Annotated in this window: 52 protein-coding genes, 1 tRNA gene and 1 pseudogene (2 of these 54 only partly in view); 28 read left to right on the forward strand and 26 right to left on the reverse strand. The window is 66.1% G+C overall.

Features of this window, described 5'->3' with window-relative positions:
- The 3 genes from AC3ANW_RS05790 to AC3ANW_RS05800 form a co-directional block, all read left to right on the forward strand.
- Positions 1-333, forward strand: partial view of an MFS transporter gene (locus AC3ANW_RS05790; protein ID WP_488344251.1) — the end only. It extends 855 nt beyond the left edge of the window; only the last 333 of its 1188 coding nucleotides appear in the window; its start codon lies off the left edge, out of view; its stop codon occupies positions 331-333.
- Positions 334-535: 202 nt separating this feature from the next.
- Positions 536-2875, forward strand: a complete 2340-nt coding sequence (locus tag AC3ANW_RS05795; RefSeq protein WP_488344252.1) for a TonB-dependent receptor domain-containing protein — start codon at positions 536-538, stop codon at positions 2873-2875.
- A gap of 49 nt (positions 2876-2924) precedes the next feature.
- The gene (locus AC3ANW_RS05800) at positions 2925-4100 is read left to right on the forward strand and encodes a hemin-degrading factor (RefSeq protein WP_488345360.1); all 1176 of its coding nucleotides are present in this window, start codon (positions 2925-2927) and stop codon (positions 4098-4100) included.
- Positions 4101-4164: 64 nt separating this feature from the next.
- On the opposite strand, the gene AC3ANW_RS05805 is transcribed toward AC3ANW_RS05800, so the two are convergent.
- The gene (locus tag AC3ANW_RS05805) at positions 4165-4728 is read right to left on the reverse strand and encodes a DUF2325 domain-containing protein (protein ID WP_488344253.1); all 564 of its coding nucleotides are present in this window, start codon (positions 4726-4728) and stop codon (positions 4165-4167) included.
- A 194-nt stretch (positions 4729-4922) separates the two neighbouring features.
- Positions 4923-5189 (reverse strand): hypothetical protein, encoded by a 267-nt coding sequence (locus tag AC3ANW_RS05810; RefSeq protein WP_488344254.1) that lies wholly within the window; start codon positions 5187-5189, stop codon positions 4923-4925.
- A gap of 258 nt (positions 5190-5447) precedes the next feature.
- On the opposite strand from AC3ANW_RS05810, the gene AC3ANW_RS05815 reads away from it, so the two are divergent.
- Complete coding sequence (locus AC3ANW_RS05815; RefSeq protein WP_488344255.1) at positions 5448-5654, forward strand: hypothetical protein; 207 nt, start codon at positions 5448-5450, stop codon at positions 5652-5654.
- A 210-nt stretch (positions 5655-5864) separates the two neighbouring features.
- Here AC3ANW_RS05815 and AC3ANW_RS05820 read toward each other — a convergent pair whose 3' ends face one another.
- Together AC3ANW_RS05820 and AC3ANW_RS05825 are read right to left on the reverse strand one after the other, a co-directional pair.
- Complete coding sequence (locus tag AC3ANW_RS05820) at positions 5865-6743, reverse strand: N-formylglutamate amidohydrolase (protein ID WP_488344256.1); 879 nt, start codon at positions 6741-6743, stop codon at positions 5865-5867.
- Between the two features lie 2 nt (positions 6744-6745).
- Entirely contained in the window at positions 6746-7744 is a 999-nt protein-coding gene (locus tag AC3ANW_RS05825; protein WP_488344257.1) for a tripartite tricarboxylate transporter substrate binding protein BugE, read from the reverse strand.
- 124 nt (positions 7745-7868) lie between these two features.
- On the opposite strand from AC3ANW_RS05825, the gene AC3ANW_RS05830 reads away from it, so the two are divergent.
- From AC3ANW_RS05830 to AC3ANW_RS05875, 10 genes are all read left to right on the forward strand, one after another.
- Entirely contained in the window at positions 7869-8804 is a 936-nt protein-coding gene (locus tag AC3ANW_RS05830; RefSeq protein ID WP_488344258.1) for a LysR substrate-binding domain-containing protein, read from the forward strand.
- 78 nt (positions 8805-8882) lie between these two features.
- Positions 8883-9806: a LysR family transcriptional regulator gene (locus AC3ANW_RS05835; RefSeq protein ID WP_488345361.1), complete on the forward strand. Its 924-nt coding sequence runs from the start codon at positions 8883-8885 to the stop codon at positions 9804-9806.
- Between the two features lie 96 nt (positions 9807-9902).
- Entirely contained in the window at positions 9903-11588 is a 1686-nt protein-coding gene (gene mdcA / locus AC3ANW_RS05840; RefSeq protein ID WP_488344259.1) for a malonate decarboxylase subunit alpha, read from the forward strand.
- Between the two features lie 27 nt (positions 11589-11615).
- On the forward strand, positions 11616-11951 hold the full coding sequence (gene mdcC, locus AC3ANW_RS05845) for a malonate decarboxylase acyl carrier protein (RefSeq protein ID WP_488344260.1): 336 nt from the start codon (positions 11616-11618) through the stop codon (positions 11949-11951).
- A complete protein-coding gene (locus AC3ANW_RS05850) occupies positions 11948-12874 on the forward strand; it encodes a biotin-independent malonate decarboxylase subunit beta (RefSeq protein ID WP_488344261.1) in 927 nt (308 codons plus the stop codon). Before mdcC ends, AC3ANW_RS05850 begins: the two co-directional genes overlap by 4 nt.
- A gap of 54 nt (positions 12875-12928) precedes the next feature.
- Positions 12929-13903 (forward strand): Bug family tripartite tricarboxylate transporter substrate binding protein, encoded by a 975-nt coding sequence (locus AC3ANW_RS05855; RefSeq protein ID WP_488344262.1) that lies wholly within the window; start codon positions 12929-12931, stop codon positions 13901-13903.
- A gap of 17 nt (positions 13904-13920) precedes the next feature.
- Entirely contained in the window at positions 13921-14628 is a 708-nt protein-coding gene (locus AC3ANW_RS05860) for a biotin-independent malonate decarboxylase subunit gamma (protein WP_488344263.1), read from the forward strand.
- A 16-nt stretch (positions 14629-14644) separates the two neighbouring features.
- On the forward strand, positions 14645-15256 hold the full coding sequence (gene mdcG, locus AC3ANW_RS05865; RefSeq protein ID WP_488344264.1) for a malonate decarboxylase holo-[acyl-carrier-protein] synthase: 612 nt from the start codon (positions 14645-14647) through the stop codon (positions 15254-15256).
- Entirely contained in the window at positions 15253-16170 is a 918-nt protein-coding gene (mdcB, locus tag AC3ANW_RS05870; protein WP_488344265.1) for a triphosphoribosyl-dephospho-CoA synthase MdcB, read from the forward strand. The genes mdcG and mdcB overlap by 4 nt, the downstream gene beginning before the upstream one ends.
- The gene (locus tag AC3ANW_RS05875; protein ID WP_488344266.1) at positions 16167-17036 is read left to right on the forward strand and encodes an acyltransferase domain-containing protein; all 870 of its coding nucleotides are present in this window, start codon (positions 16167-16169) and stop codon (positions 17034-17036) included. The genes mdcB and AC3ANW_RS05875 overlap by 4 nt, the downstream gene beginning before the upstream one ends.
- Before the next feature lie 202 nt (positions 17037-17238).
- Here the strand turns inward: AC3ANW_RS05875 and AC3ANW_RS05880 are convergent, their stop codons facing one another.
- The 3 genes from AC3ANW_RS05880 to AC3ANW_RS05890 form a co-directional block, all read right to left on the reverse strand.
- Entirely contained in the window at positions 17239-18408 is a 1170-nt protein-coding gene (locus AC3ANW_RS05880; RefSeq protein WP_488345362.1) for a multidrug effflux MFS transporter, read from the reverse strand.
- A 227-nt stretch (positions 18409-18635) separates the two neighbouring features.
- A complete protein-coding gene (locus AC3ANW_RS05885) occupies positions 18636-19037 on the reverse strand; it encodes a cyclophilin-like fold protein (protein ID WP_488344267.1) in 402 nt (133 codons plus the stop codon).
- Entirely contained in the window at positions 19034-20026 is a 993-nt protein-coding gene (locus tag AC3ANW_RS05890; protein ID WP_488344268.1) for an AraC family transcriptional regulator, read from the reverse strand. The genes AC3ANW_RS05885 and AC3ANW_RS05890 overlap by 4 nt, the downstream gene beginning before the upstream one ends.
- A 375-nt stretch (positions 20027-20401) precedes the next feature.
- On the opposite strand from AC3ANW_RS05890, the gene AC3ANW_RS05895 reads away from it, so the two are divergent.
- The gene (locus tag AC3ANW_RS05895; RefSeq protein WP_488344269.1) at positions 20402-20584 is read left to right on the forward strand and encodes a hypothetical protein; all 183 of its coding nucleotides are present in this window, start codon (positions 20402-20404) and stop codon (positions 20582-20584) included.
- A gap of 240 nt (positions 20585-20824) precedes the next feature.
- On the opposite strand, the gene AC3ANW_RS05900 is transcribed toward AC3ANW_RS05895, so the two are convergent.
- The 3 genes from AC3ANW_RS05900 to AC3ANW_RS05910 form a co-directional block, all read right to left on the reverse strand.
- Positions 20825-20900, reverse strand: a tRNA-Lys gene (locus AC3ANW_RS05900).
- Between the two features lie 104 nt (positions 20901-21004).
- On the reverse strand, positions 21005-21982 hold the full coding sequence (locus tag AC3ANW_RS05905) for a GMP reductase (RefSeq protein ID WP_488344270.1): 978 nt from the start codon (positions 21980-21982) through the stop codon (positions 21005-21007).
- Positions 21983-22079: 97 nt separating this feature from the next.
- Positions 22080-22763, reverse strand: coding sequence for a hypothetical protein (locus AC3ANW_RS05910; protein ID WP_488344271.1), 684 nt, complete (start codon positions 22761-22763; stop codon positions 22080-22082).
- A gap of 47 nt (positions 22764-22810) precedes the next feature.
- On the opposite strand from AC3ANW_RS05910, the gene AC3ANW_RS05915 reads away from it, so the two are divergent.
- The gene (locus AC3ANW_RS05915; RefSeq protein WP_488344272.1) at positions 22811-25186 is read left to right on the forward strand and encodes a UvrD-helicase domain-containing protein; all 2376 of its coding nucleotides are present in this window, start codon (positions 22811-22813) and stop codon (positions 25184-25186) included.
- Between the two features lie 37 nt (positions 25187-25223).
- Here AC3ANW_RS05915 and AC3ANW_RS05920 read toward each other — a convergent pair whose 3' ends face one another.
- The 3 genes from AC3ANW_RS05920 to AC3ANW_RS05930 form a co-directional block, all read right to left on the reverse strand.
- Complete coding sequence (locus AC3ANW_RS05920; RefSeq protein WP_488344273.1) at positions 25224-26051, reverse strand: BPSS1780 family membrane protein; 828 nt, start codon at positions 26049-26051, stop codon at positions 25224-25226.
- Positions 26052-26111: 60 nt separating this feature from the next.
- Entirely contained in the window at positions 26112-27101 is a 990-nt protein-coding gene (locus AC3ANW_RS05925) for a homoserine kinase (RefSeq protein ID WP_488344274.1), read from the reverse strand.
- A 72-nt stretch (positions 27102-27173) separates the two neighbouring features.
- Complete coding sequence (locus AC3ANW_RS05930; protein ID WP_488344275.1) at positions 27174-27530, reverse strand: hypothetical protein; 357 nt, start codon at positions 27528-27530, stop codon at positions 27174-27176.
- Positions 27531-27716: 186 nt separating this feature from the next.
- Between AC3ANW_RS05930 and polA the strand changes: the two genes are divergently transcribed.
- The 3 genes from polA (at position 27717) to AC3ANW_RS05945 (ending at position 32452) form a co-directional block, all read left to right on the forward strand.
- Positions 27717-30440 carry a DNA polymerase I gene (gene polA / locus AC3ANW_RS05935; RefSeq protein WP_488345363.1) on the forward strand — a complete coding sequence of 908 codons (2724 nt, stop codon included), beginning with the start codon at positions 27717-27719 and terminating at the stop codon, positions 30438-30440.
- A 106-nt stretch (positions 30441-30546) separates the two neighbouring features.
- Positions 30547-31443, forward strand: a complete 897-nt coding sequence (locus tag AC3ANW_RS05940) for a dienelactone hydrolase family protein (protein WP_488344276.1) — start codon at positions 30547-30549, stop codon at positions 31441-31443.
- A 118-nt stretch (positions 31444-31561) separates the two neighbouring features.
- Positions 31562-32452 (forward strand): ZIP family metal transporter, encoded by an 891-nt coding sequence (locus AC3ANW_RS05945; RefSeq protein ID WP_488344277.1) that lies wholly within the window; start codon positions 31562-31564, stop codon positions 32450-32452.
- Positions 32453-32459: 7 nt separating this feature from the next.
- Here the strand turns inward: AC3ANW_RS05945 and AC3ANW_RS05950 are convergent, their stop codons facing one another.
- Entirely contained in the window at positions 32460-33209 is a 750-nt protein-coding gene (locus AC3ANW_RS05950) for a LytR/AlgR family response regulator transcription factor (protein WP_488344278.1), read from the reverse strand.
- 109 nt (positions 33210-33318) lie between these two features.
- Here AC3ANW_RS05950 and argH point away from each other — a divergent pair, with 109 nt between their 5' ends.
- From argH to AC3ANW_RS05970, 4 genes are all read left to right on the forward strand, one after another.
- Positions 33319-34728 (forward strand): argininosuccinate lyase, encoded by a 1410-nt coding sequence (gene argH, locus AC3ANW_RS05955; protein ID WP_488345364.1) that lies wholly within the window; start codon positions 33319-33321, stop codon positions 34726-34728.
- A gap of 43 nt (positions 34729-34771) precedes the next feature.
- Positions 34772-35431 (forward strand): response regulator transcription factor, encoded by a 660-nt coding sequence (locus AC3ANW_RS05960; protein ID WP_488344279.1) that lies wholly within the window; start codon positions 34772-34774, stop codon positions 35429-35431.
- Positions 35428-36747 (forward strand): ATP-binding protein, encoded by a 1320-nt coding sequence (locus AC3ANW_RS05965; protein WP_488344280.1) that lies wholly within the window; start codon positions 35428-35430, stop codon positions 36745-36747. Before AC3ANW_RS05960 ends, AC3ANW_RS05965 begins: the two co-directional genes overlap by 4 nt.
- Positions 36748-36850: 103 nt before the next feature.
- Positions 36851-38560: a thiamine pyrophosphate-binding protein gene (locus AC3ANW_RS05970; protein WP_488344281.1), complete on the forward strand. Its 1710-nt coding sequence runs from the start codon at positions 36851-36853 to the stop codon at positions 38558-38560.
- Positions 38561-38662: 102 nt separating this feature from the next.
- Here AC3ANW_RS05970 and bfr read toward each other — a convergent pair whose 3' ends face one another.
- The gene (bfr, locus tag AC3ANW_RS05975) at positions 38663-39139 is read right to left on the reverse strand and encodes a bacterioferritin (protein WP_488344282.1); all 477 of its coding nucleotides are present in this window, start codon (positions 39137-39139) and stop codon (positions 38663-38665) included.
- Positions 39140-39413: 274 nt separating this feature from the next.
- Here bfr and ahpC point away from each other — a divergent pair, with 274 nt between their 5' ends.
- Both ahpC and ahpF read left to right on the forward strand, forming a co-directional pair.
- Complete coding sequence (ahpC, locus tag AC3ANW_RS05980; protein ID WP_488344283.1) at positions 39414-39986, forward strand: alkyl hydroperoxide reductase subunit C; 573 nt, start codon at positions 39414-39416, stop codon at positions 39984-39986.
- 97 nt (positions 39987-40083) lie between these two features.
- Positions 40084-41643, forward strand: a complete 1560-nt coding sequence (gene ahpF / locus AC3ANW_RS05985; RefSeq protein WP_488344284.1) for an alkyl hydroperoxide reductase subunit F — start codon at positions 40084-40086, stop codon at positions 41641-41643.
- A 16-nt stretch (positions 41644-41659) separates the two neighbouring features.
- Here ahpF and ppsR read toward each other — a convergent pair whose 3' ends face one another.
- A complete protein-coding gene (ppsR, locus tag AC3ANW_RS05990; protein ID WP_488344285.1) occupies positions 41660-42481 on the reverse strand; it encodes a posphoenolpyruvate synthetase regulatory kinase/phosphorylase PpsR in 822 nt (273 codons plus the stop codon).
- 191 nt (positions 42482-42672) lie between these two features.
- On the opposite strand from ppsR, the gene ppsA reads away from it, so the two are divergent.
- Positions 42673-45063: a phosphoenolpyruvate synthase gene (gene ppsA, locus AC3ANW_RS05995; RefSeq protein WP_488344286.1), complete on the forward strand. Its 2391-nt coding sequence runs from the start codon at positions 42673-42675 to the stop codon at positions 45061-45063.
- A 61-nt stretch (positions 45064-45124) separates the two neighbouring features.
- Here the strand turns inward: ppsA and AC3ANW_RS06000 are convergent, their stop codons facing one another.
- Positions 45125-45526 carry a hypothetical protein gene (locus AC3ANW_RS06000; protein WP_488344287.1) on the reverse strand — a complete coding sequence of 134 codons (402 nt, stop codon included), beginning with the start codon at positions 45524-45526 and terminating at the stop codon, positions 45125-45127.
- A gap of 145 nt (positions 45527-45671) precedes the next feature.
- Here AC3ANW_RS06000 and AC3ANW_RS06005 point away from each other — a divergent pair, with 145 nt between their 5' ends.
- Positions 45672-45956: a sodium/substrate symporter small subunit gene (locus AC3ANW_RS06005; protein WP_488344288.1), complete on the forward strand. Its 285-nt coding sequence runs from the start codon at positions 45672-45674 to the stop codon at positions 45954-45956.
- Entirely contained in the window at positions 45940-48003 is a 2064-nt protein-coding gene (locus AC3ANW_RS06010; protein WP_488344289.1) for a VC_2705 family sodium/solute symporter, read from the forward strand. The genes AC3ANW_RS06005 and AC3ANW_RS06010 overlap by 17 nt, the downstream gene beginning before the upstream one ends.
- 3 nt (positions 48004-48006) lie before the next feature.
- On the opposite strand, the gene AC3ANW_RS06015 is transcribed toward AC3ANW_RS06010, so the two are convergent.
- The 9 genes and pseudogenes from AC3ANW_RS06015 to garD all read right to left on the reverse strand — a co-directional run.
- Complete coding sequence (locus tag AC3ANW_RS06015; RefSeq protein WP_488345365.1) at positions 48007-48360, reverse strand: FKBP-type peptidyl-prolyl cis-trans isomerase; 354 nt, start codon at positions 48358-48360, stop codon at positions 48007-48009.
- 30 nt (positions 48361-48390) lie between these two features.
- Positions 48391-48741: pseudogene (locus AC3ANW_RS06020) on the reverse strand (FKBP-type peptidyl-prolyl cis-trans isomerase); the annotation flags it as partial.
- 91 nt (positions 48742-48832) lie between these two features.
- Positions 48833-49168 carry a hypothetical protein gene (locus AC3ANW_RS06025; RefSeq protein WP_488344290.1) on the reverse strand — a complete coding sequence of 112 codons (336 nt, stop codon included), beginning with the start codon at positions 49166-49168 and terminating at the stop codon, positions 48833-48835.
- 484 nt (positions 49169-49652) lie between these two features.
- Positions 49653-50033, reverse strand: coding sequence for a COG4315 family predicted lipoprotein (locus tag AC3ANW_RS06030; protein WP_488344291.1), 381 nt, complete (start codon positions 50031-50033; stop codon positions 49653-49655).
- 104 nt (positions 50034-50137) lie between these two features.
- Positions 50138-50746 carry an aminoacyl-tRNA hydrolase gene (pth, locus tag AC3ANW_RS06035; RefSeq protein ID WP_488344292.1) on the reverse strand — a complete coding sequence of 203 codons (609 nt, stop codon included), beginning with the start codon at positions 50744-50746 and terminating at the stop codon, positions 50138-50140.
- A 76-nt stretch (positions 50747-50822) separates the two neighbouring features.
- Positions 50823-51191, reverse strand: coding sequence for a 5-carboxymethyl-2-hydroxymuconate Delta-isomerase (locus AC3ANW_RS06040; protein WP_488344293.1), 369 nt, complete (start codon positions 51189-51191; stop codon positions 50823-50825).
- Between the two features lie 26 nt (positions 51192-51217).
- The gene (locus AC3ANW_RS06045; RefSeq protein WP_488344294.1) at positions 51218-52663 is read right to left on the reverse strand and encodes an aldehyde dehydrogenase family protein; all 1446 of its coding nucleotides are present in this window, start codon (positions 52661-52663) and stop codon (positions 51218-51220) included.
- Positions 52664-52696: 33 nt separating this feature from the next.
- On the reverse strand, positions 52697-53677 hold the full coding sequence (locus AC3ANW_RS06050; RefSeq protein ID WP_488344295.1) for a Bug family tripartite tricarboxylate transporter substrate binding protein: 981 nt from the start codon (positions 53675-53677) through the stop codon (positions 52697-52699).
- 35 nt (positions 53678-53712) lie between these two features.
- On the reverse strand, positions 53713-55135 hold the 3' portion of the coding sequence (gene garD / locus AC3ANW_RS06055) for a galactarate dehydratase (protein WP_488344296.1). Its footprint extends 182 nt past the window's final position; 1423 of the gene's 1605 nt are visible here — the last part of the coding sequence; its start codon lies off the right edge, out of view; its stop codon occupies positions 53713-53715.

Raw genomic sequence — 55135 nt, forward strand, 5'->3', positions numbered from 1 at the left:
ATCGGCATGGCCGGCACCGCATGGCTGGTGCATTCGATGGTGCCGATGGTGGTGGCGCTCGTCGTCTGGGGTGTGGCGTACACGGCGCTGTTCCCGGTCTGCCAGGTGCGCGTGATGCAGGCCGCTCCGAAGGCGCAGGCATTTGCGGGAACGGTCAACGTTTCGGCTGCCAATGCTGGCATCGGGCTGGGCGCCATGATCGGCGGGCTGGCGATCAACCATCTCGGCCTGGAGTCGCTGGGGTACGTCGCGACCGGGTTGGCTGCGTTGGCTGTCTTGCTGGCGCTGCTGATGCGGGGCTCTGCTTCGCGGCCGGCTGTCATGCCCGTCTGATCGTCGGCCAGAGGCACGTGGCGTTGGCACCTCTGCAAGCTCCAAAGTCTTCGACGCAACCGGTAAACACATGTACTTGATAATGATTTTCATTTAGAATTGTTGGCGTTAGCCAGCCAGTGCTTCCTGTTGCCGGACAGATCACCGGCGACTGTTGTGACGAAAAGCCAGCGACTCTTTTCCCCATCGCAGGATTTCGTCCATGTCAGTCATCTCCCCGGCCACTTCCGGCCAGCCCCGCCGACAGGCTTCCACGCGTCTGCCGGGCCGCACCGTCCTGTGCTTCGCAGCGCAGGCCTGCCTTGCCGGTGCAATGTCGCCCGCGCTCGCGCAGACCAACGCTCCGCTCGCCGATGGCCACCTGGCCCCCACCACGGTCCAAGCCCAACGCGAACCCCAGGCCGGCAGCGTCACGGTGATCGACGCCGGGCAGATGGACCGTGAAGGCGTGACCGACATGGCCGGCGTGGTGCGCATGCAGCCCCTGGTCAGCGCTCCGGCCGCCACCAGCGGCGGCGGCAACGTGTGGGACGGCGCCGGCACCACCGGCTACAACGTGCGGGGCGTCGAGGGCAACCGGGTGAGCCTGGATGTCGACGGCATCCAGCTGCCACCTGCGGCACCCAAACCCGACGGCCTGGCATCCAATGCCTTCGGTGTCGGTCGCGACTACATCGACCCCGAGATGTTCAGCCAGGTGCGCATCGATTCCGGCACCACCTCGCCCGGCCGCTCCGGCGCCCAGGGTGGCCTGGGCGGGGGCGTGAGTTTCGTCACCAAGTCGCCGGAGGACTTCCTGCGCGACGGCGTCACCCGCTACGGCGCCTACAAGTTCGGTTATTCCGACGCCAGCGACACCCTTTCCAACGCGGTGACCGCCGCCGGCCGAATCGGCGGCGTGCAGGCGCTGGCCATCTATTCGCGCCGCGACGGCCACGAATTGAAGAACAACAGCAGCGTTGCGCCCAACCCGGACGACTGGCACAGCGATGCGCTGCTGGCCAGGTTCCGCTGGGCGGACGACGCGGTGCACAAGTTCGGCCTGACGCTGGACACCTACCGCCGCACCAACAACCGCAGCTACGACAACAAGACGTCGACTCTCTACCCGGCAGGCGCATCGCAGAAGGCGGTCGCCGAACGCATCCGGGTGAGCGGCGAACATGACTTCTTGCCCGGTGCCGGCAGCTATGCGCTGTTCGACACCCTGAAAACCCGCGTCTACCTGCAGACGTCGAGCGAGGACGACAACACCGACGCGCCTTACGTCACAGGCGGCCAGACCTACCGGCGCGCGCTGCGGACCAGTTTCAACAACGACAACGCCGGCATCACCGTCGATGCCCGCAAGCTGATGGGCCCGCATCTGCTGGCATACGGCGCTGCCCTGGACTACGGCACCTCCGACCGCCCCTGGTCGGAAGTGCGCACCAATGCCGCCGGCGCGGTCGTGCCGGCCAGCACCGGCAGCAAGAACCGCATGGCCGACACCGACACGACCCGCCTGGCGGCCTACCTGCGGGACGACTACAACTTCGCCCTGGGCTCCCGCCGCGCCACCCTCACGCCCAGCCTGCGCGCCGAAGCCTGGCGAATGAAGCCCAGCAGCGCCGGCTACGCCACGGCGGTCGGCGCCAATGCCGCTTCGGAACTGGGGACCGACACCGACGCCGCCTTCCTGCCCGGCCTGAGCCTGGCCCTGGAACTGCAGCCCGGCCTGGACGCCTACGTGCAATACAACCGCGGCCTGCGGGTCCCGACGGCAGCCGAAAAGACCGGCACCTATGACTCGCTGAGCTACACCGGATCGACCGGCGCCGGATACGCGGTGCTGGGCAATGCCGACCTGAAGAAGGAAACCAGCGACGCCTTCGAACTGGGCATCCGCGGCGCGGCCGCGCCCGGCCTCACCGTGCGTGCCGCCGCCTTCTACACCCGCTACCACGACTACATCGAGTACGCGGCGCAAGCCTATGACCGGGTGAATTACCCGACGCTGACATTCGGCCTGTACCGGCCCGAGAACATCGGCCGCGCCGACATCTGGGGTGGCGAGTTCTCCACCCGGATCGAAGGCGGCGAATGGTTGCGCAGCCTGCGCGGCTACAGCCTCGAACTGGCCGGCGGCGTGACCCAGAGCAGCGCCACCAACAGCAGCACCGGCACCAGGGGCCGGCTGGCCTCGGTCGCGCCGGCCAAGATGGTTGCCACGCTCGGCTACACCGATCCCGGCAAACGGTTCGGTGTGTTCGGTTCGGGCACCGCAGTCAAGGCAAAACAGGCCATGGGCGACGTCATCGCCGGGTCGACCACCAGCACCTTCGCAGTGCCGGGTTATGCCACCTTCGACCTGACGGCCTTCTGGAACATCACACCCAAGGTTCGCCTGAACGCCGGCATCTACAACATCGCCGACAGGAAGTACTTCAACTACGCCACGGTGCGCGGCCTGCCCGGCAGCACCGCCGCGCAACGCACCGAGATCGACCGGGTCAGCATGCCCGGCCGCAACCTCGGCGTCAGCCTGAACGTGGTCTTCTGAGGCCGCAGCTTCTTCCCATGTCCATCGCCACAGAAACACCGTGAACACCATGTCCTTCAGCAAGAGAGACTTCCACCGCCTCACCCTGTGCGCCTGCGCAGCCCTGGCGCTGCCGGGCACCGCGGCCTGGGCGGCCACGCCCGGCCTGGCCGAACGCTGGGCCGAACTGCGCGCCCAGCAGCCGCGCCTGCCGGCACGCGATGCCGCCCGCAGCCTGGGTGTGTCCGAGGCCGAACTGCTGGAAACCCGTGTCGGCACCACCGCCACCCGCCTGCGCGACGGCAGCGATGCCGCCCGAGAAATGCTGCGGCAGTTGCCGGCCGTCGGCGAGTTCATGGCCCTCACCCGAAACGACGCCGCCGTGATCGAGACCACCGGCGTGCCACGGACGCTGCCGGCCCGCTCGACCCAGCCCACCGGCGATCCCGCCGCCGACGAAGAGCGCCGTATCCGCATGCGCAACGTGGTCGGTTATCTGGGTGGGCCGATCGACCTGCGGACCGACTTCGAACATTGGGCCCATGCCTTCGCCGTCGTGCAGCCGGGTGCCGAAGGCAAGACCAGCCGCAGCCTGCAGTTCTACGATGCGCACGGCGATGCGGTGTTCAAGGCTTTCATGGTCGAGGACTCGGACGTGTCGGCCTTCGACCGCATCGCACGCGAATTCACCGCGCCGGCCACCACCGGTCCACTGGCTGTCAAGCCGGCGCCGGCCCGCCCCGCGGTCAGGCCCGACAGCGCCATCGACGCGGCCGAATGGCGCCGGGCATGGAACCAGCTCAAGGACGTGCACGAGTTCTCGCGCATGCTGACCGACTTCGGCGTCGAGCGGCAGCAGGGACTGCGGCTGGCTCCACCCGGCAAGGCCGTTCCGCTGGAGCCGCAAGCCATCCGGCCCCTCCTGCAGGGGGCGGCGGCGCAGCAGGTGGCCATCATGGCTTTCGTCGGCAACAAGGGCCTGACGGAAATCTTCAGCGGCAAGATCGAGAAGGTGCAGGAGGTCGGCGGTTACTTCAACGTGCTCGACCCGAAGTTCAACCTGCATTTGCGCGACAAGGCATTCACGAACGCCTGGCTGATCGACCGTGGCGGCATCCTGTCGGTGGAGTTCTATGACGACCGTGGCGTGCTGGCGGTGAGTTTCTTCGGCGTCCACGGCCGAGGCGAACCACAGCCGAAATCCTGGAAAGACCTGGCCGACGGCCTGCCGCGCCTGCCCGGCTGAGCCCGGCCCCGGTCGGCTGAAGTCCGGCGCTGCATCTGTAGCGGCCGGGCTTTCGTTTTGCCGTTCAGTTCTCCGGCGACAGCACCTGCCTGTGGATCCGCATGATGCGCAGCGCTTCCGGCTGTTCGACCACCACACAGGCCTTGCCGGTGCGTTTGCAATGGTCCTGCACCCGCCAGTAGTCGCCGTGGCTCAGGCAGCCGGTCTGGCAGATCACCAGGTCGGCTGCGACCAGGCTCGCCTCGAGCGCGGCGAGTTCGCGGGTGTCCTGCAAAGAGCGTGTCGGGTCGGCCGGTTCTGCCGGCTGGCGCTGCCAGTGCAGGCGTTCGCGCATCAGTTCGTGGATGCGGCCGACCAGGATCTCGACGCGGCGGGTGAGGGCGGCCCGGCGCGGCAGTCCAGGGATGGAGGCTTGGAGTGCGTCGTGGTCTTCACGGGCCCAGGCCAGGGCGGTCTCACGGACCATGATGGCGGCCCGGTCACGAATGGCCTGCCTTTGCAGGGCGGTGATTTCGGCGGCCTGCCGCGCCAGCAGATCCGAACACCGCGCCTGCACACTGGCGAAATGCCGCGCAAGGGCCAGGTGTTCGTGGATCAGTCGCTCGGCATCGTGCGGGGCAGGATTCATGGCGGGTCTCGGAAATCGGGGGAAAAAATGCATGGCTGGCCGGCGAACCGATGGCTAGCAAAAACGACCTTGGAGACTGTTCAGGTCTCGGGTCGCCCCACGATGAAACGGGTGGAAAGAAGCAGCGTCTGCTGCTGTTTCCGTGCGCTGATCTTACATCAGATAAAAGTGATTCTCGTTTACTTTTTTGAGATTCAGCTTGCGGCGGTCAGCGGCGAGACCTCCCCGTCCACCGCGACGACCGAAGCGTGCGCGCTGTCGTCGATCTCGATAGGCGTGCCCATGAAGCGGTCGGTCGGCAGTTCGTTGGAGGTGCCGATGCCGATCTGCCCCAACTTGCGCTGGCCCATCAGGCTCTGGTGCTGCGTGGTCGACATCACCAGCTTCTGCGGGTACCGGTTGTCGTGTTTCTTCCAGTGGTCGCGGATGGCGGCCACGGCTAGTTCGTAGATATTGCTCATGAAGGCTGAAGGTCGGGAAGGCCCGCATTTTCGCGCGTCGGGAGCTGCGCCAGATTTGTATCAGGAGGTGTTGAAGAAATCGGCACGCGGCCCGGCCGGAAGAACTGGCGCCGGTCTCCGAATCGACCCGGCACCCGACGCAGGCGCTGCGTTCTGCGGCCCCGCTTGTCCGTCGCGTGACGGCCAGGTAAATGCGTTTGTACATACGGTCGGCCGACCGGAAGCCGGACGATACTTTTGCCGCAACTTCCTCAGACCATGACCCACATCGTCCCGCAATCATCGACCGTGCTGGCAACCGCCTTCTGCGTCATCGCGCTGGTGGGCGCGCTGCTGTTCTTCGCCTGGGACCACATTCCGCGGCCATGGGCCGCGGGCTGCGCCTGGCTGTGGGTGTCGCTGGAAGTGAGTGTGTTCGCCATGATGATCAACTCGTTCATGGCCATGGCCTGGCTCGACTTCTGAATCAGGTTCTGCCGGACTGACCCGCGGTCGAGGCATCCGGCACCACCGCCAGCACCCGCCGGACCTCGGCGTGAAGGGCATCAGCGCGCGGGAGGTGTTGGCAGATCCGCCTGGCTGTCGATGCGATGGCCCCGGTTGCCTGAGTTTTCGGGCCGCGCCGCCACGGCATGCATGCATTTCGGCCGCAATTCGAACCGTTCGCCATGGTGGTCACGGCTGTCGGACGGCCTCGTGACTGCGGAAGTAATCCGCCATTTCGACCAGCAATCCGCGGATGTCGCGCCGCACGACATCGAAGTTCGCATTGCGTTCGCGGCTGTTCTCGTCCATGTAGATCGGGCGCCGGATCTCGATCTGCATGCTGTTGCGCCGCTCGGCCGGCCGGCCGATGTTGGCGATCAGCTGCACACCCTTGTACGGGTCGTTGCGGGCCACGGAATAGCCCTTGCCGCGCAGGTGATCGGACACCAGGTCGACGAAGGCCGGCTCGCAGGTGCTGCCGTCGCGGTCGCCCAGCACGAAATCGGCCAGCGGTTTGTCGCTGTTGATCTGCAGCCGTTCGTATGCGTTGTTTGGCATCGAATGCAGGTTCAGGTGCCACACCGCGCCGAAGCGTTCGTGCGCGGCCTCGACCGCCGCCATCAGCGCCTGGTGATACGGCCGGTAGCAGCGGGCGATGCGCTGCTGCACCTCGGCTACCGGCAGCAGGCGGTCGTAGATCAGCTGGTTCTTCACCGTTCGCCAGATCAGCCCCGAGCCGATGCGGGTCTTCTCGCTGGGCGACAGCGGTGTGGGCCAGGGAGTCTCCAGCAGGGCCGGATCGATGTCGTCCAGGGTGCGGTTGAGGTCCAGATAACTGCGCGGAAAATGCGCCTCGACCAGCGTGGCGCCCAGCGCCGGGGCATCGCCCCACAGGGCTTCGACATGGGTGTCTTCTGCCGCGCGCAACGTCGCCCTCGGGACCGCATGGCGGAAGTCGTCCGGATAGGTGGTGCCGCTGTGCGGCGAGTCGCACACCAGCGGGATCGCGGCGCCCTGCGCAGGGTGAAGGCTGAACATGTCGGTGGTCATCCCGGTGATGTCGGTCATGGTCACTCCGCGCTGATCTTCGCGACCTTGGCGACCGCCGCATAACGCGCCACCGCCTGCTCGATCTGGGCCTGGAACTGCGCGGGTGTGTTGGGGATCAGCGTGGCACCGGCTTCGTCCATCTTCCGGATGAAATCGGGTTGCTGCATGGCGGTGTGGATCGCCTGGTTGAGTTTCTGCACGATCTGCGGCGGCGTACCTGCGGGGGCGACCACACCGAACCAGCCGCCGTTGCCCATCTGCGGGAAACCCAGTTCGCCGTAGGTCGGCACGTTGGGCAGCGCCGGCGATCGTTTGTCCGACAGCACCGCCAACGCACGCAGGCGGCCCGACTGGATGTGGGGCAGGGCGGAAGGCAGGTTGTCGGTGATGGCATCGACCTGGCCGGCGACGGCATCGTTCAGCGCCATGCCCGATCCCTTGTAGGGCACGTGCAGCAGTTGCACCTTGGCCAGGCTGGAAAAATACTCCACGTTGGCATGGCCCAGCGAGCCGGTGCCGGGCGATGCGAAGGTGATCTTGCCGGGCTCTTTTTTCGCCTGGGCCAGCAGTTCGGGCATCGTTCTCGCGGCGAAGGCGGCGTTGACGGCGAACACGCCGGGCACGGTGGCCACGTTGGTGACCGGCGAGAAATCCTTCAGCGGGTCGTACTTCAGGCGGCTGCCGTAAGCGGCGGCGTTGGAGCCGTGGGTGCTCATGGTCGCCATGCCCAGGGTGTAGCCGTCGGGCCGCGCCTTCGCCACCATCTCCATGCCCAGCGAGCCACCGGCGCCGGCGCGGTTGTCCACGATCATCGGCTGGCCCAGGGCACGGCCGGCGAATTCGGCGATAAGCCGTGCCGCCAGGTCGGTCGAGCCGCTGGGCGAGAAGGGCACGATGAGCCGGATCGGCCTGTCCGGAAATTCGGCCTGTGCTGCCCCGGAGGCCAGTGCGGCCAGGGCGCCCAAGGCGGCCAGTGCGATGACGCCGAAGCGGCGGAAGCGGGATGTAGGTTGGTTCATGGGGGCTAGTTTCCCGATGCCTGCCACCAGGATCAAACGACATTTCGGGCACGCAGCATGCTTGCTGGTCATACTCGCACCCGGGTCGGGCACCGAGCCCCTGGCCTCCAAAGAAATTCCAGCCATGCGCCTGCATTCGCCCTCGATGTCCGAACTCCATGCCGTCGCCACCGCGGTGCGGCTGGGCAGCTTTTCGCGTGCAGCCGAAGCCCTGTGCGTCACCCAGAGCGCGGTCAGCCGGGCGGTGCTGCGGCTGGAAGCCCATTACGGCCGGCCGTTGCTGCAGCGCAATGCCCATTTCCTGCGCCTCACGCCAGTCGGCCAGCAATTGCTGGATGCGGTGCGCGAGCCATTGGCCGCCATCGAGGAAGCCAGCGCCCTGATCCGCGAAGGCCCGGCCGACCGCCCGCTGAGCCTGGCCGTGGTGCCCACGCTCGCAAGCGTCTGGCTCATTCCCCGCCTGCGCCGTTTCCACGAGCGCCACCCGCGGGTGAAGCTGAATTTCGTGCCTTACCGCAAGGGCGAGGATTTCTCGGGATCGGCACCCGATGCCGCCCTGCTTACCGGCCTCGGCCCGGACGACTGGCCGAACTGCCGAAGCGACTACGTGATCGGCCGCGAGATGATCCCCATCTGCCACCCGACCCGCCGGGCCCGCCGCCAGCATGACGGCGAGTGGCGCCATCCCGGCGACCTGGCCGACGAACCGCTGCTCTATCACACGACCGCGCCCGGCAACTGGACGCAGTGGCTGCGAGCGGTCGGTGCCGGCCATCGACCACCCCGGCTGACGACTGCCTTCGACCAGGTGTCGATCGTGATCCAGGCTGTCGTCGCCGACATGGGCGTGGCCCTGGTGCAGCGCTGCCTGGTGCGCGACGAACTGATGTCGGGCAAGGTCGTGACGCCCTTCGACCTGCCGGTGCAGCTGACCCGCGGTTATTTCTTCTGCACTCCGAAGGAGCGCCGGGAGGCGCCAGGGCTGGATGCCTTCCGACGCTGGTTGCTCGACGAGGCGGCATCCGACATCGGGTCGATGGGAGTGACGGCGCAGGCCTGAGGCTCACAACCCGGGGCTTTCCCAAGCGGCGTTTCCCGCGTTTGCCCTTAAGGTCGCCGCATGAATTCACCCGTGACGGTGCCGACGCGCATCGACGAAACCATCAGCTTCCGCAAGCTGGAAACGCTGCTCGCATTCATGGAATCCGGCAGCCTGGCCCGCACCGCCGAACGGCTGCAGACCAGCACGGTCAGCGTGCACCGCGCCCTGCATTCGCTCGAAGAAGGCACCCGTTGCTCGCTGTTCCTGCACCAGGGCCGCAACCTGGTGCCGACCGATGCGGCGCGGGTGCTGGCCGATGTGGCCCGCGACGTGCTCAAGACCATGGCCGAAGGCGTGCGCGCAGCACGCGCGGTAGCCGGATATGCCAACGGCCATCTCAAGCTGGGCTCGCTGTATTCACTCACCATCCAGCTGGTGCCCGAGGTCATCGTCGGCCTGCGCCAGCGGCTGTCCGAGATGCAGGCCGAGCTGGTGCTGGGTTCCAACGCCGAGCTGCTCGAAAAGCTGCGGGCTGGCGCGCTCGATGCCACTCTGATGGCGCTGCCCGAATCCGAGCCCGGCATCGTTTCCATCGCGCTGCAGGAAGACGACATGTTCTTCGCCGCGCCGCTGGGCTCGCCCTATGCCGGCCGCGCCAGCATCGACCTGCGCGACTGCAAGGGCGACCGTTTCGTGACCCTGGGCGACGGTTTCGCCACCCGGCACGGTTTCCGGCGTGCCTTCGAAGTGGCGGGTTTCGCCCCGCAGATCGTGATGCAGGTGGGCGACATCTTTTCGCTGGCCAATCTGGTCAGCGGGGGGGTGGGATATACCCTGCTGCCCGGCCGGGTGAGGACCATCTTCAACCACAAACTCCAGCTGATCCCGCTGGACGAAGCCTTCAGGGCGCGGCAGACCATCGGCCTGTCCTTCCTGGCATCGCGCGAGCGCGATCCCGACCTGCGGGTGCTGGCATCGGTCTGCCGGACAGTGGCCGACGACCCCGGCCGGCGCGGCTAGATCAACCGGAGCCGCCGCCGAACGTTCCGCTTAAGTTAAACGTTCGACGGCGAGCTTGATTGATCGACGGTGGCGCGGTGTTTACCTTCGCGCCCCATGAATGCCAACCCCCGCTGGAATCTTCGTGCGCTGGACCACCGCGGCCGGCTGGCCCGGGCCGCCCAGGCGCTCGGCCCCAAACTTTCGGGCAAGGTGGTCACGACCGATGCCGTCGCCACCTTGCTGCAGGCCGTGCTGCAACCGCACGACCGCGTCTGCCTGGAGGGCAACAACCAGAAGCAGGCCGACTTCCTGGCCGACGCGCTGGTGGGCCTGGACGCACAGCAGGTGCACCACCTGCACATGGTGCAGTCGGTGCTGGCGTTGCCGCAGCACCTGGACATCTTCGAGAACGGCATCGCCAGCAAACTGGACTTCAGTTTTTCCGGGCCTCAGGGCGCACGGCTTGCGAAGCTGGTGGCGGCGGGCCGAATCGAGATCGGCGCCATCCACACCTACCTGGAACTGTTCGCCCGCTACTTCGTCGACCTGACACCCGACGTTGCGCTGATCGCGGCGCAGGCGGCCGACGCCGAGGGCAACCTCTACACCGGGCCGAACACCGAGGACACACCGGCCATCGTCGAGGCCACTGCGTTCTCCGGCGGCATCGTCATCGCCCAGGTCAACGAACTGGTGGACGGCCGCACCACCACGCTGCCGCGCATCGACATTCCGGCCGACTGGGTGAGTTTCGTGGTGCCGGCTTCGCGTCCGCATTTCATCGAACCGCTTTTCACTCGCGATCCGGCGCAGATCAGCGAGATCCAGGTGCTGATGGCCATGATGGCGATCAAGGGCATCTACGGCGAATACGGTGTGCAGCGGCTGAACCACGGGATCGGTTTCGATACCGCGGCCATCGAACTGCTGCTCCCGACCTACGGCGAATCGCTGGGCCTGAAAGGCAGGATCTGCCAGCATTGGGCCTTGAACCCGCATCCGGCCATGATCCCGGCCATCGAGGCGGGCTGGGTGAAGTCCATCCATTCATTCGGTTCCGAACTGGGCATGGAGGACTACATCCGCGCTCGCAGCGACGTGTTCTTCACCGGGCCCGACGGCAGCCTTCGCAGCAACCGCGCCTTCAGCCAAGCCGCCGGCCATTACGCCTGCGACCTGTTCATCGGCTCCACGCTGCAGATGGACCTGGACGGCAACAGTTCGACCGCCACGCTGGGCCGCATCGCCGGTTTTGGCGGCGCACCCAACATGGGCGCCGACGCCCGCGGTCGACGCCATGCCAGCCCGGCCTGGATGAAAGCCGGCCAGCAGGCACGGCAGGGCAGGGCGGGCGCGGCCGGCACGCCGCGCGGGCAGAAGCTGGTGGTGCAGATGGTCGAGACTTTCCGCGAACACATGCAGCCGGCCTTCGTCGACCGGCTCGACGCCTGGACACTGCAGGAACAGGCCGGCATGGCGCTGCCGCCGATCATGGTCTACGGCGAAGACGTCAGCCATGTGCTGACCGAGGAAGGCATCGCCAATCTGCTGCTGTGCCGCACCGACGAGGAACGCGAGCAGGCGATCCGGGGTGTGGCCGGCTACACCCCGGTCGGCCTGGGGCGCGACCGGCGCATGGTCGAGAACCTGCGCGACCGCAAGATCATCCAGCGCCCGGAAGACCTCGGCATCGACCCGCGCGAGGCCACCCGCAACCTGCTGGCGGCCCGCAGCATGCGCGACCTGGTGCGGGCGTCCGGCGGGCTGTACCAGCCGCCGAAACGTTTCCGCAACTGGTGATCGTCCAGGCCGCCAAAGAAAGACTTCATGAGCGACAACATTCCTCCGGGCCTCGAAAGGCTGGACTATTCATTTCCCGGCGAACGCGCATTCGCCAGCTTCGCCGCGGTGCTGGTCGGTGTGGTCGGGTCGGGCAACCTCGAAGTGATGCTGGAGCCGGCCGAGGGCGGCGATTGCCAGGTGCGCATCGAGACTTCCGCGCGCGGTTTCGCGCCCATCTGGAACGCCGTGGTGCACGATTTCCACCAGCGCCACCGGCTGGCCGGCGTGCGGGTTTCGGTCAACGACATGGGCGCCACGCCGGCGGTGGTCGGCCTGCGGCTGGACCAGGCGGTGGCCGCACTGAAGGAGGCGCGGCCATGAGCGGCGCTGCCGACCGTGTCGTGAGTTATGCCGAATGCAGCGCCCGTGAACGCCTGGCGCTGTTGCTGGATGCCGGCAGTTTCCACGAATGGCTGCCGCCGTCGGAACGCATCACCAGCCCGCACCTGGCGCAGCTGGGTGTGCCATCCGCCTTCGACGACGGCGTGGCCGTGGGATGCGCCACGCTGGCCGGCCGGCCGGTGTTCGTCGCTGCGCAGGAAGGCGAATTCATGGGCGGCGGCGTGGGTGAAGTCCACGGCGCCAAGCTGGTCGGCCTGCTGCAACGGGCACGGCGAGACCGCCCGGCCGCGGTGTTGCTGCTCGCCGAGTCCGGCGGCGTGCGGCTGCACGAGGCCAATGCCGGCCTGATCGCGGTGTCGGAGGTGATGCGGGCGCTGCTCGACCTGCGTGCCGCCGGCATTCCGACCATCGTGCTGATCGGCGGGGCCAACGGATGTTTCGGCGGCATGGGCATCGTCGCCCGCTGCGCAGACCGCATCGTGATGAGCGACACCGGGCGGCTGGCGATGTCCGGCCCGGAGGTCATCGAGGCATCGCACGGCGTGGATGAATTCGACTCGCGCGACCGGGCGCTGGTGTGGCGCACCAGCGGCGGCAAACACCGCTGGCTGACCGGCGACTGCGACCTGCTGGTCGAGGACGACGTGGCCGCTTTCCGTCATGCCGCCGTCGACCTGCTGATCCGCCCCGACGTGGCCCGGCCGGTGACGCTGGAAGCCCTGGAAACCGAACATGCACTGCTGGCCGCGCGCCTGGTCGCCACACCCGAAAGCGGCTGGAACGACGGCACCGGGGACGACGCGATCCGCCTGTGGCGTGGCTTGGGCATCGACCGGGCGGAGCGCATTCCGGCGCTGGATGTCGCCGCGGTGAAGAACCTGCTCCCCGAACGCGGCGCCTAGACGCCCGTCGGAACCGGCATTCCAGCATTTTTATAACGACAGGAGACAAGAACCATGAGCTACCGATTCAGCAGGCGCTGGTTGATGGGCGCGGCGGCCCTGGCCGCCACCGGCGTGCGTGCACAGTCCGGCTGGCCGGCCAAACCGGTCAACCTGATCGTGCCGTTCCCGGCGGGCGGCGGCACCGATGCGTTCGCCCGGCCGCTGTCGGCGCAGTTTTCCAAGCAGACCGGCAAGACACTGGTCATCGACAACCGCGGCGGCGCGGGCGGCACGCTGGGCGCGACCATCGCCGCACGCGCACCGGCCGACGGCTACACCCTGTTCATGGGCGCCATCCACCACGCCATCGCGCCGGCCATGTATCCCAAGCTGGACTACGACCTGCAGCGCGATTTCGTGCCCATCGCCCTGCTGGCCGAGGTGCCGCAGGTGCTGGTGGTCAGCCCCAAGCGGGTGACGTCACCGGACTTCAAGAGTTTCCTGGCCTACCTGCGCGCCAACCCCGGCAGGCTCAACTACGGCTCGGCCGGCGGCGGAACTTCGCACCACCTGGCGGGCGAATTGTTCAAGCAGCAGACCGGCACCTTCATCACCCACATTCCTTACCGCGGTTCCGGCCCGGCGCTGCAGGACCTGATCGCCGGCAACGTGGACATGATGTTCGACGGCCTGGGTTCGTCGGCCAACCACATCAAGGGCGGCCGCATCAAGGCGCTGATGATCGCCGGCAACAAACGCAACCCGGCGTTCCCCGACGTGCCCTGCGCCGCCGAGGTGGGCCTGCCGGCCTACAACGTCACCACCTGGTACGGCCTGTGGGCACCGCGCGGCACGCCCGCCGACGTGCAGGCCGCCATCGCCGAAGAGATGCGCAAGGCCGGTGCCGGCGAAGACGTCAAGACCGCCTGGGCCGCCAACGGCGCGCATTACGGAACCCTCACGCCGCAGCAGTTCGGCGAATACGTCAACGCCGAGACGGTGCGTTGGGCGGCGGTCGTCAAGGCCGGCAACATCAAGCTCGAATAGCACTGGACACCACACACATGAGCCCGGACTGGAACTCCCTCTGCACCCGACTCTTCGGCGCGGACCACGGCGTCGCCGCCGACGGCGACCTGCTGTCCGGCACCGCCACGCTCGACGGCCGGCCGCTGGCAGTGGTCGGCACGACCGGCCATGCCGCCATCGGGGTACAGCTGGCGCTGGCGCAGGCGCGGGTGGTGCTGGACACCATCGCCCGATTTCCCGGCCGGCCGATATTGCTGCTGATCGACACCCAGGGCCAGCAGCTGCGGCGGCGCGACGAACTGCTGGGCATCAACCGCGCCATGGCGCACCTGGGCATGGCGGTCGACCTGGCGCGGCGCGGCGGGCATCCGGTGCTGGGGCTGGTGTACGACCAGGCGCTGTCGGGCGGTTTCATCACCTCGGGCCTGATCGCCGATGCCTGCGACGCGCTGCCGGACGCCGAGATCCGGGTGATGCGCATCCCCGCCATGGCGCGTGTCACCAAGCTGCCTGAGAGCCTGCTCGACCAGCTGTCCCGGCGCAACCCGGTGTTCGCTCCGGGCGTCGAGAACTACGTGGCGATGGGCGGTGTGCGGCGGCTCTGGAAGGGCGACCTGCAGGCCTGCCTGCGGGATGCGCTGGCGTCGCTGGATCCGGTGGACCGCCGGGCGTCGGACGGGCTGGAGCGCGGCGGCCGCAAGCTGTCAGCGACCGTAGTGCAGCGCGTACTGGATGCGGCCTGAACTACCTTTGCCGATCATGCAGCGTCACGATCTTTTTCATCTGTCGCCCGGTGCATGGGCCGAGGTTCTGGACCGGGCCTGGGATGCCGAGGCCTTGGCCTGCCTGATCCACTGGCGCGACCACGACCTGCCGCTGGTGGTGGCGCGGCAGGCCGGCATGGCGAACGGGGCAACGGTGGCGCTGGGCCTGCCGGCACCGGCCTGCTGGTCGCGTCGTCGGCTGGCCTTGCAGGTGGCGGCGGAAAAGCTGGGTCGGCCAGCGGCCCTGCCCGGCGTCGAATGTGTCGCGGGCCTGCTGCCGCTGGCACTGGTCGACGGGCTGCCGACCCACCTGCGTATCGCCGGCAGCTTCGGCTGGCAGCATCTCACCGGGCTGGCCTGCGTGCATGCCGATTCCGACATCGACTTGCTGGTGAACGTGGGCGATGCGGCCGGCGCCGATGCCGTTGCCGCCTTGCTTGCCGGACATGGCAACCGACGGCCGCGGCTCGACGGCGAACTGATCTTTCCCAGCGGGGCCGCGGTTGCCTGGCGTGAATGGGCGGCGGTCCGTGGCGCCGCTGCGCCCCAGGTGCTGGTCAAACGCATCCGTAGCGCATCGCTGGAAGACCCGCTGGCCGTCGCATGAAACTTCCGTTCGCTCCGGTGGTTTCCCTGCCTTCGCGGTCATCGCCGGCCTCGCATCTCCATCTGCCGTGCCCGACGCCGGCGCTGCAAGGCATCGGCCTGGCCGCCACCGCCGCGCTGTACGACGAACTGGCCCTGGCTCCCAAACCCGGCCTCGTGTCCTTTGTCGATCGTGGCAGCCACCGCGATATGGACGCCGACACCTTCCTGCGTAGCCTGCATGCACTGCGGCCGTATTTCGAAGCGATGGCGGTGAAGGGATGGCGAACCGAGGACTTCGAGTCGCTGCAGGCCTGCGGCATCGCGGCAGAGGCCCGCATGCTGGCCGCGACCGGCGGCATCAATACCCATCGCGGTGCGATCTTCTCGCTGGGCCTGCTGTGTGCGGCGGCGGGCGCGGCCTTGCAGGTCTCGCCGCGCCGCCCGCTGTCACCCGACTGGCTGCGTGACCGGCTGGTGCTGCACTGGGGCGATGCCCTGGAAGCCCGGAGCCACCGGTCGTCCAGCCTGCCGGGCGGCATCGCGGCGCGGCGCCACGGCCTGCGCAGCGCCTCGATGGAAGCAGCCGCCGGGTTTCCCACGCTGTTCGAGACCGCCTGGCCCACCCTGGACGCGGGTCTGCGCAACGGCATCGGCACGGACAGGGCGCGACTCGATGCACTGTTCCACGCCATGGCAGTGCTGGACGACACCAACCTGGTCCACCGCGGCGGCATGGCGGGACTTGCCTTCGCACGCCACGCCGCACGGACTTTCATCGCGGATGGCGGGGCCGGCCGACCGGAAGGCCCGGCCGCGGCGTGGGTGCTGCACCGCGCCTTCGTCGCCCGCAACCTGTCGCCCGGCGGCGCCGCCGACATCCTGGCCGCCGCCTGCCTGTTGTCCCGCCTGCAGCACCTGCCGGGCTTTCAGTGAGCTACGCGCTGCTGTTTTCCGGGCAGGGCCTGCAGCATCCGGCGATGCTGCCGTGGCTGGCGGACGACGGCTGGCGCGACACATTGGTCGACCCCGTCGCCGCCGGCCGCAACGCCTTCGCCCAACCCCTGCTGACCCGCCTGGCACTGGATGCATGGGCGCAGCTGTCGCCACTGCTGCCCGCTCCGGCGGCAATCGCCGGCTACAGCGTCGGTGAACTCGCCGCTTTCAGCGTGGCTGGCGTTTTCGACGGCGACGCCGCCATCCGTCTGGCCGAACAGCGCGCATCGCTGATGGACATCTGCGCGGCGGCCGGGCCGCCGACCGGACTGCTCGGCGTATCCGGCCTGGGGCCCGGGCAGCAGGCGGTGCTTTGCGAACGGCTGGGGCTGTGCATCGCCATCCGCACCGATTCGCACACGGTGGTCATCGGCGGGCCGCGCGACGGCCTGGCGCTGGCTGCCGAGGCCGCGAGCGCAGCCGGAGCCCAGGCCACGCCGCTGCGGGTGGCGCTGGCATCACACACACCCTGGATGCGGGCTGCGGCAGAGGCCTTTGCCGCACTGCTGCAGCGCACACCGGTCGCCGCACCGCGAGTGCCGCTGTTCTGCAACCTCACCGGTGGGCGCGTCACCGGCACCGCCGGCATCAGGTCGGCGCTGGCCAACCAGATCGACCACGCGGTCCGCTGGGACGAAGACATGGACGGCATCGCCGAACGGGGCGTGAACTGCGTGCTGGAAATCGGGGGCGGGAGCGCGCTGGCGCGCCAGTGGAACAAACGTTTCCCTTCGGTGCCCGCGCGGGCGGCGGACGATTTCATGAGCGTCTCCGCACTGGTCGGCTGGATCGAAAGGTCGGGTTGACGGAAGTCCGGCTTCGGCCGTGTCACCGCAGGGCGCTCCTGTCAGATCCGAAAAACGCTTTGTCCGCCGATCCGGGCGGGCGATTTTCTGCGCCCGGCGCCTCGACCATCTTCGGCGTCCAGGCCGCCACCAGTACGCCGGTGGCCGATCTGACCAAGGACACGAAGCGCAGGCCCGGGGGCGATGAGTTATGCGTCGTATGTCATGGGCAACTTGCCGCAGCCCGGGCCTGGCCTGCCGGTGCCGCCCGAGGCACCAGCCAGACAGCGCTCAATGCGGCGCCCGCACCGAAAAAAGCCATCAGCAGGCCGAGCGGCCGGGCCGTGCCGTCCGAGAAAAGACCGACCATGGCGGAACCGAAAACACCCACTCCGAAGTGGCTGGCACCGATGAGAGCAGAGACCGAGCCGGACACTCCGGGGTGCAGGTTGAGGGCGCCCGAAATGGAGTTGGCCGCGATCAGTCCGATGCAGGCCACGAAAACGCACAGCGGCACGACCAGCCCCGCGAGCCCGCCCCATCCGGTGACCGCGGTGAAGGCCACCGCCAGGCCGGCTGCACAGGCCAGGAAGGCGCCGGCGCGCAGCAGGCGGTCGCTGCCCAGGCGCGGCACCAGGCGCACGTTCAGCATGTTCATCGCCATGATGCCGACCGAACCCAGCGCGAACAGGGCCCCGTAATGCTGGGGCGCCACCCGGTGGATGGTGATGTAGACGAAGGGTGTTCCGGCGACATAGGCGAATATGCCGCCGTAGAGAAAACCGCCGACGCTGGCATAACCCAGCACCTGTTTCTGGCGCAGCAGCCAGCCATAGGTGGCGAAGGCCTTCGACAGCGGTTCACGCAGGCGGCGGTCCGGCGTGAGGGTTTCGGGCAGCGTGTACAGCGCTGCCAGCGTGAGCAGCCCGACCAAGGCCAGCAGCCAGAAGATCGCCCGCCACGGCGCTACCGCGATGACCAGCCCGCCCAGGCTGGGGCCGAGCATCGGCGCCAGCGCCGCGACGATCATCAGGGTGGACATCATCTGCGCGGCACGCGCGCCGGCGTAGAGGTCACGCACGATGGCGCGCGCCAGCGTGACGCTGGCACAGGCGCCGATGGCCTGCACGACACGCCAGGCGATCATGGTGTCCGCGCCTTGCGACAGCGCGCAGCCGACGGATCCGGCGATATAGAACAGCAGGCCCATGGCGATCGGGCCGCGCCGGCCGATGCGGTCGCTCAGCGGGCCCCAGAAGAACTGGCCCAGGCTGAAGCCGATGAGGTATCCGGACACGGTGAATTCGATGGCGCCGGTGCCTGCATGCAGCGCATCGGCCATCGCCGGCAGGGCCGGTAGGTAGATGTCGGTCGACAGCGACGAAAAGGCCATCAGCACCGTCAGGATCAGCAGCGTGCGCACATCGTGTGCCTGCGCGAACCGCCTGAGTCGGTTGCCCGCGGCCAGTTCGACCGGCAGGACGTCCGTCTCGCCCGTGGCCGGCGTGATGGGGGTGATGGTGGGCGGGAAGGCGGTGGGGTGGGGAGGCGGCGGCATCGAAGACCTGACGTATGCCCGATTTTCAGTGGAAACCCTTAGCCCACTGGCACGCTGCGGCACTAACGGGATCCGGCCGCAACGCTTTCCGCGGGCGTGAAGGCCTCCGGCGCGGGCTGCCGTTCGATGGCGATGTCGAGCGGGCCGGCCGTCGCGAAAGCCGGCGCGCCATCGTCCAGGCGGCCCAGCAGATGGAAACGACCGCACAGCGGCAGGTCGTCCTGCGTATGCATCACCGCCAGGTCGGGGCCTGTGGACCAGCAGACCAGGTCGCCGACCGCGTAGTGCAGGGACTGCAGCGGCGCAAGGCCGACCGGTTGCGGCAGCGCGCCGAACTTCTCGCGCCGGAACAGGTCGTGCAGCGTGATCGTCAGGGGTAGCATCGCCGCGAACGCACGCGCGGCTTCGCTGTCGACCAGGGTCGCGGTGACGGCCCGATCGTGGAATTTCAATCGGATCTTCATGTCTGGCCTCGACCTTGAACGGCGGCCCGGACCGGTTTCCCGAGCTGCATCTCGCGCAGGCGCTTCACGTCGCGCACCGGCGGCATGCCGAAGAACCGGCTGTATTCGCGGTTGAACTGCGACTGGCTTTCGTAGCCGACCCGATGGCCCGCGGTGGCGGCGTCGAGGTGTTCGCAGATCATGATCCGGCGCGATTCCTGCAGCCGCAGCTGTTTCTGGAACTGCAGCGGGCTCATCGATGTCACCGACTTGAAATGATGGTGCAGCGACGACGCGCTCATGTGCACCGACGCGGCGAGGTCGTCGATACGCAAGGGCTCGCGAAAGCGTTGCGACAGCAGCCCGATGGCCTGCGTGATGCGCTGGCTGTAGCTGTCGACCACCGCCATCTGCGCCAGCCGCCAGCCGTCGGGTGACCTGAGCAGGCGGTAGAGGATCTCGCGCGAGATCAGCGGTGCCAGGGCCGGAACGTCCTCCGGTGTGTCGAGCAGCTTCATCAGCCGCAGCACCGGATCGAGCAGCGTCGAACTCAGCGCTCCCGTGAAGATGCCGCGTTGCGACGGACCCTTGGGTCCCGAATCGGCCAGGCCGAATTCGAGCGTCAGTTCCGCGATCTCCTTGACGTCGAACGAAAGCCGCAGCCCGAGGTAGGGCGCTTCGGGCGAGGCGTCGATGATCTGGCCGGACACCGGCAGGTTCTGCGACGCCACCAGGTACTGGTTGCTGTCGTAGATGTAGGCCTCTTCACCCAGCAGCACACGTTTGCTGCCCTGCGCCAGGATGCAGAACGAAGGCTCGCAGATCGAGTGGACCGGATGTTCGATCTGGGTCGTGCGCGAGAAACCGAGGCGCGGAAAGACGCTTTCGTGTGCGCCATCGGTCCCGGTGATGCGTTCGATCATGGCGGCCAGTTCGGCCCGCATCACCGTCACCTGCATCCGGTCGAGATGGGGTCTGGAGTCGGCAGGTGGCCTGGTGGATGTCAGCATGGATCGAAGCTTAGGGCGCGGTCCGGCGTTTGTCTCCACTTGGGGCCGGGCGGCGGAGGATCATGCAAACATCGGCAACGATCCTGCAAACGCCGCCGCACCGGCCTGCGATGGACCGGCCAGGTCGGTTGCCCAGCGTGTTGAAGAACATGTTGCCGTTGAATTCCGCAACCGTGAGGCCGCCGTCGGCGTCCAGCCGCACGCATGCATGGCCCTTTGAACGAGCTGGTCTGAACGGCCAAAACGTGGTCGATTGACATCCCGCTGCAAGCTGGAGTCGATCGGTTGACGCAGCCTACGCATGACGCGCTGTTGTCCTACAAACAAGGGGTCAGTAACTGCTCACGATCTGTCGATCCAAACGTCAGGCAGACCATGATTTCCACCGAGCGCCGCAGCCCTGCGATCCATGACGCCCCGCGCGGGCATGTCTTCTCCATGCCGATCAAGTCGCGTGAGGAAAGCCTTTCCAAGGAGGTCGAGCGCTGCAGAAGCATGGTGCAGGCCAACAAGGCAGAGCGCATGTTTCTGGCGACCCAGGACGGCCGCAGGTTCTGACGTTCCCGGTGTATCGCGAGCGCGTGGCGACCGGCCCGCAGGCCACTTGGTTGCACCCGCTCGGCTGGCTCGATAAGACACCTGTTCAGCTTCTTCATCAGGTCCGGTTCGATGAGGATCAAATGGCGAAGGCAGCCCCGGTCATTCGGCGCGTCTGATGCCGTCCCATATCCGACCCGGAAATGAAAAAAGCACCTGGCGCAAAACTGCGCAAGGTGCTTTTGTTCAATTGCATGTGGGTGGTGGGCCCTGAGTGACTCGAACACTCGACCTACGGATTAAGAGTCCGCTGCTCTACCAACTGAGCTAAGAGCCCACATTTTCCTGGTTCACAGCTTTGACGCTGCTAGGTAGGAAGCCTCGAATTATGCAACATAAAACGCACGATACGCAAGCAGGTGCAAAAAAAGTTGCGGCCGTTCACATCAGCAGGTGTTCGCCGGCGTTGTCGCCGCCCAGGATCACATAGTTGGCCTTGCGCAGGTCGGCCAGTTGCCGGCCGCCTGCGTAGCTGATGGAGCTTTGCAGGTCCTGTTCCATCTCGACCAGGGTGTCGGCCAGCTTGCCCTTCAGCGGTTCCAGGATGCGTTTGCCTTCGACGTGCCGGTATTCGCCCTTGTTGAAGTCGCTGGCGCTGCCGTAGTACTCCTTGTAGACGCGGCCGTCCGACTCGACCGTCTGGCCGGGCGACTCGTCGTGCCCGGCCAGCAGGCTGCCGACCATCACCATCGAAGCGCCGAAACGGATGCTCTTTGCGATGTCGCCATGTTCGCGGATGCCGCCGTCTGCAATGATGGGTTTGGTGGCCACCCGCGCACACCACTTCAGCGCCGACAACTGCCAGCCGCCGGTGCCGAAACCGGTCTTCAGCCGGGTGATGCAGACCTTGCCGGGGCCGATGCCGATCTTGGTGGCGTCGGCGCCCCAGTTCTCGAGGTCGATCACCGCTTCGGGGGTGCCGATGTTGCCGGCGATGACGAAGGTGCCGGGCAGCTTCTGCTTGAGGTAGCCGATCATCGATTGCACCGAATCGGCATGGCCGTGGGCGATGTCGATGGTGACGTATTCGGGAGGCAGGCCTTCGTCGGCGAGGCGGTCCACGGTTTCGTAGTCGGCGGGTTTGACGCCCAGCGAGATGGACGCGAAAAGGCCGGCGGCCCGCATCTGCCGGACGAACATGACGTTGTCCAGGTCGAAACGGTGCATGACGTAGAAGTAGCCGTTTTCTGCCATCCATCGGCAGATGCGGGCATCGACCACCGTGCGCATGTTGGCTGGGACGACCGGAAGGCGGAAGCTGCGGCCACCCAGGGTGGTGCTGGTGTCGCATTCGGCGCGGCTTTCGACGCGGCATTTGCGGGGCAGTAGCAGGACGTTGTCGTAGTCGAAAATTTGCATGTGGCTCTCCGGGCTGTGGACCGGAGATGGCCACAAGGCCCGGTGCGCGATTCTAGGCAGCCGGGCGGCACCCGGCGTCTTGCTGGCCGTATAGACCTTATATGGCGCAGCGTGTCGTGGCGGTCGTGTCGATGCTGCCGTGGCGGTCGGCCAGCCAGCCGACCAGCCGCAGCCGGGCCGGATCGGCGCCGGCCGGCACCCGCATGGCGCGCCGGTCGCCCCAGCCGTTCCTACCTGCGGCGATGCCGTCCATCGACCAGGCCGCACGCACCAGGCGACGCTCGACCGGCGACCTCGCCGTGCCGGCCGGAATCTCTTCGACCAGCAGCAGCCAGGCGTCGAGTACACGCAGGTCGCCAGCTGCGGGTTTCCATGCCATCGATACACCGATGTAGTCGTTGACCACCGGACCCTGGGCCAGGCGCAACCGGCCCGAGGGCGTGGCGCTGGCGCTGCGGCGCTCTTCGCGCATGCGAGAGTCGGGCGCCAGGCCGAGTGTGTGCAGGCGCTGAGCGGCTTCGCTCAATGCCGCAGGCGCCATCGCTGCGTCTGCGTCGCCCGAGGGAACGATCCAGTCCAGGGACATCGCGCCCCTGGGGACGGACGGTGGCGTGCGACGCCAGCATTCGTCGCACCGGTCGGAAATGAAACGTTCCACGAATGCGGCGGGCCGGGGCACGCCGTCACTGCTGCAACTGTTCTGCGCCAGGACACCGCTGCCGGCGAACAGCAGCACAGCGGACACCAGGGTGGGCAGGGTGGGCACGGGACTGAAGGACATGGCGACCTTTGCGCCCGGCGGGGCGGCGGTGTTTCTACAATCGACGGATGTTCCCACACCCCTCGCAGGACGGGCTGTTCGCAGCGCCGTCCGAACCATCGGCGGCGGTCTCCGCCCCGCTGCTCGCCAACCTCAATCCCGAACAGCTCGCCGCGGTCACGCTGCCGAGCGGCCATGCCCTGATCCTCGCCGGTGCCGGCTCGGGCAAGACCCGCGTGCTGACGACCCGCATCGCCTGGCTGCTGCAGACCGGCCAGGTGTCGTCCGGCGGCATCCTGGCGGTCACCTTCACCAACAAGGCCGCCAAGGAAATGCAGGTGCGCCTGCAAAGCCTGCTGCCGGTGAACACCCGCGGCATGTGGATCGGCACCTTCCACGGCCTGTGCAACCGGTTTCTACGGGCTCACTACAAGCTGGCCGGGCTGCCGCAGGCTTTCCAGATCCTGGACACCCAGGACATGCTGTCGGCGGTCAAGCGCCTGATGAAACAGCACAAGGTGGACGAGGAACGTTTCCCGCCCAAGCAGGTGCAGTATTTCATCAGCGGTGCCAAGGAAAACGGACACCGTCCGGGCGACCTCGAAACGCGCAGCGAGGACGACCGCAAGAAGGTCGAGCTGTACCAGCTGTACGAAGAGCAGTGCCAGCGCGAGGGCGTGGTGGATTTCGGCGAACTGATGCTGCGCAGCTACGAGCTGCTGCGCGACCACGACGCGGTGCGCGAGCATTACCAGCAGCGTTTCCGCCACATCCTGGTGGACGAGTTCCAGGACACCAACAAACTGCAATACGCCTGGCTGAAACAGCTGGCCGGCGACCGCGGCAACGTGCTGGCGGTGGGCGACGACGACCAGAGCATCTATGCGTTTCGCGGTGCCAACGTCGGCAACATGGCGGACTTCGTTCGTGAATTCGACGTCAAACACCAGATCAAGCTGGAACAGAACTACCGCAGCTACAGCAACATCCTGGATTCGGCCAACCACCTCATCAGCCACAACAGCCGTCGCCTCGGCAAGAACCTGCGCACCGACCAGGGCCCGGGCGAGCCGGTGCGGGTGTTCGAATCGACCAGCGACTTCGCCGAGGCCCAATGGATGGTCGAGGAAATGCGCCAGCTGATACGCGATGGTTTCGACCGGCGCGAGATCGCCGTGCTTTACCGCAGCAACGCCCAGAGCCGGGTGATAGAAACCGCGCTTTTCAACGCGGCCGTGCCTTACCGTGTGTACGGCGGCCTGCGCTTTTTCGAGCGGGCTGAAATCAAGCATGCGCTGGCCTATCTGCGCCTGATCGAGAACCCGAACGACGACACCAGTTTCATGCGGGTGGTCAACTTCCCGCCGCGCGGCATCGGTGCGCGCAGCATCGAGCAGCTTCAGGACGCTGCGCGCGAAATGGGTTGTTCATTGCACGACGCGGTGTCGAGCATCAAGGGCAAGGCCGGTTCCAATCTGACCGGTTTCAACGCCATGGTCGAAGTGATGCGCGAACGCAGCCAGGGGCGGGCGCTGCGGGACGTCATCCACCAGGTGTTGGACGACAGCGGTCTGCGGGACCATTACCGCGCCGAACGCGAAGGCGCGGACCGGCTGGAAAACCTGGACGAACTGGTCAACGCGGCCGAGAGTTTCGTGACCATCGAGGGTTTCGGGCGCGAGGCCGATGACGGTTTGCCGCCGCAGTCGCTGGTCAGCCAGGGCATCGACCCGTCGTTGCCGATGCTGGACCAGCCGCTCGAGCAGGCGCCGGATGGAGAAACCGGAGAAACCCAGAGCCCGCTCGTCGCCTTCCTGACCCATGCGGCGCTGGAAGCCGGGGACAACCAGGCGCAGGCCGGCCAGGATGCCGTGCAGTTGATGACGGTGCACGCATCCAAGGGCCTGGAATTCGACTGTGTGTTCATCGGCGGCATGGAAGAAGGCCTGTTCCCCCACGAGAACTCGATGAACGACCGCGACGGGCTCGAAGAAGAGCGCCGCCTGATGTACGTGGCCATCACACGGGCCCGCAAGCGCCTGTACCTGAGCCATTCGCAGACGCGCATGCTGCACGGTCAGACGCGTTACCACGTCAAGAGCCGGTTCTTCGAGGAGCTTCCCGAGGCGGCGCTGAAGTGGATCACGCCGAAACAATCGGGCTTCGGTGCCTATGCGCCGCAGGGCGGCGGAAGTACCGGCGGCAGCGGAGGCTGGGGCAAGGGTTCCTCGTTCAGCCTGGAATCCGCACCCAAGGTGGTGGTGCAGAAGGCTCCGCCCAGCCATGGCCTGAAGGCGGGCATCCAGGTGTTCCACAACAAGTTCGGCGAGGGCAAGGTGCTGGCCGTCGAGGGTGTGGGCGACGATGCCCGGGCCCAGGTGAACTTCCCGCGGCATGGGGTGAAGTGGCTGGCGCTGGCGGTCGCCAAGCTGACGATCGTCTGACCGGCCGCGCCATTTCCGGTGCGGCGGCGAGAAGGGCTCAGTGGCCTTCTTCGCCCTCGTCCGGCGCCGGATGCACGAAGCAGTCGACGAAGGTGAAATACAGCGAGTTGAAGAACATCGCCACCAGCACCAGGGCCGACAGCGTGACCAGACCGGCGGCCACTGCACCGGCCACCGCTGAACCGCTGTCTCCCACGATGCCGGTCAGCAGCAGCAGGGTGGTGAAGATGCCCACCGCCAGCCCGCCGAGCAGGAAGATGCCGGCCCACGCCAGCGCATAGACGGTGAAGGCACCCATGTTGCGCACGCAGGCCACGAAGCTGAAGAACAGGCTCTTGGGTGGCGACACGCGGTACCAGTAGACGAGCGCCGGTGCATGCCAGAACAGCATCGACAAGGGCATGTACAACACCAGCGTGGCCCACATCGCCATCTTCACCGCAGGGTCGCCGAGCATGTCGCTGGCGCTGCGGTTGCCGGACACATAACCCATGGCAAAGGCGCCGCCGTCGAACAGCGCCGAAATGCCCAGCATCACCACGAAACTGCCGGCGTACAGGCAGCCCAGCAGCAGCATTTGCCGGGCATAGGCGGGGCCGGCGCGGAAAGCCGCGAACAGGGCGGCGGGGCGGGCCTTGCGACCGGCGTCGGCGTCGCGCGAAGCCGCCATCAGGCCCAGCGTGGCGGCCGGCATGAGCACAAGCGCCAGCAGGAAACCGATCACCGGCACGATGGCCGTGCTGCTGAGAACCGCCAGGAACAGGATGAACAGCCCCGTCAGCGCCATCGGCTGCTTCCAGAAGGTGCGCACACCCTTGCGAGCCCAGGCCAGGCCGGTGCGGGCGGGGACGACGTTCAGGTGCATATCGGGCTGTTCAGCAAAAAGTGGGAAATGACGGGGCGGATGGACGAACCGGTGCGGCGATCAGGCCGCGACGGTGTCGCGTGCTTCGGCCAGGCGGCAGCGCAGCACACGTTCGAAATGCGTGGGGTCGTGTGGCGTGAGCAGGGCGGCATCGCGCGGCAGGTGGAAATCCCACAGACGCGACACCCAGAAACGCAGGGCCGCAGCACGCAGCACGGCCGGCAGCAAGCGGCGCTCGGCGGGCTCCAGCGGGCGCACGGCGGCGTAGGCAGTCATGAAGGCTTCGGCGCGCGGGGGGTCCTGCCGGCCGGTCGTGTGATCGATGCACCAGTCGTTCAGGCAGACGGCGATGTCGAACGCGAAGGTGTCGATGCCCGCGAAATAGAAGTCGAAGAAACCGGTGAGCCGGTCGCCGTCGAACATGACGTTGTCGCGAAACAGGTCCGCATGCACCGGGCCGCGCGGCAGGGCGGTGGCGTCGGACGAGGCCGCGACATGGTTCTGATAGGCCAGTTCGGAGCGCAGCAGGCCGGCCTGTTCGGCTTCGAGATGCGGCAGCACCGAAGGCACGACGCTATTCCACCAGGCCAGGCCGCGCAGGTTGGGTTGATGGCGCGAGAAGTCGCGGCCCGCCAGGTGCATGCGGGCCAGCATGTCGCCGACGGCGGCGCAGTGCACCGCCTGCGGCGCCAGCTGGCTGCGGCCAGGCAGCCGGTTGACCACGGCGGCGGGTTTGCCACGCACCACGTGCAGCACGTCGCCGGAACGGTCTGGCGCGGGGTCGGGCACCGGTATGCCGCGGGCGGCCAGGTGCTGCATCAGGTAGAGATAGAACGGCAGCTGTTCGGCGGTGAGGCGTTCGAACAGGGTCAGCACGTAATCGACGGTTGCGCCGGCGTCGCCTTCGGTCGTGTCGGGCCTGACCGTCGCGAAATAGTTGGTGTTCTCGATGCCGCCTTCGATGCCGCGCAGCGACACCAGTTCGCCCAGGCGCAACTGGCGCAGCAGCTTGCGCGCTTCGTCATCGGAAACTTCAGTGAAAACGGCCATGGGTGAAGGACTGGAAACGTGGGACTGAACAGGAAGGCGGACGTCAGCGGTGCTGGCGCGAGGGGTGTCGGTTCAGAAGCCGATCATTTTCCAGGTGCGGGCGCCGCCGTTGGCATCGCCGCCGTCGCGCTCGGCAGCGCGGCGACGTGGGCCTACGGTAGGCGCCACGTCGTATTCTTTCGCGCCCTTGGGCTGCACGGTGATGCTCTGGGTCTGGCCGCCGTATCGCACTTCGTCGATGGATGTGCCTTCGTCGGCGACGTGCAGGCGTTCGACCTTCTGTTCGACCCGTGGTGTGCGGGGCGCCGGCCCTTCGGTCAAACCGGACGACGGGGCGGCCTGGGCGAATGAGGCCAGGGGTGCCAGCAGGCTGAGGCTGAGGGCCGCGACGGCGAGGGTCGAGGGGCGCAGGAAGGGCAGGGCGAACATGCGCCGATTGTAGGCGCTGACCTGCGGGTTGCACGTGGTGCGGCAGGCACAATCCAGGTCATGAGCGACCTTCAGAACACCACGCCCGAACCCACTTCCGACGCCACGACCGGACATGCCACTCCCGGCCGCAACACCCTGCTGCTGGTGGACGGGTCGAGTTACCTCTACCGGGCCTTCCACGCCATGCCCGACCTGCGTGCGGTGCCGGGCGACATGAACAGCCCTGCGACTGGCGCCATCCGCGGCATGATCAACATGCTGGCGTCGCTAAGGCGCGAGGTGCGCGCCCACTATGCGGTGTGTGTCTTCGATGCCAGCGGCCCGACCTTCCGGGACGAGCTCTACCCGCAGTACAAGGCCAACCGCAGCCCCATGCCGCCCGACCTGCGTGAACAGGTCGAGCCCATCCACGAGGTGGTCAAGCTGCTGGGCTGGCCGGTGCTGTGTGTGCCCAAGGTCGAGGCCGACGACGTCATCGGCACTCTGGCCGCTGCCGCCGCCGCTCAGGGCATGGATGTGATCGTCTCCAGCGGCGACAAGGACCTGAGCCAGTTGGTGAACGACCGCATCACCATCATCGACACCATGAACGGCAAGAAGCGCGACGTGGCCGGTGTCACCGCCGAGTTCGGCGTGCCGCCCTCGTTGATGATCGACTACCAGACGCTGGTGGGCGACGCCGTCGACAACGTACCCGGCGTGCCCAAGGTCGGCCCCAAGACGGCGGCCAAGTGGCTGCTCGAATACGGTTCGCTCGACGCGCTGTTGGCCCGGGCGAACGAGATCAAGGGCGTGGCCGGTGAAAACCTGCGCGGCGCCATCGGCTGGCTGCCGCAGGGCCGGGCGCTGGTCACCATCCGCACCGACTGCGACCTGGTCGAACACATCGTCGGCCTGCCTTCGCTCGAAGGCATCGCGATGGGTGCGCAGCAGACCGACGAACTGAAGGCTTTCTACGAACGTTTCGGTTTCAAGGGACTGGCGCAATCGCTGAACACCCAGGACGTGCCGCCGGAGCTGATCGAAAAATCCCGCAAGCCCGGCCGTGCGCCCGACCCCGGACTGTTCGACGACCCGATCACCGAAGCGGTCGAAAAGATCAGCAATGTGCGTTACGTCACCATCCTCGACTGGCCGACATTCGACAGCTGGCTGGCGCGGGCGCAGGCCGCGGACCTCGTGGCCATCGACACCGAGACCAATTCGCTGGACGCGATGCGCGCCGAGATCATCGGTTTCAGCCTGAGCGTCGAACCGGGCGAGGCCGCCTATATCCCGCTGGCGCACGACTATCCGGATGCGCCCGCACAACTGCCACGCGAGGAGGTGCTTGCGAAGCTGAAGCCCTGGCTGGAAGACGCCAGCCGCGCCAAGCTGGGCCAGCACGTCAAGTACGACCGGCATGTGCTGGCCAACCACGGCATCGAGGTCGCGGGCTACCGCCACGACACCATGCTGCAGAGTTATGTGCTCGAAGTGCACAAGCCGCATGGCCTGTCGAGCCTGGCCGAACGCCATCTGGGCCGCAGCGGCATCCAGTACGAGGACCTGTGCGGCAAGGGCGCCAGCCAGATTCCCTTCAGCCAGGTCGCCATCGAGAAGGCCGCCGAATATTCGTGCGAAGACTCCGACCAGACGCTGGATGTGCATCGCACCCTGTTCCCGCGCCTGGAGGCCGACGAGAGGCTGATGGCCATCTACCAGCTGGAGATGCAAAGCAGCGAAGCGCTTTACCGCATCGAACGCAACGGCGTGCTGATCGACGCGGCCTTGCTGGCGCAGCAGAGCCACGAACTGGGCGCCCGCATACTGGAACTGGAGCAGCAGTCGCATGAACTGGCCGGCCAGCCATTCAACCTGGGCAGCCCCAAGCAGATCGGCGAAATCTTCTTCGTGAAGCTGGGTCTGCCCGTGGTCAAGAAGACGCCGAGCGGCGCGCCAAGCACCGATGAAGAAGTGCTGGAGAAACTGGCCGAGGACTATCCGCTGCCGGCGCGCATCCTGGAACACCGGGGTTTGTCCAAACTCAAGGGCACCTATACCGACAAGCTGGGCGGCCTGGCCCTGCCGCGGACCGGCCGGGTGCACACGCATTACGCCCAGGCGGTGGCGGTCACCGGGCGGCTGTCGAGCAACGACCCCAACCTGCAGAACATTCCAGTGCGGACGGCGGAAGGCCGACGCATCCGAGAGGCCTTCATCGCGCCCGCCGGCAGCGTGATCGCCAGCGCCGACTACAGCCAGATCGAACTCCGCATCATGGCCCACCTGAGCGGCGACGAAGCCCTGCTGAAGGCCTTCACCGAAGGGCTGGACGTGCACAAGGCGACCGCCGCCGAGGTGTTCGGCGTCGAGGTCGAGGCCGTGGCCAGCGAGCAGCGCCGCTACGCCAAGGTCATCAACTTCGGCCTGATCTATGGCATGAGCAGCTTCGGCCTGGCGAAGAGCCTGGGCATCGAGACCAAGGCGGCAGGTGCCTACATCGAGCGGTATTTCCAGCGTTTTGCCGGCGTGAAGCGCTACATGGACGAGACCCGTGCATCGGCCAAGGAGAAGGGTTATGTCGAAACCGTCCTGGGACGCCGCCTCTACCTGCCCGAAATCAATTCGCCGAATGGCCCGCGCCGTGGCGGCGCAGAACGCGCCGCCATCAACGCGCCGATGCAGGGCACCGCGGCCGACCTGATCAAGCTCAGCATGGTCGAGGTGCAGAGGGTGCTCGATGCCGAACAGCGCGGCACCAGGGTCATCATGCAGGTGCACGATGAACTGGTGTTCGAGGTGCCCGAGTCCGAGGTCGAATGGGTGCGCGCAGAAGTGCCTCGCATCATGGCCGGCGTGGCGCAGCTGCGGGTGCCCCTCCTGGCGGAGATCGGCTTCGGTCCCAACTGGGAGACGGCGCATTGACTGCCCCGGCCCGCACGCAGGTCGTTGCGCCTTCCCGGACTTTCATCCCTACACTTTGCAGCGGCCGGGCATCCGGCCCTTACCCAACAACCTGCTGGAGATATAGATGCTGAGCGACGACCTGCGATCCGACCTTGATTCCCTGTTGCAGGGCCGTACCGGCATCGCCGGCCCCAGCCGCCGCACCGCATTGCAAGTGGCGCTGGGTGTGGGTTACGCCGCGGCCACCCTGCCGATTTCCGCTCAGACGGTGATCAAAACGCCAAGCGACGGCCTGGTGCAGGGCACCATCGGCTATGACGTCGCCGGCTTCAAGGTGCCCGCCTATTACGCTGCACCGCAGGGCAAGACCGGCCTGCCGGTGATGCTGGTGATCCAGGAAATCTTCGGTGTCACCGACTACCTCGCCGATGTCTGCCGACGTTTCGCCACGCTGGGTTATCTGGCCATCGCGCCCGAGACTTTTGCCCGGCAGGGCGATCCGCGCCAGATCACCGAAACGGCCCGGTTGCAATCCGAGATCGTCTCCAGGGTGCCCGATGCCCAGGTGATGGCCGACATCGACGGCGCGCTGGCTTGGGCCGGTGCCAACGGCGGCAACGTCGCCAACGCCGGCATCACCGGTTTCTGCTGGGGAGGCCGCATCGTCTGGCTGTACGCTGCCACCGGCAAGGTGAAGGCTGGCGCGGCCTTCTACGGCCGGCTGGTCGGTAGCGCCAGCGCCTTGACGCCGCGCCAGCCGGTCGACGTGGCTGGTGAACTGAAGGCACCGGTCATCGGCCTGTACGGCGGCGCCGATGCAGGAATACCGCTTGACACGGTTGATAAGATGAAAACGGCACTGGCGGCAGGCCCGGCTCCGGCCCGCGAATCGAAGTTCGTGGTGTATCCCGGCGTCGGCCATGCGTTTCATGCGGACTACCGGCCGAGTTATCGCGCCGAAGCCGCGACGGATGGCTGGAATCAGGCGACGGCCTGGTTCAGGAGCCACGGCGTGATGTAGGTCACGGCCGCCAGTCAACGGTCACGGCCAGTAATGGCCCAAGGCGGCTTTCCGGAGTTTCCGGGAGCCGCTTTTTTTGTCGATGACCGGCAGCAAACGTGTTTGGAGCAAGAGGGATATGGAACTGTTGGCGATCTTGGTGGCGACATTGGCAGCCGGTGTCGGAAGCGTGTGGGTGGCGGCGTTCCTCTTGCGCATCGGCGTGGGTTCGGCCCGCGGGCCCAGCCCGCAGCATCTGCTGAGCCTGGCAGCCGGGGCGCTCCTGTCGACCGCCTTCATGCACCTGTTGCCGGAAGCCTTCGAGAGCGGCATCGACCCGCAGCTGCTGTTCGGCGTGCTGCTGGCCGGTGTGGTGTTCTTCTTCCTGCTGGACAAGGCCGAGCTGTGGCACCACGGCCATGAACACGCCGCGCCGGCTGCCGAGGCGCATGGGCATGACCACCACGGCCACTTCCATCTGGATGTGCATTCGCACGGCCACAACCACGGCCGGGGGTCCGGAGGCTGGGCGTTGATCACCGGCGATAGCGTGCATTGTTTCGGCGACGGCGTGATGATCGCCTCGGCCTTCATCGCGGACTGGCGCTTGGGTGTGGTCGCCGCGGTGGCGGTGCTGGCGCACGAGGTGCCGCACCACATCGGCGACCTGGTGGTCATGCGCAATTCAAGCGGCGGCCGGCGCCTGGCGCTGCTCAAGGTTTCGCTGGCCGGTGCCGCCACCGCCATCGGCGGCATGGTCGGCTTTTTCCTGCTGGAACAACTGCACGATCTGCTGCCGTATTTCCTGGTCGCGGCCGCCAGCAGTTTTGTGTATGTGGCGCTGGCCGACCTGATCCCGCAGTTGCAGAAACACCTGACCGCGCGGCAGACTGCGTCGCAGATCGCCTGGCTGATGGCAGGCATCGTGCTGGTGGTCGTCGTAAGCCGGCTGGCGCACGAACCCGAGATCGACGGCGAACACGGTCATGACCACGGCGCGCTGCTGGTGCGGCCACCGCACGCCGCCTGAAGTTTTTTCAGGCGTTGCGGAACAACAGCCGGTCGCGCACCGCGGACACCATGCGCCGCGCCACCGGCAGCGGTTCACAACCGCCCCGCAGTCCCAGCATCCACCTGGGGTTGCCGCTCAGGTCGCTGTCCACCCGTCGCAACTGGGTGACGGCCGACATCACCGCGAGCGTGTGGCGATGCACCCGCAGCACCTGGCGGTCGAAGAGTTCTTCCAGTTCGGCCAGCGTTCCGTCGGTTTCGAAAAGGCCGTGGCGAGTGACCACGGTCAGCCGTTTGTTCTCGGCACGGATGTAGAGCACATCGGCCAGCCGCACCCGCTGTGCCTGGCCGCGCTGCACGATGCGCAGGCTGTTGTTCTCGTTCAAAACCTCGGTGCCCTCCGGCCGCTGCCGATTCGCCGCCTTGCCGAGCGCCCGCGCCAGTCTTTCGGGATGGACCGGCTTGGTGATGTAGTCGATGGCGTCGGCATCGAAAGCATGCAGCGCATGCTGGGCGTGGCCGGTGACGAAAACCACCCAGGGCCGCTGGGGCAGGTCACGGATGGAGTCGGCCAGTTGCAGGCCGGTCTGGCCGGGCATCTGGATGTCGAGCAGCACCAGGTCGAAGCGCCGGTGGCGCATCAGGCCGGCCGCGCGAAATGCATCTGCCGCCTCTTCCACATCGCCGCAATGGCCCGCCGGGCAACGGGCCAGCAGCTGGCGCATGCGTCGCCGTGCCGGAGCGTCGTCGTCCACTATCAGGATGTTCAAGGACATGAAGCTCTCGCTGCATTCGGCTGGGGACGGCCAGCGCCGATAAAATGACCGGTTGCGTTCCTACCGACCTTACCCCATGTCCTCTTCTGCTCCTGAATCCTCGGCACCCATCAACCAGTTCGACAAGAAGGCCGAAGCCTGGTCAGCCCTGTTCTCGGAGCCGATGAGCGACCTGGTCAAGCGCTATACGTCCAGCGTGTTCTTCGACAAGCGGCTGTGGCAGGCCGATATCGCCGGCAGCCTCGCGCATGCCGAGATGCTGGCGGCGCAGGGCATCATCGCCGCCGCCGACCATGAGTCGATCCGGCGCGGCATGGCGCAGATCACGCAGGAGATCACCGACGGCGGCTTCGAGTGGAAGCTCGACCTCGAAGACGTCCACCTGAACATCGAGGCGCGCCTGACCCAACTGGTAGGCGATGCCGGCAAACGCCTGCACACCGGCCGCAGCCGCAACGACCAGGTGGCCACCGACGTGCGCCTGTGGCTGCGCGGCGAGATCGACCTCATCGGCGGCCTGCTGGTCGACCTGCAACGGGCGCTGGTCGACATCGCCGAACGCAATACCGAAGTCATCCTGCCGGGCTTCACCCATCTGCAGGTGGCCCAGCCCGTGGCTTTCGGCCACCACATGCTGGCCTATGTGGAAATGTTCTCGCGTGATGCCGAACGCATGCAGGAAGTGCGCCGCCGGGTCAACCGGTTGCCGCTGGGCGCCGCGGCACTGGCCGGCACCAGCTATCCGCTGGACCGCGAACGCGTGGCCCGCAGCCTGGGCATGGTCGATGCCGAAGGTAACCCTCAGGTGTGCCAGAACAGCCTGGACGCGGTGAGCGACCGCGACTTCGCCATCGAGTTCACCGCCGCCGCTTCGCTGGCCATGGTGCACATCAGCCGCTTCTCGGAAGAACTGATCCTGTGGATGAGCCAGAGCTTCGGTTTCATCGACATCGCGGACCGTTTCTGCACCGGCTCGTCGATCATGCCGCAGAAGAAAAACCCGGACGTGCCCGAACTGGCGCGTGGCAAGACCGGCCGCGTGGTCGGCCACCTGATGGGCCTGATCACCCTGATGAAGGGCCAGCCCCTGGCCTATAACAAGGACAACCAGGAAGACAAGGAGCCCCTGTTCGACACGGTCGATACCCTGAAGGACACGCTGCGGATCTTTGCCGAGATGGTCGGCGGCATCACCGTCAAGCCGGAAGCCATGGAAAAGGCGGCCCTGCGCGGTTACGCCACGGCCACCGACCTGGCCGACTACCTGGTCAAGAAGGGCCTGCCTTTCCGTGATGCCCACGAAACCGTGGCGCATGCGGTCAAGGCCGCCATCTCGCACAAGGTCGATCTGTCGGAACTGCCGCTGGCGGTGCTGCAGGAGTTCCATCCGAAGATCGAGAAGGACGTGTACGGCGTGCTATCGCTGCGCGGTTCGCTCGAAGCCAGATCCACCCTGGGCGGTACGGCGCCGAGCCAGGTGCGTCAGCAGATCCTGCGGCACCGCGCGCGCCTGGGCTGAGGCGCTAAGCACGGTCTAAGGCTCGCCGGTCATCATCCAGCCCATGAGAATCCTGCTGGTCGAAGACGACGTGATGATCGGCGAGGCCGTGCTCGACCTGCTGCGGGCCGAGCGTTATGCGGTCGACTGGGTGCGTGACGGCGAGATGGCCGACACGGCGCTGCGCAGCGAACATTACGACGGCGTGTTGCTCGACCTGGGCCTGCCCCGACGCGACGGGCTGGAAGTGCTGCGGGCCCTGCGGGCGCGTGGTGCGCGGGTGCCGGTGCTGATCGCCACGGCGCGGGATGCGGTGGCCGATCGGGTGGCAGGCCTGGATGCCGGCGCCGAGGACTATGTCGTCAAGCCCTTCGACACCGACGAACTGCTGGCCCGCATCCGTGCACTGATACGCCGCGGCGAGGGCCATGCGGCACCGACGTTTTCATACCGCGGCGTCACGCTCGACCCGGCCACCCACCAGGCCACGCAGGACGGCAAGCCGGTCGCCCTGTCGGCCCGCGAATGGGCGGTGCTCGAACCCATGCTCGCCCGGCCAGGCGTCATCTTTTCGCGCACGCAGCTGGAAGAACGCATGTTCGGCTGGAAGGACGAGGTCAGCAGCAATGCGGTGGAGGTCTACATCCACGGCGTGCGCAAGAAACTGGGCGCCGACCTCATCCAGACCGTGCGCGGCCTCGGCTACCTGGTGCCGAAGACATGAAGGCGCCGCGCTCGCTCCAGGGGCGGTTGCTCGGCCTGCTGTTCGCCTGCATCGTGCTGGCCGCCGCCGCGCTGGCGGTGGGCGCCTATCGGGGTGCACTGCGCGAGGCGGACGCCCTCAACGACCTGCATCTGCAGCAGGTGGCGCGTTCGCTGCGGCACACCGTTCCCCTGGGTGGCATGGCCGGCGAGACCGAAGACGGCGACCTCGACCTGCAGGTGCAGATCTGGGGCTCGGACGGTGTGCAGCTCTACCGATCGGCCCGTTCCGGCCTGCCGCAAAGGGCGGTGCTTGGTTTCTCCGACATGACGGTGGAGGGCACCCGCTACCGCGTCTATTCCATCCAGACACCGCTGCAGACGGTGCAGATCGCCCAGGACATGGACGCCCGCCAGAGCCGCGCCAGCGCCCAGGCGCTGCGTGCCACGCTGCCGGTGCTGCTGGTCGCGCCGCTGCTGATGCTGGCGGTGGGCGCTGTCATCCGCCGCACCCTCGCGCCGGTCGAACGCATGCGCCGGCAGGTGGCGGGCAGGGCGGCCGACGACCTGCGGGCCTTGCCCGAAGACGGACTGCCGGACGAAGTGCTGCCGCTGGTGCAGGAACTCAACCTGCTGTTCGGCCGGGTGCAGGGCGCCTTCGATGCGCAGCGGAATTTCGTGGCCGATGCTGCACATGAACTGCGTTCGCCCCTCACGGCGCTCAAGCTGCAGGCCCAGGCCCTGCAGCGCGGCGCGGGCGACGGCGCATCGCATGCGGTGGCAGTCGCGCGCCTGTCGCAGGGCATCGACCGCGCCATCGCCCTGGTCGGCCAGTTGCTGCAAATGGCACGACAGGACGCCGGTGCGGCATCCGGTGCTGCGGCCGTACCTGCAGCGCTGGACCTGCACGACCTGCTCCAGGCGGTCATGGCCGACGCCTTGCCGCTGGCCGCCGAGCGGCGCATCGATCTGGGCGTGACCGGGTCCGAGTCCGCGCCGCTGCTGGGTTTCGCCGACGGCCTGCAGACGCTCCTGCGCAACCTGATCGACAACGCCATCAAGTTCGCGCCCGAAGGTGGTCAGGTGGACATCGAACTGCGTCACGACGAGGGCGTGGTGTTATTGGCTGTCGACGACAACGGGCCCGGAATCCCGGCCGAATTCCATGACCGGGTGATGGACCGTTTCTTTCGCACGCCGGATGCCAGCGCGCCCGGCAGCGGCCTGGGCCTGGCCATCGTGCGGGCGGTGGCGGATCGGCATGGCGCCACCTTTGCCCTGATGCCCTCGCCGACGCTCGGGGGCTTGCGGGCCGAGGTGAGGTTTCCGCCGAAGTAGCGGCAGCTAGGGGCAGCCCGCGATGCGGGAAACGCGTGTCATCGCGATAATCGGCGCGCGCATGTTTGCGCTGTCACCTCGAACGCTTCGGAGCCTTTCTCTCATGCCCAGTCAACTCGCCGGCCACCTCATCGTCGAATGCCTTGTCGAACAAGGCGCAACCCATGTCTTCGGCGTGCCCGGCGAAAGCTACCTGGCGGTGCTGGACGGATTCCACGGCCATGCCGACGAGATCGAATTCGTCATCTGCCGGCAGGAGGGCGGCGCGGCCTACATGGCCGAGGCCCACGGCAAGCTGACCGGCCGCCCCGGCGTGTGTTTTGTCACACGCGGCCCCGGCGCGACCAATGCGTCCATCGGCCTGCACACCGCATTCCAGGACTCCACGCCGATGGTGCTGCTGGTAGGCGATGTCGGCAGCGACTTCCGCGACCGCGAGGCTTTCCAGGAAGTCGATTTCCATTCCTTCTTCGGCCCCAGCACCAAGGGCATGGCCAAGATGGTGGAGCGTATCGACGACGCCAGCCGCATCCCCGAATACGTGTCCCGCGCGTTTTCCACCGCCATGTCGGGCCGGCCGGGGCCAGTGGTGCTGGTGCTGCCCGAAGACATGCTGCGCGAGACGGTCGACGCCAAACCGCTGCCCCGCGTCGAGCCCCCGATGGCCTGGAGCGACCCGGGTTCGTTGCGCAGGTTGCGCGAACTGCTGATGGCCTCGGAGCGCCCGCTGGTGATCGCCGGCGGCAGCGGCTGGACACCGCAATCGGCCCAGGCGCTGCAACGTTTCGCCGAGAACTGGCAGCTGCCGGTCACCAACGCTTTCAGGTTCCAGGACACCTTCGACAACTACCACGACCTTTATGCCGGTGACGTCGGCATCGCCCTCAATCCCAAGCTGGCCGCGCGCATCAAGCAGGCCGACCTGCTGCTGGTGATCGGGCCGCGCCTGGGTGAGATGACGACCAACGGCTACACGCTGATCGACGCGCCCATCGCGACCCAGACGCTGGTGCACATGCATGCGTCGGCCGAAGAGCTGAACCGGGTCTACCGCGCCGACCTGGCCATCCATGTTTCGATGGCGGCCGCCGCACGCAGCCTGGAAGTGCTGACCGCGCCGACCACCCTGCCGTGGGCTGAATGGACCGCATCGGCCAACGCCGATTACCTGGCCCATCTCGAGCCGCAGAAGTTGCCCGGCCTGGACGAGAACGCGCCCGGCGCGATCGACGTGCCGGCGCTGATCGCTGCGCTCCGCAACAACCTGCCGGCCGATGCGGTACTGACCAACGGCGCCGGCAACTTCGCCACCTGGCTGCACCGCTACTTCCGCTATCACGGCCTCGCAAAGGGCTTCAAGACCCAGCTGGCGCCGACCTCGGGTGCCATGGGCTACGGCGTGCCGGCCGCGATTTCGGCCAGCATCACCACCGGCCGGACCGCCTTCACCATCGCCGGCGACGGTGATTTCCAGATGACCTGCCAGGAACTCGCCACCGCCGTGCAGGCAGGCGGCAAGAGCATCATCCTGCTGCTGGACAACGGCATGTACGGCACCATCCGCATGCACCAGGAGCGCGATTATCCGAAGCGCATCAGCGGTACCAAGCTGGTCAACCCGGACTTCCTGGGCCTGGCGAGGGCCTGGGGTTACGCCGCCGAGAAGGTCGAGCGGGCAGAAGACTTCGAGGCGGCCCTGCAACGCGCGCTGGCAGCCGACACCGGCACGCTGATCCTGGTGCCGCTCAGCCAGGAGGTCATCACCACCCGACTGACGCTGAGCGCCATCACCGAGGCCGCGCTGAAGAAGTAAGCCGAAGCAGCGGTGGAATATGAAAAGGGCGGAGCCTCGCGGCACCGCCCTTTTTCTTCGTGTTGTCGTTTCGTGGGACGACGCTTCTAATTCCGCCGGGGGTTACTCCAGTTCGCCCATCTGCGACTGCAGGTAGTTGGGCAGGCCGACCTTGGAGATCAGGTCGATCTGGGTTTCCAGGAAGTCGATGTGTTCTTCGGTGTCGTCGAGAATCTTCTGCAGCAGGTCACGCGACACATAGTCACGCACCGATTCGCAGTGGGCCATGCCAGCCTTGATGGTGGCCTGCGCTCCGTATTCCAGGCCGAGGTCGGCGTTCAGCAGTTCTGGAACGTCTTCACCGATATTGAGCTTGCCCAGGTCCTGCAGGTTCGGCAGGCCGTCCAGCATGAAGATGCGGTCCATGAGCCAGTCGGCGTGTTTCATCTCGCCGATGGATTCCGAATATTCCTTCTTGGCCAGCTTGTCGAAGCCCCAGTGCTTCAGCATGCGGTAGTGCAGGAAGTACTGGTTGATCGCGGTCAGTTCGTTCTTGAGCTGAGCTTGCAGATGCTGGATGACTTGGAGATCGCCCTTCATGTGATTGTTCTTTCTTGTAGGTTCAGATATGGATTGGGCGCGATTGTGACTGGTTGACCATGTCAACGACAAGGCAATCCCCCACGCGGCCGGTGTGCCTGCGGCTGAGGCTGAGAGGCGTTTGCATTGAACTCCCCCATCGACCGTCACGCCCATGTTGCACTGCACATAGAAAATGCCAATTCCCCGGATACGTTCTATTCATCAAGAAGAGGGGTTTACCCGTCTATCCTCGAGCCTTCGCAAAGTCACCCATCCAAACAAGGAAAACCTGATGTCTCTGATCAACAAGGAAGTCGCTCCCTTCAAGGCAACCGCCTATCACAATGGCAAGTTCGTGCCGGTGAGCGAACAGAACTTCAAGGGCAAATGGTCTGTCGTGGTGTTCTACCCGGCTGATTTCACCTTCGTCTGCCCTACCGAACTGGGCGACCTGGCTGACCACTACGCCGAATTCCAAAAGCTGGGCGCGGAAGTCTATGGCGTGTCGACCGATACCCACTTCACCCACAAGGCATGGCACGACACGTCCGACACCATCGCCAAGGTCCAGTACCCGCTGATCGGCGACCCGAACCACCAGCTGGCCACCTTCTTCGACGTGCTGATCACCGAAGGCGACGATCACGGCTTGGCACTGCGCGGTACCTTCGTGATCGACCCCGAAGGCCGTGTGAAGACCATCGAAGTGCACGACAACGGCATCGGCCGTGACGCCACCGAAACCCTGCGCCGCCTGAAGGCTGCCCAGTACATCGCCGCTCACCCCGGTGAGGTCTGCCCCGCCAAGTGGAGCGAAGGCGCCGAAACCCTGACCCCGTCTCTGGACCTGGTCGGCAAGATCTAAAAAGATCGCGCTGCAAGAGCCCGGGTGCGCCCGGGCTTTTTTTTCCGCAGCGAAACCATAACTATCGATTTAACGAATTCAATAGCGAGAAATAATCATGCTGGACGCCAACCTCAAGACCGCACTCAAGGGCTACCTGGAGCGTGTCACCAAGCCCATCGAAATCGTGGCTTCCGTCGATGACAGCAAGGCGTCCGGCGACTTGAAAGGCCTGCTGGCCGACATCGTCGCGCTGACCGACAAGATCACCCTCGTCGAGCGTTCGGACGATGGCGAACGCAAGCCCTCGTTCCTGATTACCAACCCTGGCATCGACACCGGCGTGCGTTTCGCCGGCCTGCCGCTGGGCCATGAATTCACATCGCTCGTGCTGGCACTGCTGCAGGTGGGCGGCCATCCGTCCAAGGCGGCGCAGGACACCATCGACCAGGTGAAGAACCTGCAGGGCGACTATCACTTCGAGACCTATTTCTCGCTGTCGTGCCAGAACTGTCCGGACGTGGTTCAGGCGCTGAACCTGATGTCGGTGCTCAACCCCAACATCAAGCACACCGCCATCGACGGCGGCCTGTTTCCTTCGGAAGTCGAAGCCCGACAGATCATGGCCGTGCCCACCGTCTACCTGAACGGCACCACCTTCGGCCAGGGCCGGATGCAACTGGAAGAGATCGTCGCCAAGCTCGACACCGGCGCCGTCAAACGCGAAGCTGAAAAGCTGGATGCCAAGGCTCCTTACGATCTGCTGGTCGTCGGCGGTGGCCCGGCCGGCGCCGCGGCGGCTGTTTATGCGGCTCGCAAGGGCATCCGCACCGGAGTGGCGGCCGAACGTTTCGGCGGCCAGGTGCTGGATACGCTCGGCATCGAGAACTTCATTTCGATCAAGGAAACCGAAGGGCCGAAGTTCGCTGTCGCCCTGGAAGAACACGTCAAGCATTACGACGTGGACATCATGAATCTGCAGCGCGCCGAAGCGCTGGTGTCCGGCAACGGCCTGATCGAGATCAAGCTGGCCAGCGGCGCGTCGCTCAAGGCCAAGTCGGTCGTCATCTCGACCGGCGCACGCTGGCGCAACATCAATGTGCCCGGCGAAGCCGAGTACAAGAACAAGGGCGTGGCCTATTGCCCGCACTGCGACGGTCCGCTGTTCAAGGGCAAGCGCGTGGCGGTGATCGGCGGCGGCAACTCGGGTGTCGAAGCCGCCATCGACCTGGCCGGTGTGGTCGGCCATGTCACGCTGATCGAATTCGGCGATCAGTTGCGGGCCGACGAAGTGCTGCAACGCAAGCTGCGCAGCCTGCCCAACGTGCAGATCCACACCTCGGCGCAGACCACTTCGATCAACGGTGACGGCAACAAGGTCAACGGTCTGGTGTTCAAGGATCGCGCGTCCGGCGAAGAAAAGACCGTGCCGCTCGAAGGCGTGTTCATCCAGATCGGCCTGGTGCCCAACACCGAATGGCTGAAGGGTTCCATCGAACTGTCCAAACACGGCGAGATCGTGGTGGACAACCGAGGTCAGACATCGGTGCCCGGTGTGTTCGCCGCGGGCGACGCGACCACCGTGCCGTTCAAGCAGATCATCATCGCGGCCGGCGACGGCGCCAAGGCTGCACTCGGCGCCTTCGACCACCTGATCCGCTCGTCGGCACCCGCCTGAAACGAAACCTGATCCTTCAGTAGATCAGCCTCTCGGGGCGGATCTCCTGGAGGATCGTGGTGGCGATTTCCTCGATCGACTTGGTGGTCGTCGAAAGCCAGCGGATGCCGGTGCGCCGCATCATTGCCTCGGCATCGGCCACCTCGTTGCGGCAGTTCTGCAGGTCGGCGTACTTCGAATTGGGGCGGCGTTCCTGTCGAATCTCCGACAGGCGTTCCGGCTTGATGGTCAGGCCGAAAAGCTTTTGTTTGTGCGGCAGCAGGGCAGGGGGCAACTGGCGGCGCTCGAAGTCTTCCGGAATCAGCGGATAGTTGGCCGACTTCAGTCCGTGCTGCATTGCCAGGTAAAGGGAGGTCGGCGTCTTGCCGCTGCGGCTGACGCCCACCAGGATGACATCGGCGCCGCCCAGATCGCGGTTCGACTGGCCGTCGTCATGGTCCAGGCTGTAGTTGATCGCCTCGATACGGTCGTTGTATTCCTTGCTCTTCGAAACGTCGGCAAAGCGGCCGACGCGGTGCAGCGACTTGATGCCCAATTCCTTTTCGAGCGGCTGCACGAAGGTGGCGAACATGTCCATCAGCATGCCCTGGCAACCCGCGCGTACGACGGCCAGCACTTCGGTATCGACCAGCGTTGTGAACACCAGCGGTTTCTTGCCTTCGACCTCGCCCGTGTGATTGATCTGGCGCACCACCTGGTGCGCCTTGTCGACCGTGTCGACGAAGGGCAGGCGCACATGGCGCGGCCGCATCTCGAACTGCGACAGGATGGCATTGCCGAACGCCTCGGCGGTGATGCCGGTGCCGTCGGAAATGAAGAACACGGTACGGGTATGCATAAGCAAAGGCTTTCCGTCGAGGATTGAAGGTTGGGATCGTGGCTGACGCAGCGTTGAATCGCCGCCGCCTACAATTCCTGCAATTATCCGAATTCCGCCATGGCCCGCCACGACAACCTACAAGCCGAACAAAGCCGTGTAGCCGCCCATGCCCCTTTCGGAACGCCGGTTTCAACTTCTGGAGTCTTCCCATGTCAGCACTGTTCGAGGCGACCGCCCTGGTCGTACCATTCGAGAACCTGAGAATGTCCGACGTCGAGTCGGTCGGCGGCAAGAACGCCAGCCTCGGCGAAATGATTTCGCAATTGCCGCAGGGCGTGCGGGTGCCTACCGGTTTCGCGACCACCGCCCATGCTTTCCGCGAGTTTCTGGCGCATGACGGCCTGACCGAACGCATCAGCAAACGCCTGGCAACGCTGGACATCGAAGACGTGCGTGAACTCGCCGTCGTCGGCGCCGAGATCCGCGGCTGGATCGAGAACCAGCCTTTCCCGGCCGACCTTGAAAAATCCATCCGCGACGCCTTCGCCACGCTGTCGGCAGGCAATTCGCAAGCCAGCTTCGCAGTCCGTTCGTCCGCTACCGCGGAAGATCTGCCGGACGCTTCCTTCGCCGGCCAGCAGGAGACTTTCCTGAACGTCGTCGGCATCGAGGACGTGCTGCACAAGATGAAGGAAGTGTTCGCTTCCCTCTACAACGACCGCGCCATCAGCTACCGTGTCCACAAGGGTTTCGCGCATGACGTGGTCGCGCTGTCGGCCGGCGTCCAGCGCATGGTCCGCTCCGACCTCGGCGCTGCCGGTGTCATGTTCACCATCGACACAGAATCCGGTTTCGACCAGGTCGTCTTCATCACCAGCAGCTACGGCCTGGGCGAGACCGTGGTGCAGGGCGCCGTCAACCCGGACGAGTTCTATGTCCACAAGCCGATGCTTGCCGCCGGCAACCGCGCGGTAATCCGCCGCAACCTGGGTTCGAAGCTGATCCAGATGGTGTTTTCAACACCCGAGGAAAAGGCTGCCAGCGGCAAGCTGGTGAAGACGGTCGATGTGCCCACCGAGCAACGCAACCGCTTCTCGCTGACCGATGCCGACGTCGAGGAACTGGCCAAATACGCGCTGGTGATCGAGCAACATTACGGCCGCCCGATGGACATCGAGTGGGGCAAGGACGGCACCGACGGCCATCTCTACATCCTGCAGGCCCGCCCTGAAACCGTGAAGAGCCAGCAGGCCGGCAAGCCCGAGCAGCGTTTCAAGCTGAAGGGCACCGGCCCGGTGCTGGTCGAAGGCCGTGCCATCGGCCAGAAGGTCGGTACCGGCGCGGTGCGCTTGGTGCACGACATCCGCGACATGGACCAGGTGCAGGCCGGCGACATCCTCGTCACCGACATGACCGACCCCAACTGGGAACCCGTCATGAAGCGCGCCAGCGCCATCGTCACCAACCGCGGCGGCCGTACCTGCCACGCAGCCATCATCGCGCGTGAACTGGGCATCCCGGCCGTGGTCGGCTGCGGCGACGCCACCGAATTGCTGAAGGACGGCACGCTGGTCACCGTCAGCTGCGCCGAAGGCGACACCGGCCGTATCTACGACGGCCTGCTGGAAACCGAAATCACCGAAGTCCTGCGCGGCGAGATGCCCGAGGTCAAGGTGAAGATCATGATGAACGTCGGCAATCCGCAGCTGGCTTTCGACTTCTGCCAGTTGCCCAACGAAGGCGTGGGCCTGGCCCGTCTCGAGTTCATCATCAACAACAACATCGGTGTGCACCCGAAGGCCATCCTCGACTACCCCAATGTCGACGCCGACCTGAAGAAGGCCGTCGAATCCGTGGCCCGCGGCCATGCCAGCCCCAAGGCGTTCTACGTCGACAAGGTCGCTGAAGGCGTGGCCACCATCGCGGCGGCCTTCTGGCCCAAGCCCGTCATCGTTCGCCTGTCGGACTTCAAGTCCAACGAATACCGCAAGCTCATCGGCGGCAGCCGCTACGAACCGGAAGAAGAAAACCCGATGCTGGGTTTCCGTGGGGCCGCGCGTTACATCAGCACCGAGTTCCGCGAAGCCTTCGCCATGGAATGCGAGGCGCTGAAGCGGGTGCGCGATGAAATGGGCTTGACCAACGTGCAGGTGATGGTGCCCTTCGTGCGGACCTTGAAGCAGGCCGAGCGGGTCACCCAGATGCTGGCCGAACACGGCCTGCCCCGCGGTGGCAACGACCTGAAGGTCATCATGATGTGTGAGGTTCCCAGCAACGCCATCCTGGCCGAGCGTTTCCTCGAGTTCTTCGACGGCTTCTCCATCGGCTCCAACGACCTGACCCAGCTCACCCTGGGGCTGGACCGCGATTCGGGCCTGGAACTGCTGGCCGCCGACTTCGACGAACGCGACCCCGCCGTGCAGGCCATGCTTTCCAAGGCCATCGCTGCCTGCAAGTCGGCAGGCAAATACGTCGGCATCTGCGGCCAGGGCCCGAGCGACCATCCGGACTTCGCACAGTGGTTGGCCGATGAAGGCATCGCCTCCATCTCGCTCAACCCCGACAGTGTCATCGACACCTGGAAACGCCTGGCAGGCTAAGCCTTCAGGCCTGATGAAAAGCCCCCCGTTCGCAAGAGCGGGGGGCTTTTTTATCGGTCCTTCAGTCTTTCAGTTCGGCGACCAGGTCACACACCAGCTTGCGCTGATGTTCGGTGAGTTGCATGTAGCGCGCCACCATCGCCCGGTCGGCTGCGCTCATGTCCGCATCCTGCGGATGGGCCTCGCGCACCACCTGAAGCGTGACGGGCTCGGGGCCGAAACGCAGTTCGTGCGGCGAAAGATCCAGCCATTGGGCCAGGGCCCGAAGTTTGTCCTGGGTGGGCATCGAATACCCCAGCATCCAGTTGCGCACCGCATAGAGCGACACGCTACGGCCCCAGTAACGGAGGTTGAACTCGTGGGCGATGACCGTGGGCGACTGGGGGACGCCAGCCTCCAGCAACGCCTTTCGGAAACGTTCGGAAAATTTTTTGGCCTCGGGGCGTGCAAGCTTGCTCGACATGCGGCGACCTTAGGTGTGATGCGTTGCGGGCAAGAGAGTCGATGGCAAATATCCGGTGATAACTTGTCACGGCGAAACGTGGATTTTGAAGAACCTGAGGCAAATCCCGTGGCGCAAAACCCGTAGTCGCGTCGATGATTCCCGCATGATTGCGCAAGCCGAATCCGCTGCCGACGTCCAGGACCCCGAAGCCGCACCGGGACTCGGCCCCGTGCGACTCGTCCTGCTGCTGTTATGGGCCGCCGCGTCCTTCGGGACCTGCTACTTCGCGCGTGACCTGCAGGTGCTGCTCGGGCGGCCGCTGCAGGCCTACGGCCTGGCAGCGCAGGGCATCCTGATCGTCTTCATCTTGCTGGTGCTGTTCAACGCGTGGTACTTCAACCGCCAGCATCCGGAACACCGGACCGGCGCCAATGAACACGGTGTCTGATTCGTCCGGGCCGGCCTACGAGCGCCGTCTGCATTTCATTCTCGCGGGCTACGTCGCCTGCGTGCTGATGTTCCTGCTGGCGCTGTACACGGCCGAGCAGGCAGGCCTGTCGCGCCACTGGATCGGGCCGATCTTCCTATTCTCGACCGTGATGGTGTATGCCGCCATCGGCGTCTGGGGCCGCACATCCGATCCGGTGGAGTACTACGTGGCTGGCCGACGCATACCGCCGATGTACAACGGCATGGCGGCGGCGGCCGACTGGATGAGCGCCGCGTCGTTCATCAGCCTGCCCGGTGCGCTCTATCTGCAGGGGTTTTCCGGCACGGCGGGGCAGGCTGGCGGGCTGGCCTACCTGCTGGGCTGGACCGGCGGCTTTTGCCTGGTGGCCATCCTCATTGCGCCGCAGTTGCGCGCGCTGCGGCTCTACACCGTGCCCGATTTCTTCCAGCAGCGTTTCGGCGGCCGCTGGCCCCGGCGCATCGCGGCGCTGGCGGCGGTGCTGTGTTCCTTCACCTACGTGGTGGCGCAGATCTACGGCGTCGGGCTGATCGCCTCCCGCCTGACCGGCGTGCAGTTCGAGATCGGCATCATGCTGGGCCTGGGCGGCGTGTTGCTGTGTTCTTTCCTCGGCGGCATGCGGGCCATCACCTGGACCCAGGTTTCACAATACGTGGTGCTTCTGCTGGCCTTCCTCATCCCGGTGTCGTGGCTTGCCTGGCAGCAGTTCGGCAATCCCCTGGCGCCGCTGGTCTACGGTGCGCAGATGCCGCAGATCGCCGCGCTGGAGCAGCGTCTGCGCGAAGACCCGGCCGAGCAGGAAGTGGCCGCGCTCTATCGCGATCGCGCCTCGGGCTGGGAGAGTCGACTGCGCGATGTCGATGCGGCCCTTGCCCGCGACCGCGAGGCCGCGCAAGAGCGAATCCGCGAGATGCGTGGACGCAATGCCGATGTCGGCGAAATCGTGGTTGCCAGCCGTGCCCTGGCCCAGTTGCCGCGCGATGCGCAGGTCGCCCGCGAACGCTGGACCCGGGCGCAGCGGGATGACACCGAGCGTGGGCAGTCGCTGGGCGGCCTGCCGTCCCACGCCACGCCTTTCGCAGGTGATCCGCAAGGCACGCCCGTGGAACAGGAAAACTTCGACCTGTCACGTCGCAACTTCCTGGCGCTGATGTTCTGCCTGATGGTCGGCACCGCCGGCCTGCCGCACCTGCTGACCCGCTATTACACGGTCACCAGCGTGTCTGCGGCGCGTCGGTCGGTTGCCTGGTCGCTGGTCTTCATCGCGGTGCTGTATGCCGGTGCGCCTGCCCTGGCGGCGATGGTCAAGTTCGAGGTGATGCAGCACCTGGCCGGCAGCCACTTCGACACCTTGCCCGACTGGATCGCGCAGTGGGCCCGGGTCGATCCGGCGCTTGTTTCCATCGAGGACATCAACGGCGACGGCATCCTGCAGTTCGGCGAATTGCGCCTGGGCGCCGACGTGGTGATGCTGGCCGCACCAGAACTGGCCGGCCTGCCTTACCTGGTGTCAGGTCTGGTGGCGGCGGGCGGGCTTGCGGCGGCGCTGTCGACCGCCGACGGCCTGCTGCTGACGATCAGCAATGCGGTGGTGCACGACCTGGCCCTGCCGGAAGGCAAACGCCCGCTGACACCCGAGCAGCAGGTGATCTTCACCAAATTCGCCCTGCTGGCCGTGGCCATGCTGGCGGCGGTGGTGGCCGCCGTAAGGCCGGCCGAGATACTGTCGCTGGTGTCGGCTTCGTTCTCGCTGGCAGGATCGGCCTTCGTGCCGGCCATGCTGCTCGGCCTCTTCTGGCGCCCCGCCAGCCGGGCGGGCGCCACGGCCGGCATGCTGGCCGGGCTGGGCGTGGCGGTCTATTACATGGTGGCCCATAGCGCCGGAGCGCGTGAATGGGCGGGTCTGGCGCCGCACGGAGCGCTGTGGTGGGGCATCCAGCCGGTGTCGGCGGCGGTCTTCGGTGTGCCGGCCGGCTTGGCGGTGACGGTGATCGTCAGCCTGCTGATTCCGTCACGTCCCGCCTGACCCTCAGTTGACTTCCAGCAATTCGACATCGAACTTCAACGTGGCATTGCCAGGGATCACGCCGCCGGCGCCGCGCGCACCGTAACCCAGGTGTGGCGGGATGATCAGGGTGCGCTTGCCGCCCACCTTCATGCCCTGCACACCTTCGTCCCAGCCGCGGATGACCATGCCACCGCCCAGGGGGAAGTCGAACGGGCTGTTGCGATCGAGGCTGGAATCGAACTTCTGGCCCTGTTCGCCATTCTGGTAGAGCCAGCCGGTGTAATGCACGCTCACGTTGGTCCCGCGCGTGGCTTCGGCGCCTTCGCCGACCACGGTGTCCTCGATCAGCAGGCCGGCCGACGCGGTGTCGCCGATGTCGCCGTCGTCCTCGATCTCGTCGCCCTCGACTTCCAGCAGTTCGACGTCGAACTTCAGGGTGGCGTTGGCGGGAATCACGCCGCCTGCACCGCGTGCGCCATAGCCCAGTTCCGACGGGATGATCAGCGTGCGTTTGCCGCCGACCTTCATGCCCTGGACACCTTCGTCCCAGCCCTTGATGACCATGCCTGCGCCCAGGGAGAATTCGAACGGCGAGCGGCGGTCGACGCTGGAGTCGAACTTCTTGCCCTGCTCGCCGTTGTTGAACAGCCAGCCGGTGTAATGCACGCTGACGCCCTTGCCGGCGGTGGCTTCTGTGCCGGTGCCGACTTCGGTGTCGTCGAACTGCAGGCCCGAGGCGGTAGTGGTGAAAGCCATGGTTTCGAACTCCTTGGATGTCGCGGCGCTCGCGCCGCTTGATGGAACAAACAGGGATTATGGAAAAAATCTCGACGGCTTCGGGCGTGGGTCAGAAAAGCGCCGCGGCACGCGGTGGTTTGCCGGCCTCTGTGACCCTGTCGAACGCGGCGGCGCGCAGGATGCGGGCGGCTTGCTGGTAGCCGATGGCGACCTGGTGCGAGTCGGCGGGCCGACCGTCCGGCGTCTCTGGAATCTGGCCGCAAAGAGCTGTCAGGCGCAGCGAGTGCCGGTTGTCGTAGCCAAGTGCCCGGTCGAGCGCGGACCTGGCGATGTAGGCCATGCGGACAAAGGCTTCGGGGTCGTTTGCGCGCAGCTGGCGGGAGTCGCCGTGGGTCTGAAACCATTGGGCGAAATCGAGAATCTTTCTGGACGTTTCGTCGTGCATGCAGGGCCGCTTTCTGAACGGGCTTACGCACGTGGGATGGGATTGGATTCGGCCGGTTTCGCAGCGGTTATGGGAGTTGGGCCAGCAAGGTGTCGATCCAGCTCGGCGGTAGGTTCATAGCGCCGTCGTAAAAGAGTGATTGATCGTTGGAGTCTTAGATAAGCAGATCTTTTGTCCAGGAAACTCGTGGCATGTCCGAGTGAATGAAAGTGCGCTCCGCCAATAATTTCGTCTTTCCCCTTGGGAATTTAGAAGACAGGTCATGGTGATTGACTCGGTATCAATCCTGTTCTCAGGATATATGGCAGTCCGCATTGATTTATTTCATCAAAAGATTTTTTGGCCGTAGGCGAATCATCCGATTCACCGTTGAACCATTTGTCCATCATCGCCGCAGCTTTTTAGGCGAAAACTCGCGCGCATGATTCAAGCAGAAACAAAAAAGCCCGGCATTGCCGGGCTTCCGAATTCAAGCCACAAAAAATCAGGGTCGTGCGATATGCCACACGTTGCGAAAGTTCTCGCCCTTGACGTCGCCCGCCGCCATGTCTTCCTTGAACCGGTATACCGGCTTGCCCTTGTAGGCCCACTGCGCGCCGCCGTCGTCGCGCGTGACGACGCTGAAGTCGCCCACCGGCCTGGCATCGGCCGGTGCCAGCGCGGGCGGCCACATCGCCACGCACGGGCCATTGCATGCGCTCTTGCCCGACCCTGCGCTGTCGCGGTCGAAGGTGTAGAGCGTCATGTTGTTGTTGTCTGTCAGCATTCCGTTGGCCATCTTCAGGGGAGGCGCCATGGTGGTGGCGCAGCCGGCGAGGGCGGCCAGGGCGAGCGAAGCGGTCAGGGCGGCGAGGCGGTGTTGCATCAGGAATCTCCGGTGATGAATCGACCAGAAAGCGGTCGAACACCGGCATGGACGCAGTGCGGCGGCGGTTTATTCCTGCCGGTCCTCGGAATCGGAAAATATTTTCAGATGCCTTCCGGGCGCGGTGGCTTGGGCCGGGGTGCGGCCACGGTGTGGATCAGCACGGTGGCCTTGTCCATTTCGCCGGCCAGCAACGCGGGCACGGCCTTCAGGCTGCGGTCCATGCTCTGCTCGATGGCGATGCGGTCGGCCTGCGAAGGCTTCTTCAGCACCCAGTTGACGACCTCGGCCCGGTCACCCGGATGGCCGACGCCCAGGCGCAGCCGCCAGTAGTCGGCGCTGCCCAGTTGGGCGTGGATGTCGCGCAAGCCGTTGTGGCCGGCGTGCCCGCCACCCTTCTTGAGCTTGGCCTGGCCGGGCGCGATATCGAGTTCGTCGTGTGCGACGAGGATTTCTTCCGGCGCGATCTTGAAGAAGCGGGCCAGTGCCCCGACGGACTTGCCGGATGCGTTCATGAAGGTCAGCGGCTCCAGCAGCCATACGTTGCGGCCGTCGATGCTGGTGCGGCCCATCAGGCCCCAGTAGCTTTTTTCGACTGCCATGTTCACCTTGAGCTGGCGCGCCAGGGCGTCGATGAACCAGAAACCGGCGTTGTGGCGGGTAGCCTCGTATTCCGGCCCTGGATTGCCCAGGCCGACGAAGAGTTTGATCATGGGCGGTGCTGACGTCGAAGCGGCTAGAAAATGGCCGCGAAATTTAGCACGCGCCCCACGGCGGTCTTCAAGGCCTTCAGGCGGCCAGCACTTCCTTCACATACGAAGGCTTGTGCATTTCGGTGACTTCCACGCTCAACTGCACCACCATGCCGGCCGGCCGCGGAATGCGGTTGCGCATGACCACACCGATGCGTTCGGACAGTTCTGCCTTCACCTCGTCGGTGCGGCCGGGCAGCAGGCGCAGCAGGCAATACACGAATCCGCGCTCGCCGGAACCCGTGCCCACCGCCGTCACGTCGAGCGGCACGATGCGCGACTTGAGGTCGAGCTCGGCCTTGATCTGCCCGCTGGCGACCAGCGTGGCGTTGACTTCCCGCAGTGTCTCGGCCAGCGCGAAGCTGTCTTCGAGGTTGCGGGAATATTCGATGGTCAGGTGGGGCATGGGAGTCCTAAAAATTACGCCAGAGGTCAGGCCAGGGTGTAGGCCGTCTTCACGATGGTGAAGAATTCCTGGGCGTATTTTCCCTGTTCGCGCGGACCGTAGCTGCTGCCCTTGCGGCCGCCGAACGGCACGTGATAGTCCACACCCGCCGTCGGCAGGTTGACCATCACCATGCCGGCCTGGCTGTGGCGCTTGAAATGCGTGGCGTACTTCAGCGAAGTGGTGGCGATGCCGGCCGACAGACCGAATTCGGTGTCGTTCGACAGGGCCAGCGCCTCTTCGTAGTCCTTTGCCTGGATCACGCTGGCGACCGGTCCGAAGACTTCTTCGCGGTTGATGCGCATGCCGGCGGTGGTGTCGGTGAACAGCGTGGGCGCCATGAAGAAACCTTCGTTGCCGCTGCCGGTGTGGCAGGCGATGCGGTCGCCGCCGGTCACCAGGCGTGCGCCTTCGTCCTTGGCGATCTGCACGTAGCTCAGGTCGGTTTCCAGCTGGGCCTGGCTCGACACCGGGCCGATGTCGGTGCCGGCGGTCAGCGCATCGCCGACCTTGATCTTGGCCATGCGTGCCGCCATCGCCTCGATGAACTTCGGGTAGATGCCCTGCGTGACGATGATGCGGCTCGAAGCCGTGCAGCGCTGGCCGGTCGAATAGAAGGCGGACTGGGTGCACAGCTCGACGGCCTGCGCCAGGTCGGCGTCGTCCAGCACGATCTGCGGATTCTTGCCGCCCATTTCCAGCTGAACCTTCTTGCCGCCCTCGACCGCCAGGGCCGCCAGGCGTCGGCCCACGCCGACCGAGCCGGTGAAGCTGATGGCATCGATGCCGGGGTGCTTGACCAGCGCGTCGCCGATGACACTGCCACGACCCATCACCAGGTTGAACACACCGGCGGGGATGCCGCTGCGGCTGATGATTTCGGACAGCGCCCAGGCGCAGCCCGGCACCAGGTCGGCGGGCTTGAGAACCACGCAGTTGCCGAAGGCCAGGGCCGGGGCGATCTTCCAGGCCGGAATGGCGATCGGGAAGTTCCACGGCGTCACCAGGCCGACCACGCCGACCGGTTCGCGGGTGATTTCAACGCCGATGCCGGGGCGCACCGAGGGCAGGGTCTCGCCGGCCAGCCGCAGGCATTCGCCGGCGAAGAACTTGAAGATCTGGCCGGCGCGGGTGGCTTCGCCGATGCCTTCGGCCTTGGTCTTGCCTTCCTCGCGGGCCAGCAGGGTGCCCAGTTCTTCCCGGCGGGCCAGGATCTCGGTGGCGATCTTGTCCAGTGCGTCGCTGCGCGCCTGGATGCCGCTGGTCGACCAGGCGGGAAAGGCGGCGCGGGCAGCGGCAACGGCTTCGTCCACGTGGCTGGCGTCGCCCTGTGTGTACTGGCCGATCACGTCGGCCAGGTTGGACGGGTTGCGGTTGGGGCTCAGCGAGACGCCGGCCTTCCATTCGCCGGCGATGAGGTTGAGATGTTCCATGGATCCAGTCAGAAATTAAAGAGAAAGAAATACTTATTCGAGCTTGATGCCGGTGGCCTTCACCACAGCCGCCCACTTGGCGACTTCGTCCTTCTGGAAGGCGGCGAACTGGGCCGGCGTGAAGGTCGAGGGCTGCATGCCCAGGGATTTGAGTCGGTCCTGCATTTCCTGGGTGGCGAGGATCTTCAGGATCTCGGTGTTCAGGCGATCGACGATGGCCTTGGGTGTGCCGGCCGGCGCGAAGATGCCCTGCCAGGACAGCACCTCGAAGCCCGGCAGCGTTTCGGCCACGGTCGGCACGTCGGGCATCGATTCGAGACGTTTGGCCGAGCTGACGGCCAGTGCGCGCAACTTGCCCGACTGGATATGCGGACCCGCTACCACGGTGGTGTCGAACATCATGTCGACCTGGCCGGCGATCACGTCCTGGATGGCCGGGCCGGAGCCCTTGTAGGGCACGTGCACGAACTTGGCGCCGGCCTTGTAGCCCAGCAGTTCGAGGGTCATGTGCTGCGAGGTTCCGTTGCCGGCCGATGCGGAAGTCACGGTGTCGGGCTTGGCCTTGGCTGCGGCGATCACGTCTTTCAGCGACTTGAACGGGCTTTTCTCGCCGACCACCAGCACCACCGGGTTGGCGCCGATCAGCACGATGGGCGTGAACGACTTGATCGGGTCGTAGCCCAGCTTGGGATACAGGCTGACGTTGATGGCGTGCGAGCTGACGGTGCCACCCACAATGGTGTAGCCGTCGGGCTGGGCGCGAGCGGCGAGTTCGGAGCCGATGCTGCCGCCCGCGCCGCCGCGGTTGTCGACCACGAAGGTGGTGCCCAGCACTGCGCCGAGCTTCTGGCCGATCAGGCGGGCCAGGATGTCGGTGGTGCCGCCGGTGGGGAAGGGCACCACGTAGGTGATGGGTTTGGTCGGCCAGCCGTCTTGTGCGAAAGCGGAAAGGGAAGGGATGGCTGCCGTCATCACCGCTGCGATGGCGGTTTGAAGGGCGTTGCGACGTTGCATTTTTGTCTCCGTTGAGGTGGTTGAGTTTCGGTAAATCAGGTCACTGGCGCCGGATTGAACAGAACCAGCTGGTTCTGCAGTTTCCAGTGCTCGGCCCAGGTCTTCTTGCGGCCGCTGGCCACGTCCAGCATCAGGCGGAACATCTCCCAGCCCACGTCCTCGATGCTGGCTTCGCCGTCGGCGATGCGGCCGGCGTTGATGTCCATCAGGTCGTGCCAGCGCCGCGCCAGGTCGGTCCGCGTGGCCACCTTGATCACCGGCACCTGCGCCAGGCCGTAAGGCGTGCCGCGGCCGGTGGTGAACACATGCAGGTTCATGCCGGCAGCCAGTTGCAGGGTGCCGCAGATGAAGTCGCTGGCGGGCGTGGCGGCGTAGACCAGACCGCTTTCGATGCCCTCGCCGCGCAGGCGCTGACCGGGCGACAGCACGCCGGTGATGGGCGCGCTGCCCGACTTGATGATCGAGCCCATTGCCTTTTCGACGATGTTGGACAGCCCGCCCTTCTTGTTGCCCGGCGTGGTGTTGGCGCTGCGGTCGGCCGAACCGCGCTGCAGGTAGGCGTCGTACCAGGCCATCTCGCGGATCATGGCTTCGGCCACTTCGGGGCTGCCGGCACGCGAGGTCAGCTGGTCGATGCCGTCGCGCACCTCGGTGGTTTCCGAAAACATGACGGTCGCACCGGCCCGCACCAGCAGGTCGGTGCAGAAACCCACTGCCGGGTTGGCGGTGACACCCGAGAAGGCATCGCTGCCGCCGCATTGCACACCGACGATCAGGTCGGCCGCCGGGCATGTCTCGCGCTGGCGGACATTGAGCTTTTCGAGGTGCTCTTCCGCCTGCCGCATGATGTGCTCGACCATCGACATGAAACCCACGTGTTCGTCGTCCTGCAGGCAGACCACGTCGAGCCTGGCCTCGGCGGTAGCGCCGATATCGGCCACGTTGCGTTCGTCGATCAGCGGAATGCTGCCGGGCGGCAACAGGCGTTCGGGCTGCAGTTTTTCGCAACCCAGGCTGACCAGCATCACCTCGCCGCCGAAGTTGGGGTTGAGGCTGATGTTGCGCAGCGTGCGGATCGGAATCTTGGCGTCCGGCGCGTCGATGGCCACGCCGCAGCCGTAGCCGTGTTCCAGCGCCACCACGTCGTCGACGTTGGGGAAACGCGGCAGCAGTTCCTTCTTGATGCGGTCGATGGCGTATTCGGTTACGCCGGCCACGCATTGCACCGTCTGCGTGATGGCCAGGATGTTGCGGGTGCCGACCGTGCCGTCGAGGTTGCGGTAACCCTCGAAGGTATAGCCCTCCAGCGGGGTCTGCACCGGCGCGGTGATGGTGCTGATCGGCAGGCCTTCGAGCGACCGGGCGTCCGGCATGGCCAGCACCCGTTCATTCACCCAGCTTCCGGCGGGCAGGTCCTTCAGGGTCTCGCCGATCACCACGTTGTAGCGGCGGACCTGG

Source organism: Xylophilus sp. PBN-3R, from assembly GCF_057747805.1.

What these genes read in the sequence shown, in the direction of transcription:
- AC3ANW_RS05795 (WP_488344252.1), top strand. Translation starts at nt 536, where the DNA reads ATGTCAGTCATCTCCCCGGCCACTTCCGGCCAGCCCCGCCGACAGGCT.
- AC3ANW_RS05800 (WP_488345360.1), top strand. Translation starts at nt 2,925, where the DNA reads ATGTCCTTCAGCAAGAGAGACTTCCACCGCCTCACCCTGTGCGCCTGC.
- AC3ANW_RS05805 (WP_488344253.1), bottom strand. Translation starts at nt 4,728, where the DNA reads ATGAATCCTGCCCCGCACGATGCCGAGCGACTGATCCACGAACACCTG.
- AC3ANW_RS05810 (WP_488344254.1), bottom strand. Translation starts at nt 5,189, where the DNA reads ATGAGCAATATCTACGAACTAGCCGTGGCCGCCATCCGCGACCACTGG.
- AC3ANW_RS05815 (WP_488344255.1), top strand. Translation starts at nt 5,448, where the DNA reads ATGACCCACATCGTCCCGCAATCATCGACCGTGCTGGCAACCGCCTTC.
- AC3ANW_RS05820 (WP_488344256.1), bottom strand. Translation starts at nt 6,743, where the DNA reads ATGACCGACATCACCGGGATGACCACCGACATGTTCAGCCTTCACCCT.
- AC3ANW_RS05825 (WP_488344257.1), bottom strand. Translation starts at nt 7,744, where the DNA reads ATGAACCAACCTACATCCCGCTTCCGCCGCTTCGGCGTCATCGCACTG.
- AC3ANW_RS05830 (WP_488344258.1), top strand. Translation starts at nt 7,869, where the DNA reads ATGCGCCTGCATTCGCCCTCGATGTCCGAACTCCATGCCGTCGCCACC.
- mdcA (WP_488344259.1), top strand. Translation starts at nt 9,903, where the DNA reads ATGAATGCCAACCCCCGCTGGAATCTTCGTGCGCTGGACCACCGCGGC.
- mdcC (WP_488344260.1), top strand. Translation starts at nt 11,616, where the DNA reads ATGAGCGACAACATTCCTCCGGGCCTCGAAAGGCTGGACTATTCATTT.
- AC3ANW_RS05850 (WP_488344261.1), top strand. Translation starts at nt 11,948, where the DNA reads ATGAGCGGCGCTGCCGACCGTGTCGTGAGTTATGCCGAATGCAGCGCC.
- AC3ANW_RS05855 (WP_488344262.1), top strand. Translation starts at nt 12,929, where the DNA reads ATGAGCTACCGATTCAGCAGGCGCTGGTTGATGGGCGCGGCGGCCCTG.
- AC3ANW_RS05860 (WP_488344263.1), top strand. Translation starts at nt 13,921, where the DNA reads ATGAGCCCGGACTGGAACTCCCTCTGCACCCGACTCTTCGGCGCGGAC.
- mdcG (WP_488344264.1), top strand. Translation starts at nt 14,645, where the DNA reads ATGCAGCGTCACGATCTTTTTCATCTGTCGCCCGGTGCATGGGCCGAG.
- mdcB (WP_488344265.1), top strand. Translation starts at nt 15,253, where the DNA reads ATGAAACTTCCGTTCGCTCCGGTGGTTTCCCTGCCTTCGCGGTCATCG.
- AC3ANW_RS05880 (WP_488345362.1), bottom strand. Translation starts at nt 18,408, where the DNA reads ATGGCCTTTTCGTCGCTGTCGACCGACATCTACCTACCGGCCCTGCCG.
- AC3ANW_RS05885 (WP_488344267.1), bottom strand. Translation starts at nt 19,037, where the DNA reads ATGAAGATCCGATTGAAATTCCACGATCGGGCCGTCACCGCGACCCTG.
- AC3ANW_RS05890 (WP_488344268.1), bottom strand. Translation starts at nt 20,026, where the DNA reads ATGCTGACATCCACCAGGCCACCTGCCGACTCCAGACCCCATCTCGAC.
- AC3ANW_RS05895 (WP_488344269.1), top strand. Translation starts at nt 20,402, where the DNA reads ATGATTTCCACCGAGCGCCGCAGCCCTGCGATCCATGACGCCCCGCGC.
- AC3ANW_RS05905 (WP_488344270.1), bottom strand. Translation starts at nt 21,982, where the DNA reads ATGCAAATTTTCGACTACGACAACGTCCTGCTACTGCCCCGCAAATGC.
- AC3ANW_RS05910 (WP_488344271.1), bottom strand. Translation starts at nt 22,763, where the DNA reads ATGTCCTTCAGTCCCGTGCCCACCCTGCCCACCCTGGTGTCCGCTGTG.
- AC3ANW_RS05915 (WP_488344272.1), top strand. Translation starts at nt 22,811, where the DNA reads ATGTTCCCACACCCCTCGCAGGACGGGCTGTTCGCAGCGCCGTCCGAA.
- AC3ANW_RS05920 (WP_488344273.1), bottom strand. Translation starts at nt 26,051, where the DNA reads ATGCACCTGAACGTCGTCCCCGCCCGCACCGGCCTGGCCTGGGCTCGC.
- AC3ANW_RS05925 (WP_488344274.1), bottom strand. Translation starts at nt 27,101, where the DNA reads ATGGCCGTTTTCACTGAAGTTTCCGATGACGAAGCGCGCAAGCTGCTG.
- AC3ANW_RS05930 (WP_488344275.1), bottom strand. Translation starts at nt 27,530, where the DNA reads ATGTTCGCCCTGCCCTTCCTGCGCCCCTCGACCCTCGCCGTCGCGGCC.
- polA (WP_488345363.1), top strand. Translation starts at nt 27,717, where the DNA reads ATGCCCGACCTGCGTGCGGTGCCGGGCGACATGAACAGCCCTGCGACT.
- AC3ANW_RS05940 (WP_488344276.1), top strand. Translation starts at nt 30,547, where the DNA reads ATGCTGAGCGACGACCTGCGATCCGACCTTGATTCCCTGTTGCAGGGC.
- AC3ANW_RS05945 (WP_488344277.1), top strand. Translation starts at nt 31,562, where the DNA reads ATGGAACTGTTGGCGATCTTGGTGGCGACATTGGCAGCCGGTGTCGGA.
- AC3ANW_RS05950 (WP_488344278.1), bottom strand. Translation starts at nt 33,209, where the DNA reads ATGTCCTTGAACATCCTGATAGTGGACGACGACGCTCCGGCACGGCGA.
- AC3ANW_RS05960 (WP_488344279.1), top strand. Translation starts at nt 34,772, where the DNA reads ATGAGAATCCTGCTGGTCGAAGACGACGTGATGATCGGCGAGGCCGTG.
- AC3ANW_RS05965 (WP_488344280.1), top strand. Translation starts at nt 35,428, where the DNA reads ATGAAGGCGCCGCGCTCGCTCCAGGGGCGGTTGCTCGGCCTGCTGTTC.
- AC3ANW_RS05970 (WP_488344281.1), top strand. Translation starts at nt 36,851, where the DNA reads ATGCCCAGTCAACTCGCCGGCCACCTCATCGTCGAATGCCTTGTCGAA.
- bfr (WP_488344282.1), bottom strand. Translation starts at nt 39,139, where the DNA reads ATGAAGGGCGATCTCCAAGTCATCCAGCATCTGCAAGCTCAGCTCAAG.
- ahpC (WP_488344283.1), top strand. Translation starts at nt 39,414, where the DNA reads ATGTCTCTGATCAACAAGGAAGTCGCTCCCTTCAAGGCAACCGCCTAT.
- ahpF (WP_488344284.1), top strand. Translation starts at nt 40,084, where the DNA reads ATGCTGGACGCCAACCTCAAGACCGCACTCAAGGGCTACCTGGAGCGT.
- ppsR (WP_488344285.1), bottom strand. Translation starts at nt 42,481, where the DNA reads ATGCATACCCGTACCGTGTTCTTCATTTCCGACGGCACCGGCATCACC.
- ppsA (WP_488344286.1), top strand. Translation starts at nt 42,673, where the DNA reads ATGTCAGCACTGTTCGAGGCGACCGCCCTGGTCGTACCATTCGAGAAC.
- AC3ANW_RS06000 (WP_488344287.1), bottom strand. Translation starts at nt 45,526, where the DNA reads ATGTCGAGCAAGCTTGCACGCCCCGAGGCCAAAAAATTTTCCGAACGT.
- AC3ANW_RS06005 (WP_488344288.1), top strand. Translation starts at nt 45,672, where the DNA reads ATGATTGCGCAAGCCGAATCCGCTGCCGACGTCCAGGACCCCGAAGCC.
- AC3ANW_RS06010 (WP_488344289.1), top strand. Translation starts at nt 45,940, where the DNA reads ATGAACACGGTGTCTGATTCGTCCGGGCCGGCCTACGAGCGCCGTCTG.
- AC3ANW_RS06025 (WP_488344290.1), bottom strand. Translation starts at nt 49,168, where the DNA reads ATGCACGACGAAACGTCCAGAAAGATTCTCGATTTCGCCCAATGGTTT.
- AC3ANW_RS06030 (WP_488344291.1), bottom strand. Translation starts at nt 50,033, where the DNA reads ATGCAACACCGCCTCGCCGCCCTGACCGCTTCGCTCGCCCTGGCCGCC.
- pth (WP_488344292.1), bottom strand. Translation starts at nt 50,746, where the DNA reads ATGATCAAACTCTTCGTCGGCCTGGGCAATCCAGGGCCGGAATACGAG.
- AC3ANW_RS06040 (WP_488344293.1), bottom strand. Translation starts at nt 51,191, where the DNA reads ATGCCCCACCTGACCATCGAATATTCCCGCAACCTCGAAGACAGCTTC.
- AC3ANW_RS06045 (WP_488344294.1), bottom strand. Translation starts at nt 52,663, where the DNA reads ATGGAACATCTCAACCTCATCGCCGGCGAATGGAAGGCCGGCGTCTCG.
- AC3ANW_RS06050 (WP_488344295.1), bottom strand. Translation starts at nt 53,677, where the DNA reads ATGCAACGTCGCAACGCCCTTCAAACCGCCATCGCAGCGGTGATGACG.